Below are 56,307 nucleotides of genomic sequence, written 5' to 3' on the forward strand. Positions count from 1 at the left end.
CGCTGCTTGTTGGTAGCGAACCGCGGATCATCCGCCCACTGCGCCTGCCCCGCCACTTCCGCAAACTTGCGGAACTGCCCGTCATTCCCCACGGTAAGGATGAAATCGCCATCGGCCGTCGGGAAATCCTGGTACGGCACGATGTTCGGATGCGCATTGCCCAATCGGCGTGGCGGCGTACCCGTGGTGAGATAGTTCATCGCCTGGTTGGCCAGGCAGGCCACTTGCACATCCAGCAACGCCATGTCGATATGCTGGCCAACCCCGGCCTGGTCACGATGGGCCAACGCCGCCAGGATCGCCACGGTGGAATACAACCCGGTGAGGATGTCGGTAAGTGCCACCCCCACCTTCATCGGCCCAGCACCCTCTTCGCCCTCCGGGCGCCCGGTCAGGCTCATCAAGCCGCCCAACCCCTGGATCATGAAGTCGTAGCCAGCACGCTTGGCATAGGGTCCGGTCTGGCCAAAGCCGGTGATCGAGCAATAGATAAGCTTCGGATTGACGGCCTTGAGGCTCTCGTAATCCAGCCCATACGCTGCCAGGCCGCCTACCTTGAAGTTTTCGATGACGATATCCGACTTCGCCGCCAACTCGCGCACCAGGCGCTGGCCTTCCGGCTGAGTGAAATCGATGGTCACCGAACGCTTGTTGCGATTGGCCGACAGGTAATAGGCTGCCTCGCTGGTGTTCTCGCCGCGACTGTCCTTAAGGAAAGGCGGCCCCCAGGAGCGAGTATCGTCACCCGCACCCGGGCGTTCGACCTTGATCACATCCGCCCCAAGGTCAGCCAGGATCTGGCCAGACCATGGGCCAGCCAGCACCCGGGAAAGATCCAGCACCCGCAGATGGGAAAGCGCGCCCATGGCCTGGCTCCTCTATTAATAGAACGCCTGAATGCCGGTCTGCGCACGCCCGAGGATCAGCGCATGCACGTCGTGGGTGCCTTCATAGGTGTTGACCACCTCAAGGTTGACCAGGTGGCGAGCCACGCCGAACTCGTCGGAGATACCGTTGCCGCCCAGCATGTCACGCGCCAGGCGAGCGATATCCAGGGCCTTGCCGCAGGAATTGCGCTTCATGATCGAGGTGATCTCGACCGCTGCGGTACCTTCATCCTTCATGCGTCCCAGACGCAGGCAGCCTTGCAGCGCCAGGGTGATCTCGGTCTGCATGTCGGCCAGTTTCTTCTGGATCAGCTGGTTGGCAGCCAGCGGGCGACCGAACTGCTGACGGTCCAGGGTGTACTGGCGCGCGGTATGCCAGCAGGCTTCGGCAGCGCCCAGGGCGCCCCAGGAGATGCCGTAGCGGGCCGAGTTCAGGCAGGTGAACGGGCCTTTCAAGCCGCGCACATCGGGGAAGATGTTCTCTTCCGGCACGAACACGTTATCCATGACGATCTCACCGGTGATCGAAGCGCGCAGGCCGACCTTGCCGTGAATCGCCGGGGCACTGAGGCCTTCCCAGCCCTTTTCCAGCACAAAGCCACGGATATCACCGGCATCATCCTTGGCCCAGACCACGAACACATCGGCGATCGGGCTGTTGGTGATCCACATCTTGGCGCCCGTCAGACGGTAGCCACCATCGACCTTGCGCGCCCGAGTGATCATCGAGCCTGGGTCGGAACCATGGTTGGGCTCGGTCAGGCCGAAACAGCCGATCCATTCGCCACTGGCCAGCTTCGGCAGGTACTTCTGCTTCTGCGCTTCGGTACCGAACTCGTTGATCGGCACCATCACCAGCGACGACTGCACGCTCATCATCGAGCGGTAGCCCGAATCGATACGCTCCACCTCGCGGGCAATCAGGCCATAGCACACATAATTGAGGCCACTGCCGCCGTATTGCTCCGGGATGGTCGCGCCCAGCAGGCCGACTTCGCCCATCTCGCGGAAGATCGCCGGGTCCGTCTGTTCATGGCGGAACGCCTCCAGCACACGCGGTGCCAGCTTGTCCTGGGCGAACTGATAGGCGCTGTCGCGGACCATGCGCTCTTCTTCAGTGAGCTGCTGGTCGAGCAACAGCGGGTCGATCCAGTTGAAGCTTGCTTTACCGGCCATGTGCGGATTCCTCAAACGATGGGAAACGAATTGTTGTGATGCATTGATCCTAGGCCTGATCGGCCAGCGGAACAAACGAGGATTGCGCACGCTTTAGTGATATTTTCTCACTCCAGGAACAGCCAAACGCTGTATTGAACGGCCAACAAGTGAGGTTGACGTACATGCGCCGCAAGATCCCCAGCACCACCGCCCTGGTCTGCTTCGAAGCCGCGGCGCGCCATGAGAGCTTCACCAAGGCCGCCCACGAGTTGGCCCTGACCCAGGGCGCCGTCTGTCGGCAAATCGGCGGCCTGGAAGCCTTCCTCAATGTCGAGTTGTTTCGTCGCTCGCGCCGTGGCGTGAAACTGACCGAGGCCGGGTTGTCGTACAGTCGCCAGGTAGCGGCGCAATTGGATGCGGTCGAGCGCGATACCCTGTCGGTGATGCGCCAACAAGGCGCCAACGTGATCGAGTTGGCGGTGGTGCCCACCTTCGGCACGCAATGGTTGCTGCCACGCCTGAAGGACTTCCAGCAGCGCCATCCGGAGGTCACGGTCAACCTGACCAACCGCACCCGCCCGTTCCTGTTCGCCGACACCGCCTTCGACGCCGCCATCTATTTCGGCGACGCCGACTGGTCGGGCACCCAGGCCCACCGGCTGATGGGCGAGCACCCGATGCCGGTCTGCAGCCCGGCGCTGCTGGCCGGGCTGGATGGCCTCGACGCCCAGCGCATCGCCGAACTGCCGCTGCTGCAGCAGACCACCCGTCCCTACGCCTGGCGGCAGTGGTTCGACAGCCTGGACATGAGCATCGAGCGAGACATGGCCGGCCCACGTTATGAACTGTTCTCGATGCTGGCCCAGGCTGCCATGCACGAGATGGGCATCGCCCTGATCCCGCCATTCCTGATCCAGCGCGAGCTGCAGGAAGGCCGACTGGTGGTCGCTAACAGGCATGCCCTGGCCAGCGACAAGGCCTACCATCTGATGATCCCCGAGCGAAAGGTGGAGTCCGCCTCGCTACGGGCGTTCCGCGATTGGCTGGTGGCGCAGGCGCAGCAGTACACCGCCGAAAACAGCACCGGATCGAAATAAGCTGACTCCGTAGTCAATTATTTTTAACACCTACAGATATATGGATTTGTCGCAAATTCGTAAACTGTTCCGTTTATCCTGAAAAACGCATCAACCCTAGTGACTGCGCGGGTTTGCAGCGTTTCTGGCACAACTCAGCGAGCCGCGAACGAAAACAGCGGAAATATTTTCTATTTTTCTCCTAAGCTCCGAATAGCGCGTGCTTGACGGGCTGGAAACAAATTGTTGCGACATACGGTCACAGGGTGACTTGTAGTTTTGACTTCGTTTCGCTTCAGAACCGGTTGAAGGCCCCAAGGTTCGTCTGCAAAATGCCTCCCCGCCCCGGATTCGGCGGGGTCGTGCTCTACGACCGCCCAGCCGCACCAGCCGAAGTGCGCTGGTTCCTATAAAGACAAAAGGTCACCGCAGGAGACAAAGTCGTGCACATTGGTGTTCCTCTCGAGACGCAGACGGGTGAGACAAGGGTCGCCGCGACCCCGGAAACCATCAAGAAACTGGTTGGCCAGGGTCATCAGGTCACCGTGCAACGGGGAGCAGGGCTCAAGGCCAGCATTCCGGACAGTGCCTATGAGGCCGTGGGCGCCACATTGGGCGAAGCCGCCGACGCCTTTGGCGCGCAACTGGTGCTCAAGGTGGTCGCGCCCAATGACCAGGAACTGGCGCTGATCAACAGCAACAGCCTGCTGGCGGGCATGCTCAACCCGTTCAACAACGAACTGATCGCCAAGATGGCCGAGCGCGGCATCACCGCTTTCGCCCTGGAGGCGGCCCCCCGCACCTCGCGCGCGCAGAGCCTCGATGTGCTGTCGTCGCAGGCCAACATCGCCGGCTACAAGGCCGTGCTGCTGGCGGCCCATCACTACCCGCGCTTCATGCCCATGCTGATGACCGCCGCCGGTACCGTGAAGGCCGCCCGCGTGCTGATCCTCGGTGCCGGCGTGGCCGGCTTGCAGGCCATCGCCACGGCCAAGCGCCTGGGCGCGGTGATCGAGGCCTCCGACGTGCGTCCGGCGGTGAAGGAGCAGATCGAGTCCCTCGGCGCCAAGTTCATCGACGTGCCCTACGAAACCGACGAGGAGCGCGAGTGCGCCGAAGGCGTCGGCGGCTATGCCCGGCCGATGCCCGCCAGCTGGATGCAGCGCCAGGCCCAGGCCGTGCACGAGCGCGCCAGGCAGGCCGATATCGTCATCACCACCGCGCTGATCCCCGGGCGCAAGGCGCCGACCCTGCTCAGCGCCGAAACCGTGGCACAGATGAAACCCGGCTCGGTGGTCATCGACCTGGCCGCGGCCCAGGGCGGTAACTGCCCGCTGACCGTGGCCGACCAGGTAGTGATGGAGAACGGCGTGACCATTGTCGGCCCGACCAATCTGCCAGCCCAGCTCGGCGCCGACGCCTCGGCGTTGTACGCGCGCAACCTGCTGGACTTCATGAAGCTGCTGTTCGACAAGGACGGCAACCTGGTCATCAACCTCGAAGACGACATTGTCGCCGCGTGCCTGATGTGCCGCGACGGCCAGGTCGTGCGCAAGAACGGCTGAGGAGCACGACAATGGAAGACCTGCTGATTTCCCACGGCATCTACAACCTGATCATCTTCGTGCTGGCCATCTACGTGGGCTACCACGTGGTGTGGAACGTTACCCCGGCCCTGCACACCCCGCTGATGGCGGTCACCAACGCCATTTCCGCGATCGTCATCGTCGGCGCCATGCTGGCCGCGGCGCTGACCGTCACCCCGGCCGGCAAGGTCATGGGCACCCTGGCCGTGGCGCTGGCCGCAGTCAACGTGTTCGGTGGCTTCCTGGTCACCCGCCGCATGCTGGAAATGTTCAAGAAGAAAACCAAGAACGAGGCGCAGAAGTAAGCATGAGCATGAATCTGGTAACGCTTCTGTACCTGGTCGCCTCGGTCTGCTTCATCCAGGCGCTCAAGGGCCTTTCGCACCCGACCACCTCACGCCGTGGCAACCTGTTCGGCATGATCGGCATGGGTATCGCGATCCTCACCACGGTCGGCCTCATCTATAAGCTCGGCGCCGAGCTCGCCACGGCCGGCATCGGCTACGTGATCGTCGGCCTGCTGGTCGGCGGCACGGCCGGCTCGATCATGGCCAAGCGCGTCGAAATGACCAAGATGCCCGAACTGGTCGCCTTCATGCACAGCATGATCGGCCTGGCCGCGGTGTTCATCGCCATTGCCGCGGTGCTCGAGCCGCAGTCGCTGGGCATCGTTGCCACCATCAGCGACCCGATCCCCACCGGCAACCGCCTGGAACTGTTCCTTGGCGCGGCCATCGGTGCGATCACCTTCTCGGGTTCGGTGATCGCTTTCGGCAAGCTCTCGGGCAAGTACAAGTTCCGCCTGTTCCAAGGCGCACCGGTACAGTTCGCCGGCCAGCACAAGCTGAACCTGATCCTGGGCCTGGCCACTATCGCCCTGGGACTGCTGTTCACCTTCACCGGCCACTACAGCGCCTTCACCTTGATGTTGGCCCTGGCCTTCATCATGGGCGTGCTGATCATCATCCCGATCGGCGGCGCCGATATGCCGGTGGTGGTGTCGATGCTCAACAGCTACTCGGGCTGGGCGGCAGCGGGTATCGGCTTCTCGCTGAACAACTCGATGCTGATTATCGCCGGCTCCCTGGTGGGCTCCAGCGGTGCGATCCTCTCGTACATCATGTGCAAGGCGATGAACCGTTCGTTCTTCAACGTGATCCTCGGCGGTTTCGGTGGCGACACCGACACCAGCGCGGCGCAGGGTTCGAAGGAGCAACGCCCGGTGAAATCCGGTTCGGCCGACGACGCCACCTTCCTGCTGAGCAACGCCGACAGCGTGATCATCGTCCCTGGCTATGGCCTGGCGGTGGCCCGCGCCCAGCATGCGCTCAAGGAACTGACCGAGAAGCTGACCCACAACGGCGTGACCGTGAAGTACGCGATCCACCCGGTGGCAGGGCGCATGCCCGGGCACATGAACGTGCTGCTGGCCGAGGCCGAGGTGCCGTACGACCAGGTGTTCGAGATGGAAGACATCAACGCCGAGTTCGGCCAGGCCGACGTGGTCCTGGTGCTGGGCGCCAACGACGTGGTCAACCCGGCGGCGAAGAACGATCCAAAGTCGCCAATCGCCGGCATGCCGATCCTCGAGGCGTTCAAGGCCAAGACCATCATCGTCAACAAGCGCTCCATGGCCAGCGGCTATGCAGGCCTGGACAACGAACTGTTCTACCTGGACAAGACCATGATGGTGTTCGGCGACGCGAAGAAGGTCATCGAGGACATGGTCAAGGCGGTGGAGTAGATCCTCGGGCTACGCCCTGCGCACCAACAAACCCCGGGAAGCCATTCCCGGGGTTTGTCGCATTCGCATGATCCAGATCAACGGCTCTACTTCCGGGCCTCGCCTACGACCATGGTCGCGGGACGGCACGGGGGTAAATCTCTAGACTGCGCTTCCAGTAGCTTCAGTAGCCTGAGATAACAATCCATGTACCGTGATCGTATCCGCTTGTCCTCCCTGCACAGCAAGGTAATGAGTGCGGCTGATGCCGCTGGCCTGATCGAGGACGGCATGACCGTCGGCATGAGCGGCTTCACCCGCGCCGGCGAAGCCAAGGCCGTGCCTCACGCACTGGCCGAGCGCGCGAAACAGTCGCCGCTGAAGATCAGCCTGATGACCGGCGCCAGCCTGGGCAACGACCTCGACAAACAACTGACCGAGGCCGGCGTGCTGGCCCGACGCATGCCGTTCCAGGTCGACAGCACCCTGCGCAAGGCCATCAACGACGGCAAGGTGATGTTCATCGACCAGCACCTGTCGGAAACCGTCGAGCAACTGCGCAACAAGCAGCTGACCCTGCCGGACATCGCGGTCATCGAGGCGGTGGCAATCACCGAACAGGGCCACATCGTGCCAACCACCTCCGTCGGCAACTCGGCCAGCTTCGCGATCTTCGCCAAGCAGGTCATCGTCGAGATCAACCTGTCGCACAATGCCAACCTCGAAGGCCTGCACGACATCTACATCCCGACCTACCGCCCAACCCGTACACCGATCCCGCTGGTGAAAGTCGATGACCGCATCGGTAGCACCGCGATCCCGATCGACCCGGCCAAGATCGTCGGCATCGTCATCAGCGACCAGCCGGACTCGCCGTCCACCGTACTGCCACCGGACCACGAGACCCAGGGCATCGCCGACCACCTGATCACCTTCCTCAAGGGCGAAGTGGAGGCCGGGCGCATGAGCAACAACCTCGGCCCGCTGCAGGCCGGTATCGGCAGCATCGCCAACGCGGTGATGTGCGGCCTGATCGAGTCACCGTTCGAAAACCTGACCATGTACTCCGAAGTGCTGCAGGACTCGACCTTCGACCTGATCGACGCCGGCAAGCTGAGCTTCGCCTCGGGCAGCTCGATCACCCTGTCGAGCCGCCGCAACGCGGATGTGTTCGGCAATCTGGAGCGCTACAAAGACAAGCTGGTACTGCGCCCGCAGGAAATCTCCAACCACCCTGAAGTGGTCCGTCGCCTGGGGATCATCGGCATCAACACGGCGCTGGAGTTCGACATCTACGGCAACGTCAACTCGACCCACGTCTGCGGCACCAAGATGATGAACGGCATCGGTGGCTCGGGCGACTTCGCCCGCAACGCGCACCTGGCGATCTTCGTCACCAAGTCGATCGCCAAGGGCGGCGCGATTTCCAGCGTGGTGCCGATGGTCAGCCATGTCGACCACACCGAGCACGACGTGGACATCCTGGTGACCGAGGTGGGCCTGGCCGACCTGCGTGGCCTGGCGCCGCGCGAACGTGCCCGGGTGATCATCGACAACTGCGTGCACCCGGACTACCGCGCGGCGCTCAACGATTACTTCGAGCGCGCCTGCCAGCGTGGCGGGCATACCCCGCATATCCTGCGTGAAGCGCTGAGCTGGCACGAGAACCTGGAAGAGACCGGGCGCATGCTGGTCGGTTGATCATCTTCACGGTTTGAAATTGCTGGGGGCGCTTTGCGCCCCTTTTCGCGGCACAAGGCCGCTCCTACAGAAGACCGCGAACACCTGTAGGAGCGGCCTTGTGCCGCGAAAAGGCTGCATGGGATCTACAAGGTCTGCACCAGACCCGGACTCGGCACCTGCAGCAGGTACTCGATCAACGCCTCCACCGGCAACGGCCGGCTCACCAGGAACCCCTGCACCTGGTCGCAACCGAACGCCCGCAGCAGCGCCAGTTGCTCCTCGCTCTCCACCCCTTCGGCCACCACCTCCAGGTTGAGGTTGTGCGCCAGGTTGATCATCGCGTGCACCAGCTTGGCGTTCTCCTCGCGCTGCTCCATGCCGCCGACGAAGCTGCGGTCGACCTTGAGCAGGGTGATCGGCAGGCTGTTCAGGTGCACGAACGACGAGAAACCGGTCCCGAAATCGTCCAGCGAAAAACGCACCCCCAGGCGCCCCAAGGCGTCCATGGTCTGGCGCACCAGCTCGTTGCGCCGCATCACGGCGGTCTCGGTCAGCTCGAACTCCAGCCAGCGAGCATCGACGCCGTGCTCGACGATCAGCCGGCTCAGGGTGGCCAGCAACTGGCTGTCCTGGAACTGGCGGAAGCTCAGGTTCACCGCCATGTGCAGCGGTGCCAGGCCGCGCTCGCGCAGGGCCTGCATGTCGCTCAGGGCCCGGGAGATCACCCAGTAGCCCAACGGCACGATCAACCCGCTCTGTTCGGCCAGCGGCACGAATTCGCTCGGCGCCAGCAGACCGCGCTCTGGATGGTTCCAGCGCACCAGCGCTTCCAGACCGACGATACGGCCGTCGGCGAGATTGAGCCGCGGTTGATAGTGCAGCTCCAGCTCGTCACGACGCAGGGCGCGGCGCAGCTCGCTCTCCAGGTCGGCGAGGCTGCGGGCGTTGCGGTTGATTCGTTCGTTGAACACGTGAAAGGTGCAGCCTTGGCTGCCCTTGGCCTGGCGCATGGCAATGTGCGCATGCCACATCAACGGGTCGGCGCCGGCCTGGGCGCGGGCATGGGCGATTCCCAGGCTGCAGCCGAGCAGCAAGCTCTCGCCGTCGATCCAGTAGGGTTCGGTCAGCGCCTCGATGATCCGCTCGGCCATCCACTCGGCGCGGTTGGCGTCGCGGCGGGTGTCGATCAGCAAGGCGAACTCGTCGCTGCCCAGGCGCGCCAGCTGGTCGCCGGCTTCCAGCTGCTTCTTCAGGCGGGCGACCACCTGCAGGATCAAGCGGTCGCCGCCCTGGTGGCCAAGGGCGTCGTTGACATGACGGAAGTTGTCGAGGTCGAGATGACCGAGGGCCAGGCCTCGGCCGTCGTTCTCGGCCAGGCGCGCAGTCAGCAGGGCCTGGAAGCCCTGGCGGTTGGCGATGCCGGTCAACGGGTCCTGCTCGGCCAGGCGCTGCAAGGTAGCCACCAGCACGCCGCGTTCGCGGACATGGCGCAGGGAGCGGCGCAAGGTATCGGTGCTCAATTGCGCCAGCACCAGCCAGTCGCTCACCCCCACCGGGGCACTGCCTGGCTCCTGCTCCAGCAGCAGAATGGTCGGCAGCTCGCAACGCCCCGGCGCCGGCTGCAAGGCCGGCGTGGCCAGGACCACCGCCTGGCGGTCATGGGCGAACAGGCTGTCCACCGCCGCCCAGTTCGGCGCGGTCAGCAGCACGACGCTGCCGTCCATCGGCTGCAGGCAATCGCGCAACTGCGCGGCCCATTCCGGCTCATCGGCCAACAGCAGCAAACGCAGGGGTTCGACAGGCGTGGACAAGCGGGCTCCTTAAGGCATGGACGGTGGAACGGCGAGCGCGAGCAATCCTACCCGAATAAGTGAAAATGATTTTCACTTTTAATCATTGCCTGTCCCTGGCCGCCATCCCGACGCAATCTGACGTGCATCCTGCGCGAAAGTAGCAGAAGCGGCAAATCCGATTCGCGCCCTGCATCACACTGTCAGACGGTCGCGCATTAAAGGCCCCATGCCTGCTAGAATGCGCGGCTATTTTCTGGTGACCCCCGGTTTCTAGCATGTCCCGACTCAATCCCCGGCAACAGGAAGCCCGAGACTACGTCGGCGGCCCTCTTTTGGTGCTCGCCGGTGCAGGCTCCGGCAAGACCAGCGTGATCACGCGCAAGATTGCCCACCTTATCCAGAACTGCGGCATCCGCGCCCAGTACATCGTCGCCATGACCTTCACCAACAAGGCCGCGCGCGAGATGAAGGAGCGGGTCGGCACCCTGCTGCGCCCGGGGGAAGGCCGGGGCCTGACCGTGTGTACCTTCCACAACCTGGGCCTGAACATCATCCGCAAGGAGCACGAGCGCCTGGGCTACAAGCCGGGGTTCTCGATCTTCGACGAGTCCGACATCAAGGCGTTGCTGTCGGACATCATGCAGAAGGAATACTCCGGCGACGACGGCATCGACGAGATCAAGAACATGATCGGTGCCTGGAAGAACGACCTGATCCTGCCGCCCGAAGCCCTGGAAAAAGCCCGCAACCCGCGCGAGCAGACCGCCGCCATCGTCTACACCCACTACCAGCGCACGCTCAAGGCGTTCAACGCGGTGGACTTCGACGACCTGATCCTGCAACCGGTCAAGCTGTTCCAGGAGCACCCCGATGTGCTCGAGCGCTGGCAGAACCGCGTGCGCTACCTGCTGGTGGACGAATACCAGGACACCAACGCCAGCCAGTACCTGCTGGTGAAGATGCTGATCGGCATGCGCAACCAGTTCACCGTGGTTGGCGACGACGACCAGTCGATCTATGCCTGGCGTGGCGCGCGCCCGGAAAACCTGATGCTGCTCAAGGAGGACTACCCCTCCCTGAAAGTGGTGATGCTCGAGCAGAACTACCGCTCCACCAGCCGCATCCTGCGCTGCGCCAACGTGCTGATCGCCAACAACCCCCACGAGTTCGAGAAGCAACTGTGGAGCGAGATGGGCGTGGGCGACGAGATCCGCGTGATCCGTTGCAAGAACGAGGAAGCCGAGGCCGAACGCGTGGCCATGGAGATCCTCACCCTGCACCTGCGCACCAACCGGCCGTACAGCGACTTCGCCATCCTCTACCGGGGCAACTACCAGGCCAAGCTGATCGAACTGAAGCTGCAGCACCACCAGGTGCCGTATCGCCTGTCGGGCGGCAACAGCTTCTTCGGCCGCCAGGAGGTCAAAGACCTGATGGCCTACCTGCGCCTGCTGGTGAACCCGGACGACGACAACGCCTACCTGCGGGTGATCAACGTGCCGCGCCGCGAGATTGGCTCGACCACCCTGGAAAAGCTCGGCAACTATTCCACCGAGCGCGGCATCTCGATGTACGCCGCCAGCGAGGAGCTGGGCCTGGGCGAGCACCTGGACGCGCGCTACACCGAGCGCCTGCAGCGCTTCAAGCACTGGCTCGACGGGGTACGCCACAAGGTCGCCCTGGAAGACCCGATCGCCACGCTGCATGAGATGATCCGCGACATCGACTACGAGAACTGGATCCGCCAGCAGACCGCCAGCGACAAGGCCGCGGAGTTCCGTATCAGCAACGTCTGGTTCCTGGTCGAAGCGTTGAAGAACACCCTCGAGAAGGACGAAGAGGGTGACATGACCATCGAGGACGCCATCGGCAAGCTGGTGCTGCGCGACATGCTCGAGCGCCAGCAGGAAGAAGAAGAGAACGCCGAGGGCGTGCAGATGATGACCCTGCACGCCTCCAAAGGCCTGGAGTTCCCCTACGTGTTCATCATGGGCATGGAGGAGGAAATCCTCCCGCACCGCTCGAGCATCGAGGCCGACACCATCGAGGAAGAACGTCGCCTGGCCTACGTGGGCATCACCCGCGCACGCCAGACCCTGGCCTTCACCTTCGCCGCCAAGCGCAAGCAGTACGGCGAAATCATCGACTGCACCCCGAGCCGGTTCCTCGACGAACTGCCGCCGGACGACCTGGCCTGGGAAGGCCTGGACGATGCGCCCGTGGAAGTGAAAGCCGCGCGCGGCAACAACGCCCTGGCCGATATCCGGGCAATGCTCAAACGCTGATCAACCATTACTCTTTAACTTTGCCGCTTATTGCGGCCACCTTTGTTACATCGGAGACACACAGTGGAAGCACTGCAGCAGAAGATTCGCGAAGAAGGCATCGTGCTTTCCGACCAGGTACTCAAAGTCGATGCGTTTCTCAACCACCAGATCGACCCGGCGCTGATGCAGCTGATCGGTGACGAGTTCGCCCGCCTGTTCGCCGATTCTGGCGTGACCAAGATCGTCACCATCGAAGCCTCGGGCATCGCCCCGGCGGTGATGACCGGCCTGAAGCTCGGCGTGCCGGTGATCTTCGCCCGCAAGCACCAGTCGCTGACCCTGACCGAAAACCTGCTGACGGCCTCGGTGTACTCCTTCACCAAGCAGACCGAGAACACCGTGGCCATTTCCCCGCGCCACCTCAACAGCAGCGACCGCGTGCTGGTGATCGACGACTTCCTGGCCAATGGCAAAGCGTCGCAGGCGCTGATCTCGATCATCAAGCAAGCCGGTGCGACCGTGGCCGGCCTGGGTATCGTCATCGAGAAGTCGTTCCAGGGCGGCCGTGCCGAGCTGGACAGCCAAGGCTATCGCGTCGAATCGCTGGCCCGGGTCAAGTCGCTGGAAGGTGGCGTGGTGACCTTCATCGAGTAAAGCCTTGCGCATACCCTGTAGGAGCGGCCTTGTGTCGCGAAAGGGCCGCAATGCGGCCCCGGCGATCTGTGCATGAACGCTGAAATCCTGGGGCCGCTACGCGCCCCTTTCGCGACACAAGGCCGCTCCTACAGGGGGCCGGGAATGCCCGGCATCATCGCGTCGCCTGAAGCGCCGCCAGCAGCAACCGCTGATACAACTCCTCCTTCAAACCCTGCGGGTCATCCAGCCGCATCCGCGCCAACTGTGCCGCATACCCCTCGGGCCCCGGCGCATCCAGTGCCGCCTTGCCCAGCTCCAAGACCTCGCTCAGCTTGAACTTGCTCTTGAGCCAGTTCAGCGCCCGCAACAAATCCCGCTCTTCTGCCGTGAAATCAGCCCCCAGTGGATACTCCGGGAACAACCGTGCATGCCGAGCCCGAACAGTCTCGAGCCGCTCAGGCGTGTTATCCATGAACCGCGCATCCAGCTCGAAGTCCTTGGCCAACTTGCCCGCGCCCTTGGCCTGCTCCATCAGCTCGCGCTGAAAACGTGAATCACTGATCGCCAGCAACCGCGCAATCACCTCGCTGTCGGTCTGCCCGCGCAAGTCGGCGATGCCGTACTCGGTGATCACGATGTCCCGCAGGTGTCGGGGGATGGTGCAGTGGCCGTAGGTCCAGTAAAGATTCGAGGTCACTTCGCCACCGGTCTCGCGCCAGCTGCGCAGCAACAGGATCGAGCGACCACCCTCCAGCGCATGCCCCTGGGCGACGAAATTGTATTGCCCGCCCACACCGCTGAGCACCCGACCATCCTCGAGCTGGTCGGCAACCCCAGCACCTAGCAAGGTCATGCCGAACACCGTGTTGACGAAGCGCGCATCCCGACGCTGACGACGCTTGCGCTCCTCCTGGCCGTAAAGCTCGTTGATGAAGCTGATGGCGCTCATGGCGAACCGTGCGCGTTGTTCCAACGGCATCTCTCGCAGACGCTGGTAGAACGCCCGTGGCCCGAGAAAGAACCCACCATGGATCAGCACGCCCTGCTCGTCGGCAGGGCGACGTATCACCCCGGCCTCGGCCAGCACCAGCAGGCCGTTGACGAACATCTCGCTGCAGCCGTACAGCCCCTGGGCGAAGGTATCCAGCCCCCCTTCCCGCTCGATCAGCGCCCGCCATGGGTCGATATCCAGTTCATCGAGCAGCGCACGATAGCCTTCGTTGTCGCCCTGGCGCGCCAGCAGCGCCGCCGTTATCGCATCACCCATGGCACCGATGCCGATCTGCAAAGTGCCACCGTCGCGTACCAGGGCGCTGGCATGCAGGCCGATGCAATGGTCCTGGGTGCTCACCGGCATGTTCGGCGTGGAGAACAGCCGACGGCGTTCGGGCTGGTCGATCAGCAGATCGAACTGCTCCAGACTTAGCTCAGCGTCCCCGGGCATGTAGGGCAATTGTTCGTGGACCTGGCCGAGCACCAGGATGGTTTCACCCGCGGCACGGCGTCGAGCGATCATCGGCAGCAGGTCGAGGGTGATGTCGGGGTTGCAGGCCAGGCTCAAGTGGTCGGGCCGCTCGGAAGTGGCCGCCACCAATTGCGCGATCAGGTTCAGGCCCTTGGCATTGATGTCGCGGGCCGCGTGGCTGTAGTTGCTGCTGACATAGTCCTGCTGCGCCGCGTCGCTGTGTAGCAGGCTGCCGGGTTGCATGAAGAACTGCTCGACGCGGATGTTGGGCGGGAGCCGGTCGGCACGCAGGTCGGCCAGGTAGGTGAGTTCTTCGTAGTCGGCGAACACACGCTCGATGAAGGGTTCGATAAAGCGCCGTTGCAAGCCATCGCCCAGAGATGGACGGCCCAACGACAGGGCAGTGTAGATGGTCAACCGACGCTCAGGCAGCTCACTCACCCGGGCATACAAGGCATTGACGAAGGCATTGGGCTTGCCCAAGCCCAGGGGAAGGCCCATATGGATATGGGCAGGGAGCCGTGACAGGGTCTGCTCGACAGCCTGATCAATGGAGCAGAGGTACATCTCGGCCTCCTGAGTCGTCCATGGGTTCAGGGGTTGGACAGTGGTCCATTCGGGTTGGTTGCAGGCTCCGACCTCATTCCGGTCGAGTGATCAATTATATACCACGCCTGCCAGGGACCGGTGTAAGTACTCAAGGGATGGCTCAGATCCCTTGAAAACTTGAGACCTGAATATTTTGCAAACTCTACATACTTAGCGTTGAAATGCATGGGCCCCACGATTTCTTTCCGCACGACAAGAAACTCTAATGCAGGCTCAAGGAACACCAGCACACCTGAAGAGTACTGTTTATAATGCACTTCAGGCACAAGAATTTCAGGCTGCCGCATAAACACTCCGTAGACATACCCTCCGTCACTGGAATTTCTAGCGTAGTGCAAGGCCTTTTCAAAGTCTGGCGTAGTATAGAAACCAGGCCCATTAGCTTGCCTTTCCGAAAACGCCAACGACACCCGATTTTTCAATGAGTGCTCATTTGCCTTATCGCTTCCATGTAGAGAAATCAACTTCAGCGGCAACGAATTCTGACCTGCACGAGAAGCATCCATTACATCCGGTGCCTGCCGAAAAAATCTTTCGAAAGCGCTAAAAAAGTTACGCTCCTTGGTGTGACCACTTGGGTCGCGATGGTTTACAGGATCCCCCAGGCAGTATGCATACGCATTCAAGCCACCCCGTGAAAATTGGCTCAGGGAGTCTGGGCTACTGAAGCGCATCAGCGTTGGATTAAATGCTCGATAGCCATTACCCAAAAGATAATGACCGGTTATCGGCTCTAGTCGCTCGCCATTAAAACCAAGGACAATTGTCAGCTCAGGGCGATAGCCGTAAGGTGGGAAGGCGAAGTTCTGGGGTAAACAGCAGGGGCTGATTCTAGTGAGCGCCGAACGCTGCTGAGCCACGGCTAATAATGTACTAACTCTTTTGTCGACCATCATGACGCACCCTCTGCCTCGGTGGGGTGCATTATTATCAGCACCACGCCTGAAACAGAGAACTGGCAAAAATACCAGGCATCGGCCTATCGGACTACATGTGCAAAAAACAAAGCCCACCAAAATAGGCGGGCCTCGTGTATTTCATTTATGGCTCACAGCCCGGACATCTTCTTGATCGCACCCTTCAGGTCGTCATCCGAGCAATCGGCGCAGGTGCCCTTCGGCGGCATGGCGTTGATACCGGTGATGGCCTTGGCCAGGATGCCATCGAGGCCGCCCTGATGATCGGCGCGTTCTTTCCACGCCGCGGTGTCACCGATCTTCGGTGCGTTCAGCAGGCCAGTGCCATGGCAAGCGTTGCAATGCTTGGCGATGATTTCGTCCGGTGTCTTGGCGCCGCCGCCGCCAGCAGTGGCGGCCACTTCCATGCCCTTGCATTCCTGGCCCTGGACGCACACCTGGCCGACCGGCTCGAGCCGCTTGGCGATGTCGTCGTTGGTTGCAGCGGTTGCGCTCATTGCCCAAAGGGCGAATACAGCTGCTGGTACGGCCAGCATCTTCTTGATTTGGTTCACGCGAACACCCTCATGGTGGCTAATCACGCCCGCGGCCACGGAATTGCGAGCGTTGAAAAGTATAGCGGGAACCCGGAAGGCGTGAAACGACCACACTCTGGGAAAGGGTATTGGCGAATCAATGCACTGCGCTGGATCAAAAGTTCGACGGGGTGGCGGCGCTGATCAGCCGGGCCGGTTCCTCGAACGGATTGCGGAAGCGGTGCGGACGGGTGCTTTCGAAGTAGTAACTGTCGCCGGCCTCGAGGATGAAGATCTCGGTGCCGACCACCAGCTCCAGGCGGCCTTCGAGGAGGATGCCGGTCTCTTCGCCGTCGTGGGTGAGCATTTCGGCGCCGGTATCGGCACCCGGCGGGTAGACTTCGGTCAGGAACGCAATGGCGCGATTGGGGTGCGACTTGCCGACCAACTTCATGGTCACCGCGCCATCGGAGATGTCGATCAGCTCATGGGCCTTGTAGACGATCTGGGTCGGGCTTTCCGGCGCCAGCTCGACCGAGAAGAACTCGACCATCGACATGGGGATACCGCTGAGCACCTTGCGCAGGGAGCTGATGGAGGGGCTCACGCTGTTCTTCTCGATCATCGAGATGGTGCTGTTGGTCACCCCCGCGCGCTTGGCGAGTTCGCGCTGGGACAGGCCCTTGAGCTTGCGGATGGCTTGCAGTCGTTCACCGACGTCCAAAGCGGGAGCCTCCTGAAACGGTCGAGGTGGGGGAAGTGTGAACGATATGATGGCAATGCCGTTCAGTATTTACAACACACAGCCCCGCAGCCTGTCCGCTTCAGCGCCTTATTCGCCGATATAGTCCAGTGGCACGCGCTTGAGATTGCAGAAGATCTGGTACGGAATGGTCCCGGCCTGCATCGCCACATCGCTGGCCAGCACCTGCTTGCCCCACAACTCGACCGGGCTGCCGACGGTGGCCTCGGGCACCTCGGTGAGGTCGACGCAGAGCATGTCCATCGATACCCGGCCGATCAATTGAGTGCGCTTGCCGGCCACCACCACCGGGGTGCCGGTCGGCGCCTGGCGCGGGTAGCCATCGGCGTAACCCATGGCAACCACGCCGACCCGGGTCGGCCGCGGGCTGACGAACTTGGCGCCGTAGCCCACCGGTTCGCCAGCGGGCAGCTCGCGCACGCTGATGATCCGCGATTGCAGGGTCATCACCGGCTGCAGGCGGGCAGCCTCGGCCTGCGGCACTTCGAAGGGCGTGGCGCCGTAGAGCAGGATGCCCGGGCGGACCCAGTCGCTCTTGATGTTCGGCCAGCCAAGTACCGCCGGCGAGTTGCGCAGGCTGCACTCGGCGGCCAGGCCCTGGCGGGCGGCCTCGAACACCGCGACCTGCTGTTCGGTGGCAGCCGCGTCCAGCTCGTCGGCTCGGGCGAAGTGGCTCATCAGCACGATGCGTGACACCTTGCCGCTGGCCAACAGGCGCTGGTAGGCGTCGTGGTAGTCCTTGGGGTGCACGCCGACCCGGTGCATGCCGGTGTCCATCTTCAGCCAGATGGTCAGCGGCTTGTGCACCTGGTTTTTCTCGATCGCTTCGAGCTGCCATGGCGAATGCACCACGCACCACAGGTCATGCTCGGCAATCAGCGCCAGCTCGCCAGCCTCGAAGAACCCTTCGAGCAGCAATACGGGGGCCTTGATGCCCGCCGCGCGCAGTTCCAGCGCTTCCTCGATGCAGGCCACGGCAAAGCCGTCGGCCTCGGTTTCCAGGGCCAGGGCGCAGCGCACCGCGCCATGGCCGTAGGCATCGGCCTTGACCACGGCCAAGGCCTTGGCGCCGGTCAGCTCACGAGCGAGGCGGTAGTTGTGACGAAGGGCTTGGAGGTCGATCAGGGCACGGGCGGGACGCATGGCGGCAGCCTTCTGGCAATTCTGGTTATGTAGAAATCCCCGGCGCGGCGGATGGGGGTAGGTACCCACCGCGCCGGGGTGAGGGAACAGTGTCGACTTTTTCGCGGGTAAACCCGCTCCCACAGGAATTGTGCTGCCCGTGTGGGAGCGGGTTTACCCGCGAAAGGGCCGGCGCAGACGCCCGCTTACTGGTGCGCGGGGGCCGGCTGGCCGTGCTTGGCGATCTCGCGGCTGTTGCCATAACGCGAGATATCCAGGCCTTCAGCGCTGATCTGCGGCTTCTTGCGCGCGATCAGGTCGGCCAGCAGGCGACCGGAACCGCAGGCCATGGTCCAACCCAGGGTGCCGTGACCGGTGTTGAGGAACAGGTTACGGAACGCGGTGGCACCGACAATTGGGGTACCGTCCGGGGTGGCCGGGCGCAGGCCGGTCCAGAAGCTCGCCTGGCTCAGGTCGCCGCCGCGAGGATAAAGGTCGTTGACAATCATCTCCAGCGTTTCGCGTCGGCGCGGGTTCAGCGACAGGTCAAAACCGGCGATTTCAGCCATGCCGCCAACGCGGATGCGGTTATCGAAACGGGTGATGGCGACCTTGTAGGTCTCATCGAGGATGGTCGAGGTCGGGGCCATGTCGCCATTGGTGATCGGCACGGTCAGCGAATAACCCTTCAGCGGGTACACCGGTGCCTTGATACCCAGCGGCTTGAGCATCTGTGGCGAATAGCTGCCCAGCGCCAGCACGTAGCGGTCGGCGGTTTCCAGCTTGCCGTCGATCCACACGCCATTGATGCGATCACCGGCGAAGTCCAGGCGCTGGATGTCCTGGCCGAAGCGGAACTCGACGCCGAGCTTGATGGCCATGTCGGCGAGCTTGGTAGTGAACAGCTGGCAGTCGCCGGTCTGGTCATTGGGCAGGCGCAGGGCGCCGGCCAGGATGTCCTTGACGCCGGCCAGGGCCGGTTCGACGCGGGCGATGCCGTCGCGATCAAGCAACTCGTAAGGCACGCCGGACTGCTCGAGCACGGCGATGTCCTTGGCCGCGGCATCCATCTGGGCCTGGGTGCGGAACAGCTGGGTGGTGCCCAGGCTGCGGTTTTCGTAGGCAATGCCGGTTTCGGCGCGCAGTTCGTCGAGGCAGTCGCGGCTGTACTCGGACAGACGCACCATGCGCTCCTTGTTCACCGCGTAGCGGCTGGCCGTGCAGTTGCGCAACATCTGCGCCATCCACAGGTACTGGTCGACGTCGCCGGTCAGCTTGATGGCCAGGGGCGCGTGGCGCTCGAGCAGCCACTTGATGGCCTTGAGCGGCACGCCTGGGGCGGCCCAGGGCGAGGCATAGCCGGGCGAGATCTGGCCGGCGTTGGCAAAGCTGGTTTCCATGGCCACCGCCGGCTGGCGATCGACCACCGTCACCTCGAAACCTTGTCGGGCCAGATAGTAGGCACTGGCGGTTCCGATGACACCGCTACCAAGTACCAGCACTCGCATTGTTCATCCCTCGCACGCGGCTCGCCGCAGTCTTTTGTTGATATGGCATGGATGCGCGCATTGTATGAACTAGAGCCCAGTGCAATTCACTATATAAACGCCTATATTTGGCGAGAATTCTCGGCAATATCGCCTTTCACGGAGGGGCATCCCCTATGAGAACCCAGCACCAGAGCAAGCGTGAACTGGACAAGATCGACCGCAACATCCTGCGGATCCTGCAGAATGACGGGCGCATCTCGTTCACCGAACTGGGCGAGAAAGTCGGGCTGTCCACCACACCCTGCACCGAGCGCGTACGGCGCCTTGAGCGCGAGGGGATCATCATGGGCTACAACGCCCGCCTCAACCCGCAGCACCTGAAGGGCAGCCTGCTGGTGTTCGTCGAGATCAGCCTGGATTACAAGTCCGGCGACACCTTCGAGGAGTTCCGCCGCGCGGTGCTCAAGCTGCCCCACGTGCTGGAGTGCCACCTGGTGTCGGGTGACTTCGACTACCTGGTGAAAGCTCGCATTTCCGAGATGGCCTCGTACCGCAAGCTGCTCGGCGACATCCTGCTCAAGCTGCCCCATGTGCGCGAATCGAAGAGCTACATCGTGATGGAAGAAGTGAAAGAGAGCCTGTGCCTGCCGATCCCGGACTGAGACCTCAGACCAGCACTTGACGGGTCGTGGCGATGAACTGGTGGACCAGTTGCTCGGCCGCCGGCTCGATAGGCTGCGCCGGCCCTCGGCCACGGGGGCAGGCCAGGCGCGGCGTGGTGCCGAACAGGCGGCAGATCATCGGGCGCTCGTCATACACCGTGCAGCCGTGCGGCCCCAGGTGTACGCAGTCCAGGCGTTCAAGGGCAGCTTCCTGCTCGGCCTGGGTCTTGCGCGGCAAGCGGGCCATTTCTTCAGCGGACGTAGTGACCGGGCCGCAGCAGTCATGGCAGCCAGGCTCGCACTCGAACGAGGGGATGAGTTCACGCAGGAAGTGGATCTTGTGGCGGTTGCAGGACATGACAAGGTACGAATCAAAGGATCTGCATGGATTATAAGCCCATTCGCGGGTAAACCCGCTCCCACAGGATCCTCGCTACCCTCGCTGGTTGCCCCGGCGCGAAAGCAGAGCTTATCCTCGCCACCTCCCTCCATTCGCTCAGGGCCGTCTCAATGATCCACAGCGCGCAGCACGCCGCCTCCTACTATGCCGCCAGCAGCGCGCCCCATCCCGATCATCCCTTCCTGCAAGGTGAACACAGCGCCGACGTGTGCATCGTCGGTGGTGGCTACTCAGGCCTGAACACCGCCATCGAGCTGGCCGAACGTGGCCTTTCGGTGATCCTCCTCGAAGCGCGCAAGATCGGCTGGGGTGCCAGCGGGCGCAACGGCGGCCAGCTCATTCGCGGGGTCGGCCATGGCCTGGAGCAGTTCCTCCCGGTGATCGGCGCGGACGGTGTGCACAGCCTGAAACTGATGGGCCTGGAGGCCGTGGAAATCGTCCGCGAGCGTATCGAACGCCATGCGATCGACTGCGACCTCACCTGGGGTTATTGCGACCTGGCCAACAAACCCGCCGAGCTGCAAGGTTTTGCCGAGGACGCCGAGGAACTGCGCAGCCTGGGCTACCGCCACGAACTGCGCCTGGTGCAGCCCGGCGACCTGCATACGGTGGTGGGCTCCGATCGCTACGTCGGCGGCCTGATCGACATGGGCTCCGGTCACCTGCACCCGCTCAACCTGGCGCTGGGCGAAGCCGCCGTGGCCAGCCGCCTGGGTGTGCGCCTGTTCGAGCAGTCGCAAGTCAGCCGTATCGAGTACGGCCCTGAAGTGAAGGTGCATACCGCGCAAGGCCGGGTACGCGCCAAGACCCTGGTGCTGTGCTGCAACGCCTATCACAACGACCTCAACCGCGAGCTGGGCGGCAAGGTGCTGCCAGCCGGCAGCTATGTCATCGCCACCGAGCCGTTGGGCGCGGAACGCGCACGCCAGCTGCTACCGCAGAACATGGCGGTGTGCGACCAGCGCGTGGCGCTGGACTATTACCGGTTGTCGGCCGACCACCGTCTGCTGTTCGGCGGAGCCTGCCACTATTCCGGGCGCGACCCCAGGGACATCGCCGCCTACATGCGGCCGAAGATGCTCAAGGTGTTCCCGCAACTGGCCGATGTGCGCATCGATTACCAATGGGGCGGCATGATCGGCATCGGCGCCAACCGCCTGCCGCAGATCGGCCGCCTGGCCAGCCAGCCCAACGTCTATTACGCCCAGGCCTATTCCGGCCATGGACTCAACGCCACCCACCTGGCCGGGCGCCTGCTCGGCGAGGCTATCAGCGGCCAGCAAAGTGGTCGTTTCGATCTGTTCGCCAAGGTGCCGCACACCACCTTCCCCGGCGGCAAGTTGCTGCGCTCGCCGCTGCTGGCACTGGGGATGCTTTGGTACCGGCTCAAAGAACTGGTTTAAGTCGAATTCAGCACGCCCCTGTAGGAGCGGCCTTGTGCCGCGAAAGGGCTGCAGGGCAGCCCCAGCAATATATGCATTAAGCTGAAGCCTGGGGGCCGCTTTGCGGCCCTTTCGCGACACAAGGTCGCTCCTACAGGAGATCGGCTCAGTCCTTCCAGAACGGTTTACGCCCTTCCCGCCACGCCTGCTCCCAGGTCAGTCCGATATCGCGCAACTGCCGATCATCCAGTTGTAGCAGTGCCCTGCGGGTGCGCCAGCGGTGCAGCATCAGGCCCCAACGGCCCAGGTCCGCGAGCGGGTCGTAGACCTGGACCCGCTGCCCCGCCTCCAGCTCCTTGGCCAACAGCTGCACACGCACATCGCTCATGCCACCCATCACCGCGCTCTCCCATTCAGTAGATACCGTGGCAACAGCATGCACGCTCAAACCGTTGACAATACAGATCCAACAGCGGCCTATTATTTCCATACAGAATTGGCAAAAAGTGCGTTGAATGCAGTATTTTCCGAGCATCTGTATCGGTCCAAGCCTGAACAAGCCGCAGGAGTATGCCGTGACCCTCTACCTCAACCTGGCCGAACTGCTCGGTGCCCGCATCGAACAAGGCCTCTACCGCCCCGGCCAGCGCCTGCCCTCGGTGCGCGCCCTGAGCGTGGAGCACGGCGTCAGCCTGAGCACCGTGCAGCAGGCCTACCGCCTGCTGGAGGACAACGGCCTGGTCTCGCCACGCCCTAAATCCGGCTATTTCGTCGCCGAGGACCGGCAGCTCCCGGCACTGCCCGACATCAGCCGCCCCGCCCAGAGGCCTGTGGATATTTCCCAGTGGGAACAGGTGCTGGAGCTGGTACGGGCCACCCCGCGCCCCGATGTGATCCAGCTCGGCCGCGGCATGCCTGATGTCGACAGCCCCACGCTCAAGCCGCTGCTGCGCAGCCTGGCGCAGATCAGCCGGCGCATGGACATGCCCGGCCTGTACTACGACAACATCCACGGCAACGCCCAGCTGCGCGAGCAGATCGCCCGGCTGATGCTCGACTCCGGCTGCCGCCTGGGCCCGGCCGACCTGGTGGTGACCACCGGCTGCCACGAGGCGCTGTCGTGCAGCATCCGCGCGGTGTGCCAGCCCGGCGATATCGTCGCGGTCGACTCGCCCAGCTTCCACGGCGCCATGCAGACCCTCAAGGGCCTGGGCATGAAGGCCCTGGAGATCCCCACCGACCCGCTCACCGGGATCAGCCTGGAAGCCCTGGAACTGGCACTGGAACAGTGGCCGATCAAGCTCATCCAGATCACCCCCAACTGCAACAACCCGCTGGGCTACATCATGCCCGAGGCGCGCAAGAAGGCCTTGCTGACCCTGGCCCAACGCTACGACGTGGCCATTCTGGAAGACGATGTGTATGGCGACCTGGCCTACACCTACCCGCGCCCGCGCACCCTCAAGTCGTTCGACGACGACGGCCGGGTGCTGCTGTGCAGTTCGTTCTCCAAGACCCTCGCCCCGGGCCTGCGGGTCGGCTGGGTGGCGCCGGGGCGTTACCTGGAGCGGGTGCTGCACATGAAGTACATCAGCACCGGCAGCACCGCCTGCCAGCCGCAGCTGGCGATTGCCGACTTCATCGCCGAGGGCCATTACCAACCGCACCTGCGGCGCATGCGCAACCAGTACCAGCGCGGCCGCGACCTGATGTGCGACTGGGTGACCCGCTATTTCCCGCCCGGCACGCGCGCCAGCCGCCCCCAGGGCGGCTTCATGCTGTGGGTGGAATTGCCGGAAAGTTTCGATACGCTACGCCTGAACCGCGCTTTACTGGAACAAGGCGTGCAGATCGCCGTCGGCAGTATCTTCTCGGCCTCGGGCAAGTACCGAAACTGCCTGCGCATGAACTTCGCCGCCCGGCCCACGGCGCAGGTCGAAGCCGCCGTGCGCAAGGTCGGTGAAACCGCCCTTCGTCTACTGGATGCCGAACGCACCGACGGGTAACTTTGCGCCGCCTGCCACGGTCCAACCCCATAAGCCCTTGCCGCACAGGACGATCCACCCTTGAGACTCCAGCGAGCCCTGCCTCTGCTGCTGGCGCTGCAGCTCGGCCTGGCGGGCTGTGCCAGCGTCGGCACGCCCCGTGAAGTCAGCCAGGCCCTGCCAGCCAGCGACTCGGCGTTCGGGCGCTCGGTGCAGCGCCAGGCCGCGCCCTATCAGGGGCGTTCGGGCTTTCGCCTGCTGCCCAACAGCAACGAGGCATTCCGCGCCCGCGCCGAACTGATCCGCAACGCCCAGGCCAGCATCGACCTGCAGTACTACATCGTCCACGACGGCCTCAGCACCCGCGCGCTGGTACACGAGCTGCTACGCGCCGCCGACCGCGGCGTGCGCGTGCGCATCCTGCTCGACGACACCACCAGCGATGGCCTGGACAGCCTGATGGGCACCCTCGCCGCCCATCCCAACATCCATATCCGCGTGTTCAACCCCCTGCAACTGGGGCGCAGTACCGGGGCGACCCGTGCCGTCGGCCGACTGTTCAACCTGTCGCGCCAGCACCGGCGCATGCACAACAAGCTGTTCCTGGTGGACAACAGCATGGCCATCGTCGGCGGTCGCAACCTGGGCGACGAATACTTCGACGCCGAGCCCAACCTCAACTTCACCGACATCGACCTGCTGGGCGTGGGGCCGGTGGCCGAACAGCTCGGACACAGTTTCGACCAGTACTGGAACAGCGCCCTGAGCCGGCCAATCGGCGACTTCCTCTGGCGCCAGCCCGACACCAACGACCTGTTCGCCAGCCGCCAGCGCCTGGAGGTGTCGCTGGCCGAAGCACGCACCCGACGCAAGGCCCTGTACGACCGGCTCATGGCCTACCAGACCGAACCGCGCCTGGGCATCTGGCGCAACGAGCTGATCTGGGCCCACGGCCAGGCACTGTGGGACGCTCCGAGCAAGGTGCTGGCCGACGACGAGCCAGACCCGCAACTGCTGCTGACCCAGCAACTGGCCCCGGACCTGAACAACGTGCACAAGGAGCTGATCCTGGTGTCGGCCTATTTCGTGCCGGGCGAGCCGGGCCTGCTGTACCTCACCAGCCGTGCCGACGCCGGCACCTCGGTCAAGCTACTGACCAACTCGCTGGAGGCCACCGACGTGCCGGCGGTGCACGGTGGCTATGCCCCATACCGCCGCGCCCTGCTCGAACATGGCGTGCAACTGTACGAACTACGCCGACAGCCAGGCGCCCCTCGGCTGCGCCTGGGTTTTCATGGCAGCTCCGACTCGAGCCTGCACAGCAAGGCCATGGTCTTCGACCGGCGCAAGACCTTCATCGGCTCGTTCAACTTCGACCCGCGCTCGGTGCTGTGGAACACCGAAGTCGGCGTGCTGGTGGACAGCCCGGAGCTGGCCGAATACACCCGCGAGCTGGCCGTGCAGGGCATGTCGCCGGCGCTGAGCTACCAAGTGAAACTGGTGGACGGAAAACTGGCCTGGGCGACCGAGGACAATGGTCAGCGGCACATGCTGGTGACCGAGCCCGGGGGCATATGGCGGCGCTTCAATGCCTGGATCAGCAAGGCGGTCGGGCTGGAGAAGATGTTGTAATTGGGATTGCTCGGGGCGCTTTGCGCCCCTTTCGCGGCACAAGGCCGCTCCTACAGGGAACCGCGATCTTCTGTAGGCCTTGTGCCGCGATGGGCTGCGCAGCAGCCCCAGGATGGATCAGGCCGACGCCGGCTCGAAGGCATCCTGCCGCCGGGTCAGCACCACCAACCCCGCCGCGCCCACCGCCATCAACAACGGCAGCGCATGCCCGCTGATCCACTGGCTACCGGCCCCGGCCAGCAACGGCCCGAGCAGGCAACCGATGCCCCACAGCTGCGCCACATGGGCATTGGCCCGCACCAGTTCGTCATCCCGGTAGCGCTCGCCGATCAGCACCAGCGACAGGGTGAACAAGCCACCCGCGCTGGCCCCGAACAGCACCCACAGCGGCCAGATCACCGATGTATGCAACAACAAGGGAATCGCCAGGCTGGAAACCAGCAAGGTCAGCGCGCAGCCACTGAACAACGTGCGCCGCGACATGCGATCGGCCAGGGCACCGATCGGCAATTGCAGCACCGCATCCCCCACCACCACCGTACTGACCATGAACAATGCCACTTCAGTGGTGAAGCCCTGCTGCAAGCAGTACACCGGCAGCAACGTCAGGATCATCGCCTCGAATGCCGCAAACAGCGCGATGGCCCAGGCGATCACCGGCAAACGTCGACAGAAACCGAACAGATCGAAAAGGGTAACGCTGCACGCCTCGGTGGTCGGCGCACCGCTGCGCCCCAGCAGAATCAGCGGCGCCAACAACAACAGGCCGGTGGCCGCCCAAAACCCGAAATCATCGTCCGAGCCCAGAAAGCCCAGCACCAAAGGCCCGGCCAGTTGGCTCAAGGCATAACTGCTGCCATACAGCGCCACCAGCCGGCCACGCCATTGCTCGACCACCAGCTGGTTGATCCAGCTTTCGCCGAGGATGAACACCACCGTCAGCGACATGCCGATCATCAGCCGCAGCAGCAGCCACAGCGCATAGCTGGGCAGCAGCGCCAGCAGGCCAATCGACAACGCCCCGCCCAACAGGCACAGGCGCATGGCCGCAGGTACGCCTCTCCAGCCGGCGAGGCGGCTGGAGAGGCTGGCGCCGACCAACACCCCAAGCGCCGGCATCGCCGCCATCACGCCGATGGCGAACCCACCATAGCCCCAGCCCTCCAGGCGCAAGGACACCAGCGGCATGCTCACGCCGAGGGCCAGCCCGACACTGAGCACCGCCGCCAGGACGGCAAAGTAGGTTCCCCAACGCATTACTGCCTCCTGAGCAGATTTGGTCAGACCCATTCGCGGGCAAGCCCGCTCCCACAGGATCACCGCTGCCTGTAAGCATGCGGATTACCTGCGGGAGCGGGCTTGCCCGCGAAACGGCCCTAGCGGATCACAGCTTGATCCAGGTCGCCTTCAGCTCGGTGTACTTGTCCAGGGCGTGCAGCGACTTGTCACGGCCGTTGCCCGACTGCTTGAAGCCACCGAACGGCGCAGTCATGTCGCCGCCATCATACTGGTTCACCCAGACACTGCCGGCGCGCACGGCGCGGGCGGTCTTGTGGGCCTTGGAGATGTCCGCGGTCCAGATGCCGGCGGCCAGGCCATACGGCGTGTCGTTGGCAATGGCGATGGCTTCCTCGGCGGTGTCGAAGGTGATCACCGACAGCACCGGGCCGAAGATTTCTTCCTTGGCGATCTTCATGGCATTGGTCACACCGTCGAAGATGGTCGGCTCGACATAGGTGCCGCCGGTCTCTTCGAGGATGCGCTTGCCACCGGCCAGCAGCTTGGCGCCGTCCTGGTGACCGGCGTCGATGTACGACAGCACGGTGTTCATCTGCTGGGTATCGACCAGCGCACCAACGGTGGTTGCTGGATCCAGCGGGTTGCCCGGCTTCCAGGCCTTGAGCGCCTCGACCACCATGGGCAGGAACTTGTCCTTGATCGAGCGCTCGACCAGCAGGCGCGAACCTGCGGTGCAGACTTCGCCCTGGTTGAAGGCGATGGCGCTGGCGGCAGCCTCGGCGGCGGCCTGCAGGTCAGGGGCGTCGGCGAAGACGATGTTCGGGCTCTTGCCACCGGCTTCCAGCCAGACGCGCTTCATGTTCGACTCGCCGGCATAGACCATCAGTTGCTTGGCGATCTTGGTCGAGCCGGTGAACACCAGGGTGTCGACGTCCATGTGCAGGGCCAGGGCCTTGCCCACGGTGTGACCGTAGCCTGGCAGCACGTTCAGCACGCCTTTCGGGATACCGGCCTCGATGGCCAGCTGGGCGATACGGATGGCGGTCAGTGGCGACTTTTCCGACGGCTTGAGGACAACCGAGTTACCGGTGGCCAGGGCCGGGCCGAGTTTCCAGCAGGCCATCAGCAGCGGGAAGTTCCACGGTACGATGGCACCGACCACGCCTACCGGCTCGCGGGTCACCAGACCCAACTGATCGTGGGGGGTCGGGGCGACTTCATCGTAGACTTTGTCGATGGCTTCGGCAGTCCAGTGGATGGCCTGGGCCGCACCCGGGATGTCGATGGAAGAGGAGTCGCCAATCGGCTTGCCCATGTCGAGGGTTTCAAGCAGGGCCAGTTCCTCGACATGCTTGCGCAGCAGGTCGGCGAAACGGATCAGCTTGGCCTTGCGCTTGGCCGGGGCCAGGCGCGACCAGGCACCGGATTCGAACACCGCGCGGGCGTTGTCGACAGCACGGTTGGCGTCGGCCAGGTCGCAGCTGGCGACCTTGGCCAGGAAGCGTCCGTCCACCGGGCTCAGGCAGTCGAAGGTTTCACCGGAGGCGGCATCGGTGTATTCGCCGTCGATGAAGGCACGGCCTTCGATCTTCAGTTGCTGGGCACGCTGTTCCCAGTCCGCACGAGTCAGGGTGGTCATAGGAAACTCCTCTCTTGTTAAGGTGCAACGCCGCACTGAGGACTCACGGGCGCTGTCAGAAATTCTGGCCGGGCGACAAACGCACACCGGCACCCGACACCCTAAACCAGGGCGGAGAAACTATCAATATATTTGACACGGATGGCCTAAACGCCTACTGATGTGCATTTTATTTAACAACAACAGGGTAATCACCATGAGCATCGCCAGTATCGTCGACTTTGCCCAGGTTCTCACCGAGGCCGAACGCTACCGCCCCGCGGCGGAGAAAATCCTCAAGGGCGAGCCTGACCAGGCTGTCTATAACCATTACGCCAGCCCATGCGGACAGTTCGCCGCCGGCGTCTGGGAAGGTGAAGTGGGGCAGTGGACGGTGAGCTACACCGAGCACGAGTATTGCGAGATCGTCCAGGGCGTGTCGGTGCTGCGTGACCAGGACGGCAATGCCAAGACCCTGCGCACCGGCGATCGCTTCGTCATCCCGGCGGGCTTCAAGGGCACCTGGGAGGTGCTGGAGCCGTGCCGCAAGATCTACGTGCTGTTCGAACAGAAGTAAGCACCAGATCCATCGCGTCCCTGTGGGAGCGGGCTTACCCGCGAAGCAGCTGAAAAAGATGTTCCTGCAGGCATAAAAAAACCCGCCACCTTTCGGTTGCGGGTTTTTTCAGGTTGCCGATCAATTACTTGATCTTGGCTTCCTTGTACACCACGTGCTTGCGGACGACCGGATCGTATTTCTTGATCTCGATCTTGTCCGGAGTGGTGCGCTTGTTCTTGTCGGTGGTGTAGAAGTGGCCGGTACCGGCACTCGAAACCAGACGGATCAATTCACGCATGACGTTCTCCTTAGAACTTTTCGCCGCGAGCGCGCAGCTCGGCCAGCACTACGTCGATACCACGCTTGTCAATGACGCGCATGCCTTTGGCGGATACGCGCAGACGCACGAAACGCTTCTCGGACTCAACCCAGAAACGGTGGTGCTGCAGGTTCGGCAGGAAACGACGACGGGTTTTGTTGTTTGCGTGGGAAATGTTGTTCCCGGTTACTGGACCCTTACCAGTAACTTGACAGACTCTCGACATGACTCAGCCCTCTAAAACCACATGCCCAACCCGGCATGGGTTGGCCGCTTAATCTCTCAGTCTTTGGCGCCAGGCGCCGTGATTCTGGAGGTCTTATCGACCGGATCCGCTGATGCGACAGGCCGAGCCCCTAGAAAAGAGCGCTGCTTTATACCAGAAAGACTACGCCGCAACAACAGAAGATGAGCATCCATGTGCTGCAAATCGCGCGCGAGCAGCATAGCGACTCGCCCGCCGCACTGTCGACCACTCGTCGCCAGCCCATGGAAAAAGAAGGTGGTCATTTACGAAAACGCACACTAGGGTAGGACGATTTCCAGACTGCACCGGCAGATGGGCCATCTGACCAGCCAAGGAGCCACCATGCGTGCTGCCGCCCTTTCCCTATTCTTCACCGCGCTGTGCGCCGCTGGCCTGGTCCAGTCCGCGCCGTTGGCGGTGTGCACCGAGGCCAGCCCCGAAGGCTTTGACGTGGTGCAGTACAACTCGCTGACCACGACCAACGCCTCGGCCGACGTGCTGATGAACCGCCTGGTCGAATTCGACGCGCAGCAGGGCAAGGTCGTGCCGAGCCTTGCCAAGAGCTGGACCGTCTCGCCCGACGGCCTGATCTACGACTTCACCCTGCGGCCGGACGTTAAATTCCACACCACGGCGTACTTCAAGCCGACCCGCGAACTGGACGCCGACGACGTGCTGTTCAGCTTCCAGCGCATGCTCTACCCGGCCCACGCCTGGCACAAGACCGCCGCGGGCGGCTATCCACACGCCCAGTCGCTGCAACTGGGCAGCCTGATCAAGGCCATCGATGCGCCGAACCCGCACACCGTGCGTTTCACCTTGACCCACGCCGACGCCACCTTCCTGGCGACCCTGAGCATGGGCTTCGCCTCGATCTATTCCGCCGAGTACGCCGACAAGCTGCTCAAGGCCGGCACCCCGGAAAAACTCAACAGCCAGCCGATCGGCACCGGGCCATTCCTGTTCCAGCGCTTCCAGAAGGACGCCGTGGTGCGCTACCGCGCCAACCCCGACTACTTCGCCGGCAAACCGTCCATCGACCCGCTGGTCTTCGCCATCACCCCGGATGCCAACGTGCGCCTGCAGAAACTCAAGCGCGACGAATGCCAGGTGGCGCTGTCGCCCAAGCCTCTGGATATCGCCGAGGCCGGCAAGGACGGCAACCTCAAGGTCGCCACCACCCCGGCCTTCATGACCGCCTTCGTCGCCATCAACAGCCAGCACCCACCGCTGGACAAGCCTGAAGTCCGCCAGGCGATCAACCTCGCCTTCGACAAGCAGGCCTACCTCAAGGCCGTGTTCGAAGACACCGCCATCGCCGCCAACGGCCCCTACCCGCCCAATACCTGGAGCTACGCCAAAGACCTGCCCGGCTACACCCAGGACCACAAAAAGGCCAAGGCGCTGCTGGCCAAGGCTGGCTTGGCCCAAGGCTTCGAGACCACCATCTGGACCCGTCCGTCGGGCAGTCTGCTCAACCCCAACCCCAGCCTCGGTGCGCAGATGCTCCAGGCCGACCTCGCCAAGGTCGGCATCAAGGCCGAGATCCGCACCATCGAGTGGGGCGAGCTGATTCGCCGCGCCAAAGCCGGCGAACACGATTTGCTGTTCATGGGCTGGGCTGGTGATAACGGTGACCCGGACAACTTCCTCAGCCCGCAGTTTTCCTGCGCGGCGGTGAAGTCGGGGACCAACTTTGCACGGTTCTGCGACAACCGCCTCGACCAGTTGATCAACGCTGGGCGCACCACCAACGACCAGAGCGTGCGCAGCCGGCTGTACCAGCAGGCGCAGACGCTGATCCAGCAGCAGGCACTGTGGCTGCCGCTGGCGCACCCGACAGCGGCGGCGTTGCTGCGCCAAGGGGTCGAGGGCTACCAGGTGAGTCCGTTCGGCCGACAGGATTTCAGCAAGGTGTCCGTCAGCCGTTGACGTATGTGCAACCTGCACCGGCCTCTTCGCGGGTAAACCCGCTCCCACAGGATTTGCGCGTAACCTGTGGGAGCGGGTTTACCCGCGAAGAGGCCGGTGCAGCTTGCCCAAGACTAACCCACCAACCACCCATGTTCGAGCATCGACAACGGCTCGCCATCCCCCACGATGACATGGTCCATCACCCGTACATCGATCAACGCCAGCGAGCGCTTGAGCATCAGTGTCAGATGCACATCATCCTGACTCGGCTCGCAATTGCCCGACGGGTGGTTGTGACAGAGGATCAGGGCCGCAGCGTTATGCAGTAATGACCGACGCACCACTTCGCGGGGATAGATGCTCGCGCGGTCTATGGTGCCGCGGAAGAGGATTTCAAACGCCAATGGCCGATGCTTGGTATCGAGGAACAGGCAGCCAAACACTTCACTGGGCTCGTGGCGCAGCATGGACTTGAGGTAACGCCGCACCGAAGCCGGGTTCTCCAGGGCCGGCGCGCGCTCGATGTGTTCGTTCAGATAACGCCTGCCGATCTCCAGCAAGGCCTGCAACTGGGCGTATTTCACCGGTCCCACGCCGGGTTCGCCAAGGGCCGTGGCACGATCCGCCTCAAGGAACTGCCTGAGCCCTCCAAACTTCACCAACAGACCACGCGCCAGGTCCAGCACATTGCGCCCGGCAACGCCCGAGCCCAGCAGCACGGCGAGCAATTCCGCATCCGAAAGCATTGCCGCCCCGCGCTGCAACAGCTTCTCCCTGGGCCGCTCTTCAACTGGCCACTCCCTGATGTTCATCCCCCCTCCTCGCCTGCCACTACGGCCCTTTTGGACGCTGTGTTAATCTAGTTCGCTTCGAAAATGCGACGATCTGCCGCAGGCAGTTGTCGTCGCCACCCGCTTTCACTGGAATAAGGCAAGGCCTATGCAGCGGTTGTATCGCAAGCGTATCGTTCTCGGCGTCGGTGGCGGCATCGCCGCCTACAAGAGCGCCGAGCTGATTCGCCGACTCCTGGAACATGGCGCGCAGGTGCGCGTGGTCATGACCCGGGGTGGCGCCGAATTCATCACCCCGCTCACGCTGCAGGCGCTGTCCGGCCACCCGGTGCACATGGACCTGCTCGACCCCGCCGCCGAGGCCGCCATGGGCCATATCGAGCTGGCCAAATGGGCCGACCTGGTGCTGATCGCCCCGGCCACCGCCGACCTGATGGCGCGTCTGGCCCAAGGCATGGCCGACGACCTGCTGACCACCCTGGTGCTGGCCACCGACGCCAGCGTGGCCGTCGCCCCGGCGATGAACCAGGCCATGTGGCGCGACCCGGCGACCCAGGACAACCTCGAACTGCTCAAGCGCCGTGGCATCCAGGTGTTCGGCCCGGCCTCCGGCAGCCAGGCCTGCGGCGACGTCGGCCTGGGCCGCATGCTCGAAGCCACGGACCTGGCCTGGTGCGCCGCCGAAAGTTTCAAACGCCAAGCCCTGACCGGCAAGCACGTGCTGATCACCGCGGGCCCGACCCAAGAGAACATCGACCCGGTGCGCTACATCACCAACCATAGTTCAGGGAAGATGGGCTTCGCCCTGGCCGAAGCGGCCGCCGAAGCCGGGGCTCGGGTGACCCTGGTCACCGGCCCGGTGCACCTGCAGACACCCGATCGGGTCAGCCGCATCGACGTGGTCAGCGCGCGGGACATGCTCGCGGCCTGTGAGGCGGCCATGCCCTGCGACCTGTTCATCGCCTCGGCAGCGGTCGCGGACTACCGCCCGGAAGTCGTCGCCCCACAGAAGCTCAAGAAAGATCCCACCACCGGCGACGGCATGCTGCTGCAGATGGTGCGCAATCCCGATATCCTTGCGACCATTGCCGGCCGTGCCGATCGTCCGTTCAGCGTCGGTTTCGCCGCCGAGACCGAGCACCTGCTCGACTACGCCACGCGCAAGCTCAAGGACAAGAACCTCGACCTGATCGTCGCCAATGATGTGGCCAACCCCAGCATCGGCTTCAACAGCGAGGAAAACGCCCTGACCGTGATCGACCGCCAGCAGCACCAGACCCTCTTCGCGCAGACCAGCAAGGGCAAGATCGCCCGCCAGCTGGTTGCCTTCATCGCCGAACGGCTCAACCAGGTTCAATAAGTTACATGCACGCTCTTCAAGCCAAGATCCTCGACCCTCGCCTGGGCAACGAATTCCCCCTGCCACAGTACGCCACCCCGGGCTCCGCGGGCCTCGACCTGCGCGCCCTGCTCCAGCAGGACACCGTCCTCGAGCCGGGCCAGACCCTGCTGATCCCCACCGGCCTGTCGGTGTACATCGGCGACCCGGGCCTGGCGGCCATGATCCTGCCACGCTCGGGCCTGGGCCATAAGCACGGCATCGTGCTGGGCAACCTGGTCGGCCTGATCGACTCGGACTACCAGGGCGAACTGATGGTGTCCTGCTGGAACCGTGGCAACACCCCCTTCACCATCACCGTCGGCGAGCGCATCGCCCAGTTGATCCTGGTGCCGGTGGTACAGGCGCACTTCGATATCGTCGAGCAGTTCGACGAGACCCAGCGCGGTACTGGCGGTTTCGGCCACTCCGGCACCCGCTGAGCCGACAACAGACCGTTCGGGCCATGGATGGCGAACTCTCTGGTGAAACCACCGTCCAAGCGTTCAGTTTGCGCCTGCCCAGAAGCCTTTGACTTATGGAGTCCCCAGAGATGAACGACATGGCCCAGCTGGTCCCCGCACTGCCCGACAGCATCTTCCGCGCCTATGACATCCGCGGCGTGGTCGGCAAGACCCTGCATGCCGAGACCGCCTACTGGATCGGCCGCGCCATTGGCGCCCAGACCCTCGCCCAGGGCGAACCACAGATTTCGGTCGGCCGTGATGGCCGCCTGTCCGGCCCGATGCTGGTCGAGCAACTGATCAAGGGCCTGGCCGACGCCGGTTGCCAGGTCAGCGATGTCGGCCTGGTGCCGACCCCGGCGCTGTACTACGCCGCCAACGTGCTGGCCGGCAAGTCGGGGGTGATGCTCACTGGCAGCCACAACCCGTCGGACTACAACGGCTTCAAGATCGTCATCGCCGGCGACACCCTGGCCAACGAACAGATCCAGGCCCTGCTGACGCGCCTGAAGACCAACGACCTGACTCGCGGCGAAGGCCGTGTGCGGAAGGTCGAGATCCTCGACCGTTACTTCCAGCAGATCACCGCCGACGTGAAGCTGGCCAAGCGCCTGAAGGTGGTGGTCGACTGCGGCAACGGCGCCGCCGGCGTGGTCGCCCCGCAACTGATCGAGGCCCTGGGCTGCGACGTCATCCCGCTGTTCTGCGAAGTCGACGGCAACTTCCCCAATCATCACCCGGACCCAGGCAAGCCGGAAAACCTGGAAGACCTGATCGCCAAGGTCAAGGAAACCGGCGCTGACATCGGCCTGGCCTTCGACGGCGACGGTGACCGCGTCGGCGTGGTGACCAACACCGGCAGCATCGTCTACCCCGATCGCCTGCTGATGCTGTTCGCCCAGGATGTACTGTCGCGCAACCCGGGCGCCGAGATCATCTTCGACGTCAAGTGCACCCGCCGCCTGACCCCGCTGATCGAACAGCACGGCGGCCGCGCGCTAATGTGGAAGACCGGCCACTCGTTGATCAAGAAGAAGATGAAGCAGACCGGCTCGCTGCTGGCCGGCGAAATGAGCGGGCACATCTTCATCAAGGAGCGCTGGTACGGTTTCGACGACGGCATCTACAGCGCCGCGCGCCTGCTGGAAATCCTCAGCAAGGCCGGGCAGAGCGCCGAAGAGCTGTTCGCCGCGTTCCCGAACGATATTTCCACGCCGGAAATCAACATTGATGTGACCGACGAGGGTAAATTCAGCATCATTGATGCACTGCAACGCGACGCCGACTGGGGCGCGGCCAACCTGACCACCATCGACGGTGTGCGGGTCGACTATCCCCACGGCTGGGGCCTGGTTCGCGCCTCCAACACCACGCCGGTGCTGGTGCTGCGCTTCGAGGCCGACAGCGCGGCAGAACTCGACCGAATCAAGGCTGTATTCCGCACGCAGTTGCTGCGCGTCCAACCGGGCCTACAACTGCCGTTCTGACGACTATCCGTTCCTTACCTGGAGCCCTGCATGACCCTCGATCGCGATGCCGCTTCCCATGTAGCCGAGGTTTTGTCCGAAGCACTGCCTTACATCCGCCGCTTCGTCGGCAAGACCCTGGTGATCAAGTACGGCGGCAACGCGATGGAGAGCGAAGAGCTCAAGACCGGCTTCGCCCGTGACATCGTGCTGATGAAGGCCGTGGGCATCAACCCGGTGGTCGTGCATGGCGGTGGGCCGCAGATCGGCGACCTGCTCAAGCGCCTGTCGATCGACAGCCATTTCATCGATGGCATGCGCGTCACCGACGCGGCGACCATGGACGTGGTGGAAATGGTCCTGGGTGGCCAGGTCAACAAGGACATCGTCAACCTGATCAACCGCCACGGCGGCAGCGCCATCGGCCTGACCGGCAAGGACGCGGAGCTGATCCGCGCCAAGAAGCTGACCGTCACCCGCCAGACGCCGGAGATGACCACCCCGGAAATCATCGACATCGGCCATGTCGGCGAAGTCGTCAGCGTCAACACCGACCTGCTGAACATGCTGGTCAAGGGCGACTTCATTCCAGTGATCGCGCCGATCGGCGTGGGCGCCAACGGCGAGTCCTACAACATCAACGCCGACCTGGTGGCCGGCAAGGTGGCCGAGGCGCTGAAAGCGGAAAAGCTGATGCTGCTGACCAACATTGCCGGCCTGATGGACAAGCAAGGCGAAGTCCTCACCGGCCTGAGCACCGAGCAGGTCAACGAGCTGATCGCCGACGGCACCATCTACGGCGGCATGCTGCCGAAAATCAAATGCGCGCTGGATGCGGTCCAGGGCGGGGTCAACAGCTCGCACATCATCGACGGCCGGGTGCCGAACGCCGTGCTGCTGGAAATCTTCACCGACAGCGGCGTGGGCACCCTGATCACCAACCGCAAGCCACGCTGATTCAGCCGGCCCGGCAACCGTAGGAGCCAGCTCGCTGGCGAAACACGCACCGCAGTGCATGGCACCGGCTTCGCCGGTGTTCGCCGGCAAGGCCGGCTCCTACGGGACCTTGCCTCAACACACGCAAACAGATGGCTCAAGGCCATCAATCTTCATCTTTGGCCATCAAGTATCCCGGTAAACTGCCGACACAACGTGTCAGCATGCACACTCGTTGCAAATAGTTTTTATTTACCTGGAGAACACGCGTGAAATACGCATCACAAGGACTCGTGCTGGCAGCCGCCCTGGCTGTCGGGTCCATCGCCGGCTGTGCCACCGAAACCTCCACCGCTGTTGCCGTGCAACAGGTCGAAAGCGTCAACCGCCCCTACAGCGGCGTGCGCACCCCCATTGCCGTGGGCAAGTTCGACAACCGCTCCAGCTACATGCGCGGCATTTTCTCCGACGGCGTCGACCGCCTCGGCGGCCAGGCCAAGACCATCCTGATCACCCACCTGCAGCAGACCAACCGTTTCAACGTGCTGGACCGCGACAACATGGGCGAAATCCAGCAGGAAGCCGCGATCAAAGGCCAGGCCCAGCGCCTGAAAGGCGCGGACTTCGTGGTCACCGGTGACGTCACCGAGTTTGGTCGCAAGGAAGTCGGCGATCACCAGTTGTTCGGCATCCTCGGCCGCGGCAAGACCCAGATCGCCTACGCCAAGGTAGCGCTGAACATCGTCAACATCAGCACCTCCGAAGTGGTGTACTCCAGCCAGGGCGCGGGTGAATACGCCCTGTCCAACCGCGAAGTCATCGGCTTCGGCGGTACCGCCAGCTACGACTCCACCCTCAACGGCAAAGTCCTCGACCTGGCCATGCGCGAAGCAGTGAACAAGCTGGTCGGCGCCGTCGAAAGCGGCCAGTGGAAGCCACAGGCCCAGTAACCCGAACAACCCAAGGAAGACCGTTCGATGAACATCACCTCCCCGGCCCTGCGCACTGTCGCGGGCCTGCTGCTGGGCGGCGCCCTGCTGTCCGGCTGCAACACCCCGAAGCCCCTGTACCAGTGGGAAAGCTACCAGCCGCAGGTCTACAGCTACCTCAAGGGCGACTCCAAGGAAGAACAAGCAATCGCCCTGGAGCGCGACCTGGAAAAGATCAAGGCCAAGAACGGCGCCGTGCCGCCGGGCTACCACGCCCAGCTCGGCCTGCTCTATTCCAGCCTGGGCAAGGATGACCAGATGATCCAGCAGTTCCGCACCGAGAAGGCGCTGTTCCCCGAATCGGCCAAGTACATGGACTTCCTGATGAGCAACGCCAGCAAGGGGGCCAAGCAATGATCAAGCGTATTTCCCGTCTGATCGTCGGCGCCTGCGTGCTGGCCTTGTTCGCCGGCTGCGCCGAGCGCAAGAGCATCGACTATTCGGCCTACAAGCAGAGCCGTCCGAAGTCGATCCTGATCCTGCCGCCGCTGAACGAGTCGCCGGATGTGAAGGCCACCTACAGCATGCTGTCCCAGGCCACCTATCCGCTGGCCGAAGCCGGCTACTACGTGATGCCGGTGGCCCTGGTGGACGAGACCTTCCGCCAGAACGGCATGACCACCCCAGCCGACATCCACCAGTTGCCGACGGCCAAGCTGCAGGAGATCTTCGGCGCCGACGCCGGCCTGTACGTGACCGTCAGCGACTATGGCACCCGCTACATGGTCATCAGCAGCGCGACCATCGTCACCGCCAACGCCAAACTGGTCGACCTGAAGACCGGCGCCACCTTGTGGACCGGCAGCGCCACCGCCTCCAGCGAGGAAGGCCGGCAGAACCAGGGCGGCTTGATCGGCATGCTGGTGGCAGCGGCCATCAACCAGGTCATCAGCAGCGTGCAGGACGATGCCGGTTACCCAATCGCCGGGATCACCAGCGCCCGACTGTTGTCGCCGTACCCCAACGGCGGGATCCTGTACGGACCGCGCTCGCCAAAATACGGTACCGACTGACCGATAACCGTAGGAGCCAGCCTTACTGGCGAACCAGGCAACATTGTGAATGGCCGGCTCCTACAGCTCAGCGTCCGCTTTAGAAGCATCCCACAGTGATGTCGGATGGGTACTACAACACCTACTTTCATCGCCTGATTAGCATGGACACTTCTCACCCCTAGGAGATCCAGCGATGAAAAAAGACGAGGTGCCCTACGGCAGCGATGTCTCCGCCGGTAGCTACGCGTGTGCGGACTGCGGCCACGAGTACTCCAACCAGAGCAGAAAGTCATTGCCGCCCTGCCCCGACTTCAACGTCATACCCCACCCCAAGCGCGCATGGAAGATCCTCACCGGCGCCGGTGATGCCGAGCAGGATCCCTACCCCAACGGCCGCTGAATCACGGGCATGAAAAAGGCGACCCTCGGGTCGCCTTCTTCGTTGCCGTTGCTGCGTCAGATACCGTACTGGGCACGGTAGGCTTCGACCGCCGGCAGGTGCTGCTTGAGCTGAGGATCATCGGCCAGGAACTCCAGCACCTGGGTCAGCGAAACGATGCTGACCACCGGAATGCCGAAGTCGCGCTCGACTTCCTGAATCGCCGACAGCTCGCCGTTGCCACGCTCTTCGCGGTTCAGCGCGATCAACACGCCTGCAGCCTTGGCCTGCTGGGCATTGATGATCTGCATGACTTCGCGGATGGCGGTGCCGGCGGTGATCACGTCGTCGATGATCAGCACATCACCGGCCAGCGGAGCGCCGACCAGGCTGCCGCCCTCGCCGTGATCCTTGGCTTCCTTGCGGTTGAAGCACCACGGCACGTCGAGCTGGTGCTGTTCGGCCAGGGCCACCGCGGTGGCTGCCGCCAGCGGAATGCCCTTGTACGCCGGGCCGAAGAGCACATCGAAGGGGATCTTGCTGTCGACGATGGCCGCCGCGTAGCAACGCCCCAGCTGGGCCAGCGCGGAACCTGTGTTGAACAGGCCGGCATTGAAGAAATACGGGCTGGTACGCCCCGATTTCAGGGTGAATTCACCGAAGCGCAGAACGCCGCGATCGATGGCAAAACGGATGAAGTCGCGCTGATACGGCTGCATGAAAGGTCCCGGACACCACGGATTTAGCTAAATGTGTTGAGCTCGGGTATCATACACGCACGAGATTTTTGGGGCCATTTATGCGGATCATCAGTGTGAACGTGAATGGCATTCAGGCTGCGGCCGAGCGTGGATTGCTCAGCTGGTTGCAAGCCCAGAATGCCGACGTCATCTGCCTTCAGGATACCCGCGCCTCGGCCTTTGAACTCGACGACCCAGCTTTCCAGCTCGATGGCTATTTCCTTTACGCCTGCGACGCGGAGGTGCCCACCCAAGGTGGCGTGGCACTGTACTCGCGCATGCAGCCCAAGGCAGTCATCACCGGCCTGGGCTTCGAGACGGCCGACCGCTACGGGCGCTATCTGCAAGCGGATTTCGACAAGGTAAGTATTGCCAGCCTGTTGCTGCCTTCGGGCATGAACGGCGACGAAGACTTGAACCAGAAGTTCAAGTTGATGGACGACTTCGCCAAGTACCTGGACAAGCAGCGCCGCAAGCGCCGCGAGTACATCTACTGTGGCTCGTTCTACGTGGCGCAGCAGAAGCTCGACATCAAGAACTGGCGCGACAGCCAGCAGGCGGTCGGTTTCCTGCCACCGGAGCGCGCCTGGATGGACGCCATCACCGGCGACATGGGCTATGTCGACGCACTGCGCGAAGTCAGCCGCGAAGGCGACCAGTACAGCTGGTGGCCGGACAACGAGCAGGCAGAAATGCTCAACCTGGGTTACCGGTTCGACTACCAGATCCTCACCCCAGGCCTGCGCCGTTTCGTGCGCAACGCCCGTCTGCCACGCCAGCCGCGCTTCTCCCAGCATGCGCCGCTGATCGTCGACTACGACTGGACGCTGACCATCTGAAAGCCATCGGGGCTGCCTCGCAGCCCATTCGCGGGCAAGCCCGCTCCCACAGGTTCAACACACGCCGCAAAGGCAGTGGTCAACCTGTGGGAGCGGGCTTGCCCGCGAATGGGCCATGGAAAATCTATCTGATCGGCCGCCAGATCAACGGATAGCGATACGCCTTGCCTTCATTGGCCCTGACCGCCGCCAGGATGATCAGGATCAGCACCGCCACCATCAGCGCGGCGAACAGCACGATCCCGACCAGCACGAACATCAGCAGGAAGCAGGCAAACCCGGCGAGTGTCACGCTGATCTGGAAGTTCAGCGCCTCCTTGCCCTGGGCATCGATGAACGGATCCTGCTCGCGCTTGAGATGCCACAGCACCAGCGGGCCGAGCAGATGCCCAAGAGGCATCACCAGGCCCAACAGCGCGGACAGGTGGCAGAACATCGCCCATTGCCGGACATCGGCGCTGGGCGGGGTGATCGGCAAGTCCACATCGCTCATGTTGCCTACCTTCCTGGCGTATCGTCAGTCGGCCAGCGCGGCCTGCTGCAGCTCGAAGATCTCGCTCATGCCCTTCTGTGCCAGCGCCAGCATGGCGTTGAAGTCCTCGGGCTGGAATGGTGCGCCTTCAGCGGTGCCCTGCACTTCGATGAAACCACCGGCGCTGGTCATGACCACGTTCAGGTCGGTCTCGGCGGCGGAGTCCTCGAGGTAGTCGAGGTCGAGCACGGCCTCACCCTGGTACATGCCCACCGACACCGCGGCGATCATGTGCTTGAGCGGGTTGCCACCTTTGAGGCCGCCACGCTTCTTGATCACCGCCAGGGCGTCGCACAGGGCGACCATGGCACCGGTGATCGACGCGGTACGGGTACCGCCATCGGCCTGGATCACGTCACAGTCGACGTACAGGGTGATGTCGCCGAGCTTGCTCATGTCCAGCGCAGCGCGCAGGGAACGGCCGATCAGGCGCTGGATTTCGAGGGTACGGCCACCTTGCTTGCCACGGCTCGCCTCGCGCTGGTTACGCTCGCCGGTCGAACGCGGCAGCATGCCGTATTCGGCGGTCAGCCAGCCTTGGCCCTGGCCCTTGAGGAAGCGGGGAACACCATTTTCGACACTGACCGTGCAGATAACCTTGGTGTCACCGAACTCGACCAGTACCGATCCCTCGGCGTGCTTGGTGTAGTTGCGGGTGATGCGGATCGAGCGGAGCTGATCGGCGGCGCGACCACTTGGACGTTTCATCTGGAATACCTGTACCGGGACATTTCAATCTGCCGAGCATTATAGAGCCCGGCGCCCGGTGAAGACATGCCTATCGTCGCGCCCAGGCTACCTGTCGCCTTTTCCCATGGGCTCGCCCATCCACCGCTAGCATGGGTGGATTGGGCGCCCGGGCCGCACTGCGCTACAATCCTGCGCCTTGCAGCCGGAAGGCTCTCTCCCGTTCACCTGAATTCGCGAGGTACGCCCCCCATGGTGCACAGCATGACCGCATTTGCCCGTGTCGAGCGCGCGGGCAGCCAAGGCACCCTGGCCTGGGAGCTGCGCTCGGTCAACCACCGCTATCTCGAACCCCACCTGCGCCTGCCCGAGGCCCTGCGTGACCTCGAGGGCGCGGTGCGCGAAGGCCTGCGCCAAGGCCTGTCCCGCGGCAAGGTCGAATGCACCTTGCGCCTGAGCGAAGACAACACCGGCAAGCCCCTGCAGGTCGACCGTGAACGCGCCGCGCAACTGGTTGCCGCCGCCGAGACCGTGGCCAGCCTGATCAAGCAGCCGGCGGCGCTCAACCCGCTGGAAGTACTGGCCTGGCCAGGCGTGCTGGTCGCCGATGCGACCGACCCGCAGGCGCTCAACGCCGAAGCCATCGCGCTGTTCGACGAAGCCCTGACCGAGCTCAAGGCAGGCCGTCAGCGCGAAGGCGCCGAACTGGCCCGCCTGATCAACGAACGCCTGGACAACATGGCCAGCGAGGTCGCCACCCTGCGCGCGCTGGTGCCGCAGATGCTCGCCGCGCAACGGCAGAAGGTCCTTGACCGCTTCAGCGACATGCAGGCCGAGCTCGACCCCCAGCGCCTGGAGCAGGAAATGGTCCTGCTGGCGCAGAAGAGCGACGTCGCCGAGGAACTGGATCGCCTCAGCACCCACGTCACCGAGGTGCGCCGAGTGCTCAAGTCCGGCGGCGCCGCCGGCCGGCGCCTGGACTTCCTGATGCAGGAGCTCAATCGCGAAGCCAACACCCTCGGTTCCAAGGCGTTCGACCCGCGCAGCACCCAGGCAGCGGTCAACCTCAAGGTGCTGATCGAACAGATGCGTGAACAAGTACAGAATATCGAGTAAGGCCACCCCTACCATGAACCACAGCAGCGGCACCCTCTACATCGTCTCGGCCCCCTCCGGCGCCGGCAAGACCAGCCTGGTCACGGCTCTGATCAAGGACGACCCACGCGTGCGCGTCTCGGTCTCCCACACCACCCGCTCCATGCGTCCGGGCGAGGTGCACGGGGTGAACTACCACTTCGTGATCCACGAACAGTTCAAGACACTGATCGCTCAAGGCGACTTCCTTGAACACGCTGAGGTGTTCGGCAACTTCTACGGCACCTCGCGCAGCGCGCTGCAGGAAACCCTCGACCAGGGCTTCGACCTGATCCTCGAAATCGACTGGCAAGGTGCCCAGCAGGTACGCAAGCTGATGCCCGAGGCGCGCTCGATCTTCATCCTGCCGCCAAGCCAGGAGGCCCTGCGCCAGCGCCTGGATGGCCGTGGCCAGGACAGCGAGGAAATCATTGCCGGACGCATGAAGGAAGCGGTCAGCGAGATGGTGCACTACGACGAATACGAGTACGTCATCATCAATGATGACTTCGGCGTGGCACTGGAAGAAATGAAGGCGGTGTTCGCCTCGAATCGCCTGTTGCTGAAGAAACAGCAGGCGCGGCATGGTGAGTTGCTCAAGCAGCTGATCGGCTGAAGACCGCCGGGGCCTCTGCGAGGCCCTATCGCGACACTAGGCCGCTCCTACAGGTACGATGCAGAGTCTAAACTGCGCGGTACCTGTAGGAGCGGCCTTGTGCCGCGAAAGGGGCGCAAAGCGCCCCCCAGCATTATTCTTGCAACTGAATGGTCGCCTGCTGACGCAGGGTAGCCCCCAGGAAGTATGCCGGCGCCCGCAGGCGCGACAGCATCATCAGCACGATCCCCAGTGCCGAGATGATCGCCGCGATCACGAACACCAGCCCCAGTCCGCCCACGTGCGAGCCGCTGCCGAAGTCCGGCGAAGCGCTGTCGATCGCCGTGCGCACGAAGATCACCGACAGGATCACCCCACCCACCAGCGGGCACACGCCACGCATGAAGAAGTGGCGCACGCTGTCGAACAGGCTGCGGCGGAAATACCACACGCAAGCGAACGCGGTCAGCGAGTAGTAGAAGCAGATCATCATGCCCAGGGCGGTGATGGTGTCGGCCAGCACGTTCTCGCTCAGGGTCCGCATGGTCACGTAGAACAGGCCTGCGGCGATACCGGCACAGATGGTCGCGTAGCGCGGTGTCTGCGAACGCGGACAGACCGTGGCGAAGCGCTGCGGCACGGCGCCGTAGTAACCCATGGCGAGCAGGGTGCGCGCCGGCGAGACAAAGGTCGACTGCAACGAGGCCGCGGTGCTGGCCAGTACCGCGATCGACATCAGAATCGCCAGCGGCCCCATGACCGGGCCGGCCAGATGGGCGAACACGTTTTCCTGGATGCGCGGGTTACCCAGGCCCAGACCCTCCTCGCTGATCCCGGCAAACTGCAAGGTAGCGATGGCGGTGAGCAGGTACAGGCCAAGGATCAGCAACACCGTCCAGGTGGCGGCCTTGCCCGGCACCTCTTCGCTACCGATCGACTCTTCGCTGACGGTCAGGCACACGTCCCAGCCCCAGAAAATGAAGATCGACAACGACAGGCCGGCGGCGAACGCCGAGAACGACTCGACACCGAACGGGTTGAACCAGGCCAGGTCGAACGCCAGCGGTGGTGGCGCCGTGGTCTCGCCGAAGGCGGCGAAAGCAAAGCCGATCAGCACCAGCAGTTGCAAGGCCACCAGGCCGTATTGCACCGTCATGGTGGTGGCCATGCCGCGACAACAGATCCACACCGCCAGGGCGATGAACACGCAACAGGTGCTGACGTTGACCAGCAGGTTGTCCGCCAGCGCCGCCAACTCCTGGTTGCCGGTGATTTGGGCAAGGAACAGGTAGAAGAAGTCCACCGCCACGCCGGCCAGGTTGGACAGCACGATGGTGGTGGCGACCACCAGCCCCCAGCCGCCGATCCAGCCGATCATCGGACCGAAGGCACGGGCCGACCAGGTGAACGAGGTGCCGCTGTCGGGCTCCGCCGAGTTCAGCTCGCGGTAACCCAGGGCCACCAGCAGCATCGGCAGGAAGCCGACGATGAACACCGCCGGCAGGTGGGCGCCGACTTCGCGCACGGTCGGGCCAAGCGCGCCGGTCAGGGTGTAGACCGGCGCGATGGTGGAAATGCCCAGCACAACGCTGGCCAGCAGACCGAGGCGGCCCTTGGCCAAGCCCTTGCTGCGTTGAGTGTTGCCCGAGTCGGACGCCGCGTCGGGTGGGCGTCCGGCTTCTGTGTATTCATTCATGAGTCTGTGCCGTAACTATTGGAATTGTTCTCACAGGCCCGCCGTAGCGGGCCCGCTTTCACTCATTGAAAGCTCGCGGTGGGGCACGGTCATCCAAGACCTTCGGCTAACGTCAGGGTGTTTCCCGACGCGCAACCTCCCGTGCAGCATGGGCAATGCAGGCCTCGCGGAACGCCTCGAACAGGCGCAGCGAAACCGGGTTTTCGGCGAAGCGCCATTCAGGGTGCCATTGCACGCCGACTACAAAGCCCGGCGCATCAGGCATCGACACCGCTTCAACCAGGCCATCCGGGGCCCGTGCCTCGGCGCGCAGCCCCGGGGCCAGGCGGTCGATGCCCTGGCTGTGCAGCGAGTTGACCTCGAACTGCGCCGCCAGGCCCAGGCGCTCGAACAACCCGCCAGGTGCAATGCTGACCGGGTGACGAGGGCCGTACTGCACCTCCAGGGGTGCGTCCTCGGGTTCGCGGTGGTCCAGGTAGCCGGGCAGTTCCTGCACCCGCTGGTGCAGGCTGCCGCCCAGGGCCACGTTCAGTTCCTGGAAGCCACGGCAGATACAGAACACCGGCACGCCGGCGGCGATCGCCGCCTGCAGCAGCGGCAGGGTCAACCGATCACGCGCCAGGTCATGGCGGGTGCCTTCCGCGCTGGGCGCGCCATTGTAATGATGCGGCTCGACATTTGAAGGCGAACCGGTAAAAAGAATGCCATCCAGGCGTGCCAGCAGCGCCTGCGGATCGCTGCCGCCATCACGCGCCGGCAAGATCAGCGGCAGCCCGGCAAGGCCCGCGGCCTCGACATACTTGTCGCCCACCGTGTGCGACGAGTTCTTCCCCACCTGCTGGCGGCAGGCGCTGACACCGATCAAGGGGACCGCAAATGCGCTCATGGGCTTACACCGTGTGCAGATACCAGTTGTACTCGAGGTCGGAGATCGACACTTCGAACTCGGCCAGCTCGCTCTCCTTGCAGGCCACGAAAATGTCGATGTAGTCCGGGCTGATGTATTGGTTGAGGACTTCACTGTCGTCCAGCGCGCGCAAGGCGTCGCGCAGGTTGTTCGGCAGGCTCTGTTCCAACTGTTCGTACGAGTTGCCTTCGATCGGCGCGTCTGGCTCGACCTTGTTCGTCAGCCCGTGGTGGATACCCGCGAGGATCGCCGCCAGCATCAGGTACGGGTTGGCGTCGGCACCGGCCACGCGGTGCTCGATGCGCAGGTTGTCGCTGCTGTCGGTCGGCACGCGCAAAGCCACGGTGCGGTTGTCCAGCCCCCAGCTCGGTGCGTTGGGCACGTAAAACTGGGCGCCGAAACGGCGGTAGGAGTTGATGTTCGGGCAGAGGAACGCCATCGACGCCGGCATGGTTTCCAGCACGCCACCAATGGCGTGGCGCAGGGTGTCGCTCTGCAGCGGGTCGTCGTTGGCGAAGATGTTCTTGCCGGTCTTCTTGTCCAGCAGCGAGATGTGCACGTGCAGGCCGTTACCCGCCTGGCCCGGGTAAGGCTTGGCCATGAAGGTGGAGTCCATCTCATGGTCGTAGGCGACGTTCTTGATCAGACGCTTGAGCAGGATCGCGTAGTCGCAGGCCTTCAGCGGGTCGGCGACATGGTGCAGGTTGACCTCGAACTGCGCCGGGGCGCTTTCCTTGACGATGGCGTCGGCAGGCAGGCCCTGCTCCTTGGCGGCTTCGAGCATGTCCTGCAGGCAGTCGGCATACTCGTCGAGGTCGTCGATCAGGTACACCTGGGTCGACTGCGGGCGCTTGCCCGAGATCGGCGAGCGCGGCGGCTGCGGGCGACCGTTGAGGTTGTCCTGGTCGATCAGGTAGAACTCCAGCTCGAACGCGGCGCAGATATCCAGGCCCAGGTCGTCGAACTTGCTCACCACCTGGCGCAACACTTCCCGCGGATCGGCAAAGAATGGCGCGCCATCGAGCTCATGCATGGTCATCAGCAGCTGCGCCGTGGGGCGTTTCTGCCAGGGTTCGTCACACAAGGTGCCAGGAATCGGCAAGCAGATGCGGTCGGCGTCGCCGATGTCCAGGCCCAGCCCGGTGCTCTCGACGGTTGCGCCATTGATGTCCAGGGCGAACAACGAGGCCGGCAGATTGATGCCCTTCTCGTACACCTTATGCAGGCTGGCGCGCTCAATGCGCTTGCCGCGCACCACGCCGTTCATGTCGGAGATCAGCAGGTCGACGTACTGGGTATCCGGATGGGCATCCAGGAATTCATTCATCTCGCGGGAAGAACTGGCGCACGGGGAGACCGACGTCATGGCTGTACATCCTTCGATTCGGAGCGGCGATGTGGGAACTGCGGATGACGCCTCGAAGGGCGACGATGGTGCTGCTGTTGTTCTTTTCACTGGCCCATCGTGGGGGGCTGGTTGCCGACCGGCTGCATTGATTCCCGGGGGCCGTTTCACTATAAAATGGCCCCAGTGCAACAGACATTGGCATTTCGGCAAGCAGAGCGTGCATCGATGCAATATCAGATCAACCATGCGGACCTCGCCCTGGTCCTGGCGCTGGAACGTGGCCGCTCCCTGGCCAAGGCCGCCGAACTGCTCAAGGTCGACGTTTCCACGGTGTTCCGTTCGATTCGCCGACTGGAGTCGGCGCTGGGCGCGGCGCTGTTCGTCAAGAGCCGCAAGGGCTACCTGCCGACCGATACCGCCCAGGCCCTGGCCGAGCAGGCCGAGCGCGCCGAACAGGCGCTGGACGCGGCACGCATCGCCCTGACCAGCGGCGAGCAAGTGGTCAGCGGCACGGTACGCCTGACCTGTACCGAAGCCGTGCTACACAGCCTGCTGCTGCCGGCGCTGGCCGAATTCATGCCCAACTACCCGGCGCTGTCGCTGGAAATGGGTACCTCCAACACCTTTGCCAACCTCAGCCGCCGCGATGCCGACATCGCCCTGCGCCTGACCAACACGCCGCCGGAACACCTGGTGGGCCGTTGCCTGGGCTCGACCTCCTACGTGGTCTGCGGCCTGCCGACGCTGCGCGAGCGCCTGCAGGAGTCCGCTGCCAGCGTGCCGTGGATCGCCCCCGACGACGCCATGCAGGACCACGCCACGGTGGTCTGGCGTAACCAGCACCACCCGGGACTGATTCCGCGCTATCAGTGCAGCGGCATGTCGACCATCGCCCAACTGGTGACCACCGGCCTGGGCGTGGCGGCGCTGCCCGACTACATGGTTCACGACTTGCCCGGCGTCGAGGCGCTGAGCGGCCCGCTGCCCGGCTGTGATACCCAGCTGTGGCTGCTGACCCGACCCGATTGCCGCGCCCTGCGCTCGGTGCAGACGCTGTTCGAGGAGCTGACCCCGCGCCTGCGCGACGCAATGTTGCGTTAACGCGTCAGGGGCGGTTGTTTTCGAGTAACAGGAACCGTTATCGTCCAGCTCTGGGTTGGTGTGAACTTCTTCGCGGGCAAGCCCGCTCCCACAGGGCCCGCGAAAACGACTCAAACAGCACCGGTGGAAGGGCACCCGACAAAACAGCCCTTCCCTATTGGCTGGTGATTTTTTAAACTATCGAGTCCGCCTGCCCATTCTGGGCGCACGCCTACCGCATTTGCTACTGAGGAAGACCATGGCCCGCGTAACTGTTGAAGACTGCCTGGAACACGTGGATAACCGCTTCGAGCTGGTCATGCTCTCGACCAAGCGCGCTCGCCAGCTGGCGACCGGCGGCAAAGAGCCGCGCGTTGCATGGGAAAACGACAAGCCGACCGTCGTCGCCCTGCGTGAAATCGCCGAAGGCATCGTCACCCCTGAATTCATCGCCGCCGAAGAGATCGTCACCGAAGATCCGGTGTTCGCCGCATTCGAGGACGAGAACAACGAGGCGGTCTGATTGATGCCCAGTCGACACCGTGCGGCGCAAGGCCCTCTTCTTCAGCAAGAGGTGAACCCATGCCGGGTATAGAAGCCCTCGCCGAACGGCTGTCGACCTATCTAGGCCCCGAACAGGTCAACCTGGTCCGGCGCGCCTATTTCTACGCCGAACAGGCCCACGACGGGCAACGCCGCCGCAGCGGCGAGCCCTACGTGACCCACCCGCTGGCCGTGGCCAGCATCCTCGCCGACATGCACATGGACCATCAAAGCCTGATGGCGGCCATGCTGCACGACGTGATCGAAGACACCGGCATCGCCAAGGAAGCCTTGAGCCAGCAATTCGGCGAGACCGTCGCCGAGCTGGTCGACGGGGTCAGCAAGCTGACCCAGATGAACTTCGAGACCAAGGCCGAGGCACAAGCCGAAAACTTCCAGAAAATGGCCATGGCCATGGCCCGCGATATCCGCGTGATCCTGGTCAAGCTGGCCGACCGCCTGCACAACATGCGCACCCTGGAAGTGCTGTCCGGCGAAAAACGCCGACGCATCGCCAAGGAAACCCTCGAGATCTACGCCCCCATCGCCAACCGCCTGGGCATGCACACCGTGCGCGTGGAGTTCGAGGACCTCGGCTTCAAGGCCATGCACCCGATGCGCTCGACGTTGATCCACCGCGCGGTCAAGGCCGCCCGTGGCAACCGCAAAGAGATCGTCGCCAAGATCGAGACCTCGCTGGCCAACTGCCTGGCCGCCGATGGCATCGAGGGCGAGGTCAGCGGCCGGCAGAAACACCTCTATGGCATCTACAAGAAGATGCGCGGCAAACGCCGCGCCTTCACCGAGATCATGGACGTGTACGCCTTCCGCATCATCGTCGACAAGGTCGACACCTGCTACCGCGTGCTCGGCGCCGTGCACAACCTGTACAAGCCGCTGCCGGGGCGCTTCAAGGACTACATCGCGATCCCCAAGGCCAACGGCTACCAGTCGTTGCACACCACGCTGTTCGGCATGCACGGCGTGCCTATCGAAATCCAGATCCGCACCCGCGAGATGGAAGAGATGGCCAACAACGGCATCGCCGCGCATTGGCTGTACAAGTCCAACGAGCAGGAGCAGCCCAAGGGCAGCCACGCCCGCGCCCGCCAGTGGGTCAAGGGCATCCTCGAGCTGCAGCAACGCGCCGGCAACTCGCTGGAATTCATCGAAAGCGTGAAGATCGACCTGTTCCCTGATGAGGTCTACGTCTTCACGCCCAAAGGGCGGATCATGGAACTGCCCAAAGGCTCCACCGCCGTCGACTTCGCCTACGCGGTGCACACCGACGTCGGCAACAGTTGCATCGCCTGTCGCATCAACCGCCGCCTGGCGCCGCTGTCCGAGCCGCTGCAGAGCGGCTCCACGGTCGAGATCGTCAGCGCCCCAGGGGCCCGCCCCAACCCGGCCTGGCTCAACTTCGTGGTTACCGGCAAGGCGCGCACGCACATCCGCCATGCCCTCAAGCAGCAGCGCCGCTCCGAGTCCATCAGCCTCGGCGAGCGCCTGCTCAACAAGGTGCTGACCGGCTTCGACAGCAGCCTGGAGCAGATTCCCCAGGAACGCATCCAGGCGATCCTCGCCGAGTACCGCCTGGAACTGGTCGAAGACCTGCTCGAGGACATCGGCCTGGGCAATCGCATGGCCTACGTGGTCGCCCGCCGCCTGCTCTCCGCCGAAGGCGAGCAACTGCCGGCACCGGAAGGCCCACTGGCGATCCGCGGCACCGAGGGCCTGGTGCTCAGCTACGCCAAGTGCTGCACGCCAATCCCGGGCGACGCCATCGTCGGCCACCTGTCGGCAGGCAAGGGCATGGTCGTGCACCTGGAAGACTGCCGCAACATCAGTGAAATTCGCCACAATCCGGAGAAGTGCCTGCAACTCTCCTGGGCCAAGGACATCAGCGGCGAATTCAATGTCGAACTGCGCGTCGAACTGGAGCACCAGCGCGGCCTGATCGCCCTGCTGGCCAGCAGCGTCAACGCCGCCGACGGCAACATCGAGAAAATCAGCATGGACGAACGCGACGGCCGTATCAGCGTGGTCCAACTGGTGGTCAGCGTGCGCGACCGCGTGCACCTGGCCCGCGTGATCAAGAAGCTGCGCACCCTCACCGGCGTGGTCCGCATCACCCGGACGCGTGCGTAGTCCGCCAACCGCAAGGAGTCATCATGAGCAAGACCGTCATCAACAGCGACAAGGCCCCTGCCGCCATCGGCACTTACTCGCAGGCGATCAAGGCCGGCAACACCGTCTACATGTCGGGCCAGATTCCACTCGATCCAAAGACCATGGAACTGGTCGAAGGCTTCGAAGCCCAGACCGTTCAGGTGTTCGAGAACCTGAAGTCGGTTGCCGAGGCCGCTGGCGGTTCGTTCAAGGACATCGTCAAGCTGAACATCTTCCTCACCGACCTGAGCCACTTCGCCAAGGTCAACGAAATCATGGGCCGTTACTTCGAGCAGCCTTACCCGGCTCGCGCCGCCATCGGCGTTGCCGCGCTGCCGAAGGGCGCCCAGGTCGAGATGGACGCCATCCTGGTCATCGAGTGATACCCCCGGTGACGGGCGTCCGCCCGTCACCCCTCCTTCCCCCAAGGTCCACACCATGCGCCACGCACTGCCTCTCGCGCTGGCAGCCCTGCTCCTGGGCGGCTGCGCCAGCCACAAACCCGAAGACTTCAACGGCACCTGGATCAACCAGGCCGCCATCGATGCCGCCGTCAAGGGCACCAGCCTGCGCCAGGCCCTGAGCGAGCATGGCCCGGTGTTCGAGTGGAAGATCGACGTCAAGAACCAGCAAGCCAGCTTCAGCAACGGCTTCGAAGCCGCAGACGGACGCCTGAGCGCCAACGAGAAGAACTGGCAGGTCAGCTTCGAGGGCGGCCAGGCCGAGCAATTGAAGCTTGATGGCGACGAGCTGCAGGCCATTGACCCGTCCGGTCACGAGCAGACCTTCGAGCGCAGCAAGGCCCCGGGCAACGCGCCGCTGGGCGGCAGCTTCGAGAAAGCGCTGTACCAGGCCTACCTGGGCGGTGACTGGAAGATCGTCGAAGGCCAGGGCAAAGGCGCCGTTGTACGCTTCAGCGACACCGGCAATGTCACTGGGCTGCCTGGGCCGGACCGTTTCGCCCTGTGCCTGGCAGGCGACTGCGCGACCATGGGCGATGGCAACGATAGCCTGTGGCTGGAGCGCAATCAGCGTGGCGCGCCGTGGATCTTCAAGCGTGATGGCGACACCCTGGAGATTTTCCAGGCGGTGAATCGCGCTCAGCCCGATGAAATGCCGCAACTGGCCGCTGGTGCGCGGCAGTGGGTGCTGGAAAAGGACTAAAGCACACACGACTCATGTAGGAGCGGCCTTGTGTCGCGAAAGGGCCGCAAAGCGGCCCCAGGATTCAAGGGTTTCAAATGGATTGCCGGGGTGCGTTGCAGCCCTTTCGCGACACAAGGCCGCTCCTACAGGGACGTATCAAGCCTGAAGGTTAGTTTCTTCCCTCAAGAATGGCGGCATACCCCTCTTTATAACTCGGATATGTCGGCGCCCAGCCCAGTGCCCGCGCCCGCGCATTGCTGCAACGCTTGCTACCGGTCCGCCGCACCCGCTGCTCATCCGACCACTGGGTAACCCCCAGGTACTCGCGCAGCCAGGCCACCACCTCGGCCAACGGCGCCGGGTCGTTATCGACGCCGATATAGCAGTCGTCCAACGCCACGCCCTGGGCATCGGCCCGTAGCAGATGCGCCAGCAAGCCGGCGGCATCCTCGGCATGGATGCGGTTCCCGTACAGTGGCGGCTCCTCGGCCACACGATAGCCCTGGCGCACCTGGCTCAACAGCCACTCACGCCCCGGGCCATAAATGCCGGTCAGACGCACGATCGTCGCGGGAATGCCACTGTCCAGCGCCAACCGCTCGGCCTCGAGCATCACCTTGCCGGAATAGCCCTCGGGCTCGGTGGCCGCCGCTTCGGCAATCCACTCACCGTCCTGCTGCGCATACACGCTGCTGCTGGAGACAAAGAGCAATCGGCGTGGGTACTGGTCGTTGGCCTTCAGCCAACCCAGCACATGCCGCAAGCCCTCCACATACGCCGCCCGGTACCCCGCTTCGTCGTGCTGGCTAGCCGCCACGCAATAGACCAGATAGTCGGGTGCGCGCTCAGGCCAAGCCTGTGGTTGCCGGCGATCGGACAAGTCGGCGGCGATAGGCCGCACCCCGGCAGGCAACGCGTCCACCGACCGACGCAGCCCCGCGACCTGCCATCCCTGGGCCAGCAACTGGCGCGCCAGACGGCCTCCCACATCGCCACAACCTACGATCAATGCACTGAGGTCCGACATCATCCAACTCCAAATCCAAAGGTCCACGCTAACCGGATCAACCGATCAGTGGCTAGACAAAGGTTAAAAAAAGCAATCTCAATTCTTTTGTTAACAAGAATTACTTGCAATAATGGCGGCCTTGTCTGTTCTCGGCCTGTTTCGAGGCCTTGAAGAACTCAACCCATTTCTCTTCATCAGGTCCGGCCAGCATGACACGTAATCAACCTTCCGCTTCGCCTACCCCGTCGCGCGCCTGGGGCGCCGTCGCCGCGCTGATGCTCAGCCTGGTCCTGGCGCCGATGGCCATGGCCGAAGAGCCCACCGCCCAGGCCGTCGCCCCGGTTGCCGCAAGCGCCCCGGCTGCACCAGCCAGCGAAGGCCAGGCAGCTATCGGCGCGCCGGCCGATGCCAGCGCTCCGGCCGAAGGCCAGGCGCCAGCCGCCACTGACGAAAACGTGCCGGCCATGGTCGAGGACACTTCGCTGGGCATGGCCCACGACCTGTCGCCCTGGGGCATGTACAAGAACGCCGACGTGGTGGTGAAGGCCGTGATGATCGGCCTGGCCATCGCCTCGATCATCACCTGGACCATCTGGATCGCCAAAGGCTTCGAGCTGATGGGCGCCAAGCGTCGCCTGCGTGGCGAGATCGCCGCGCTGAAACGCTCGGTGAGCCTGAAAGAAGCCAGCGAGGTATCGAACAAGGAAGGCACCCTGGCCCACACCCTGGTGCATGACGCCCTCGAGGAAATGCGCCTGTCGGCCAACGCCCGTGAAAAAGAAGGCATCAAGGAACGCGTCAGCTTCCGCCTCGAGCGCCTGGTGGCCGCCAGCGGCCGCACCATGAGCAGCGGCACCGGCGTGCTGGCCACCATCGGTTCCACCGCGCCGTTCGTCGGTCTGTTCGGCACCGTGTGGGGCATCATGAACAGCTTCATCGGCATCGCCAAGACCCAGACCACCAACCTCGCCGTGGTCGCCCCCGGCATCGCCGAAGCCCTGCTGGCCACCGCCCTGGGCCTGGTCGCTGCAATCCCGGCCGTGGTCATCTACAACGTCTTCGCCCGCTCCATCGCTGGCTACAAGGCGCAGGTGTCCGATGCCTCCGCTCAGGTGCTGCTGCTGGTCAGCCGCGACCTCGACCACCAGGGCAGCGAGCGCGCCGCCCCGCACATGGTGAAAGTGGGGTAAGCCATGGGCCTGCATCTCAACGAAGGTGGCGACGACCTCGCCGAAAACCACGAAATCAACGTCACGCCGTTCATCGACGTGATGCTGGTGCTGCTGATCATCTTCATGGTCGCCGCCCCCCTGGCCACGGTCGACATCAAGGTCGACCTGCCCGCCTCGACCGCCAAGCCGGCGCCGAGGCCCGAGAAGCCGGTGTTCGTCAGCGTCAAGGCCGACAAGAAGCTCTATGTCGGCGATGACCAGGTGGCCCAGCCCGACCAGCTTGGCACGATGCTCGATGCCAAGACCAAGGGCGATAAGGAAACCACCATTTTCTTCCAGGCTGACAAGGGCGTCGACTACGGCGACCTGATGGAAGTGATGAACACCATGCGCGCCGCCGGCTACTTGAAGGTCGGCCTGGTCGGACTCGAGACGGCAGCCAAGAAATGACGAAAACGCGCTCGAACATGGCGCGCTACGGTGGCAGCCTGGCCCTCGTGCTGGGTGTGCACGTGGTCGCCGTGCTGCTGACGCTCAACTGGTCGGTGCCCCAGGCCCTCGAACTGCCGCCGGCAGCGATGATGGTCGAACTGGCGCCACTGCCCGAGCCCGCACCGCCGCCACCACCAAAGGCCGCGCCGAAACCACCGACGCCGGTCGAGGAGCCGCCGCTGCCGAAACTGGCCGAGGCGCCCAAGCCGAAGATCGCCATCCCCAAGCCGCCCAAGCCCAAGGCCAAGCCCCAGCCGCCCAAGCCCGAGAAAAAGCTTGAACCGCCGAAGGACGAGCCCCCGGCCAAGGACGAGGTGGCCGACACGCCGCCCAGCAACTCGCCACCGCAGAAGTCGGCGGCGCCGCAGCCGAGCATCGCGTCCAACAGCAATGCCCTGCCGAGCTGGCAGAGCGACCTGCTGCGCCACCTGGCCAAGTACAAGAAGTACCCCGAGGACGCTCGCCGTCGCGGGCTGCAGGGCATCAACCGCCTGCGCTTCGTGGTCGACGCCGAGGGCAAGGTGGTTTCGTACTCGCTGGCCGGTGGTTCCGGTAGCGCGGCGCTGGACCGAGCGACCCTGGAGATGATCCGCCGCGCCGGCACGGTGCCCAAGCCACCAGCAGAGCTGCTGAACAATGGCACGATCGAAGTCGTCGCGCCGTTCGTCTACTCGCTGGACCGACGCTGACGTTTTTGTTTCTGTCACAAAACGGCAAGTCTGATAACGTGCGTCTATCGATTGCAGCCGCTATGCTGGGGCCGCAACTTCATGGACGCACGTTATGACCCTCACCGAACTCCGCTACATCGTCACCCTCGCGCAAGAGCAGCACTTCGGCCACGCCGCCGAGCGTTGCCACGTCAGCCAGCCGACCCTGTCGGTGGGCGTGAAGAAACTCGAGGATGAACTCGGCGTGCTGATCTTCGAACGCAGCAAGAGCGCCGTGCGCCTGACCCCGGTCGGCGAGACCATCGTCGCCCAGGCGCAGAAAGTCCTCGAGCAGGCCCAAGGCATTCGCGAGCTGGCCCAGGCAGGCAAGAACCAGCTCACCGCGCCACTCAAGGTCGGCGCCATCTATACCGTCGGCCCCTATCTGTTCCCGCACCTGATCCCCCAGCTGCACCGGGTCGCGCCGCAGATGCCGCTGTATATCGAAGAAAACTTCACCCAC

The 56,307-nt window shown here is 63.7% G+C and carries 55 protein-coding genes and 1 pseudogene (2 of these 56 only partly in view); 33 read left to right on the top strand and 23 right to left on the bottom strand.

What is annotated here, in order from left to right; translation table 11 throughout:
- Nucleotides 1–866, bottom strand: the 5' portion of a protein-coding gene (locus HU772_RS24185; protein WP_186653152.1) for a CaiB/BaiF CoA transferase family protein. It extends 355 nt beyond the left edge of the window; only the first 866 of its 1,221 coding nucleotides appear in the window; its start codon is at nucleotides 864–866; its stop codon lies beyond the left edge, outside the window.
- Between the two features lie 15 nt (nucleotides 867–881).
- Complete coding sequence (locus HU772_RS24190; RefSeq protein ID WP_186653149.1) at nucleotides 882–2,063, bottom strand: acyl-CoA dehydrogenase; 1,182 nt, start codon at nucleotides 2,061–2,063, stop codon at nucleotides 882–884.
- 164 nt (nucleotides 2,064–2,227) lie between these two features.
- On the opposite strand from HU772_RS24190, the gene HU772_RS24195 reads away from it, so the two are divergent.
- The 5 genes from HU772_RS24195 (at nucleotide 2,228) to scpC (ending at nucleotide 8,131) form a co-directional block, all read left to right on the top strand.
- Entirely contained in the window at nucleotides 2,228–3,142 is a 915-nt protein-coding gene (locus HU772_RS24195) for a LysR family transcriptional regulator (RefSeq protein ID WP_186653145.1), read from the top strand.
- Between the two features lie 422 nt (nucleotides 3,143–3,564).
- On the top strand, nucleotides 3,565–4,686 hold the full coding sequence (locus HU772_RS24200; protein WP_186653142.1) for a Re/Si-specific NAD(P)(+) transhydrogenase subunit alpha: 1,122 nt from the start codon (nucleotides 3,565–3,567) through the stop codon (nucleotides 4,684–4,686).
- An 11-nt stretch (nucleotides 4,687–4,697) separates the two neighbouring features.
- Nucleotides 4,698–5,012: an NAD(P) transhydrogenase subunit alpha part 2 gene (locus HU772_RS24205; RefSeq protein WP_110995049.1), complete on the top strand. Its 315-nt coding sequence runs from the start codon at nucleotides 4,698–4,700 to the stop codon at nucleotides 5,010–5,012.
- 2 nt (nucleotides 5,013–5,014) lie between these two features.
- The gene (locus HU772_RS24210) at nucleotides 5,015–6,451 is read left to right on the top strand and encodes an NAD(P)(+) transhydrogenase (Re/Si-specific) subunit beta (protein ID WP_186653131.1); all 1,437 of its coding nucleotides are present in this window, start codon (nucleotides 5,015–5,017) and stop codon (nucleotides 6,449–6,451) included.
- Between the two features lie 186 nt (nucleotides 6,452–6,637).
- Nucleotides 6,638–8,131, top strand: a complete 1,494-nt coding sequence (gene scpC / locus HU772_RS24215) for a succinyl-CoA:acetate CoA-transferase ScpC (protein WP_186653128.1) — start codon at nucleotides 6,638–6,640, stop codon at nucleotides 8,129–8,131.
- Nucleotides 8,132–8,256: 125 nt separating this feature from the next.
- On the opposite strand, the gene HU772_RS24220 is transcribed toward scpC, so the two are convergent.
- Nucleotides 8,257–9,924 carry a putative bifunctional diguanylate cyclase/phosphodiesterase gene (locus HU772_RS24220; RefSeq protein WP_186653126.1) on the bottom strand — a complete coding sequence of 556 codons (1,668 nt, stop codon included), beginning with the start codon at nucleotides 9,922–9,924 and terminating at the stop codon, nucleotides 8,257–8,259.
- A 257-nt stretch (nucleotides 9,925–10,181) separates the two neighbouring features.
- On the opposite strand from HU772_RS24220, the gene rep reads away from it, so the two are divergent.
- Together rep and HU772_RS24230 are read left to right on the top strand one after the other, a co-directional pair.
- Nucleotides 10,182–12,191 carry a DNA helicase Rep gene (gene rep, locus HU772_RS24225; RefSeq protein ID WP_186653123.1) on the top strand — a complete coding sequence of 670 codons (2,010 nt, stop codon included), beginning with the start codon at nucleotides 10,182–10,184 and terminating at the stop codon, nucleotides 12,189–12,191.
- A gap of 63 nt (nucleotides 12,192–12,254) precedes the next feature.
- On the top strand, nucleotides 12,255–12,827 hold the full coding sequence (locus HU772_RS24230) for a xanthine phosphoribosyltransferase (RefSeq protein WP_011536381.1): 573 nt from the start codon (nucleotides 12,255–12,257) through the stop codon (nucleotides 12,825–12,827).
- A gap of 154 nt (nucleotides 12,828–12,981) precedes the next feature.
- Here HU772_RS24230 and HU772_RS24235 read toward each other — a convergent pair whose 3' ends face one another.
- The 6 genes from HU772_RS24235 to dadA all read right to left on the bottom strand — a co-directional run bounded on the left by HU772_RS24235 (nucleotide 12,982) and on the right by dadA (nucleotide 19,708).
- The gene (locus HU772_RS24235) at nucleotides 12,982–14,841 is read right to left on the bottom strand and encodes an acetyl-CoA hydrolase/transferase C-terminal domain-containing protein (protein WP_186653121.1); all 1,860 of its coding nucleotides are present in this window, start codon (nucleotides 14,839–14,841) and stop codon (nucleotides 12,982–12,984) included.
- 26 nt (nucleotides 14,842–14,867) lie between these two features.
- Entirely contained in the window at nucleotides 14,868–15,779 is a 912-nt protein-coding gene (locus tag HU772_RS24240; RefSeq protein WP_186653119.1) for an RHS repeat-associated core domain-containing protein, read from the bottom strand.
- Between the two features lie 152 nt (nucleotides 15,780–15,931).
- Nucleotides 15,932–16,336, bottom strand: coding sequence for a c-type cytochrome (locus HU772_RS24245; RefSeq protein WP_186653186.1), 405 nt, complete (start codon nucleotides 16,334–16,336; stop codon nucleotides 15,932–15,934).
- Nucleotides 16,337–16,490: 154 nt separating this feature from the next.
- Nucleotides 16,491–17,039, bottom strand: a complete 549-nt coding sequence (locus tag HU772_RS24250; protein WP_023629132.1) for a cupin domain-containing protein — start codon at nucleotides 17,037–17,039, stop codon at nucleotides 16,491–16,493.
- A 108-nt stretch (nucleotides 17,040–17,147) separates the two neighbouring features.
- Entirely contained in the window at nucleotides 17,148–18,221 is a 1,074-nt protein-coding gene (alr, locus tag HU772_RS24255; RefSeq protein ID WP_186653116.1) for an alanine racemase, read from the bottom strand.
- A gap of 185 nt (nucleotides 18,222–18,406) precedes the next feature.
- Nucleotides 18,407–19,708, bottom strand: a complete 1,302-nt coding sequence (gene dadA / locus HU772_RS24260) for a D-amino acid dehydrogenase (protein WP_186653114.1) — start codon at nucleotides 19,706–19,708, stop codon at nucleotides 18,407–18,409.
- A 155-nt stretch (nucleotides 19,709–19,863) separates the two neighbouring features.
- Here dadA and dadR point away from each other — a divergent pair, with 155 nt between their 5' ends.
- A complete protein-coding gene (dadR, locus tag HU772_RS24265; protein WP_003258963.1) occupies nucleotides 19,864–20,352 on the top strand; it encodes a transcriptional regulator DadR in 489 nt (162 codons plus the stop codon).
- 4 nt (nucleotides 20,353–20,356) lie between these two features.
- Here the strand turns inward: dadR and HU772_RS24270 are convergent, their stop codons facing one another.
- Nucleotides 20,357–20,710 carry a YkgJ family cysteine cluster protein gene (locus tag HU772_RS24270; RefSeq protein ID WP_186653111.1) on the bottom strand — a complete coding sequence of 118 codons (354 nt, stop codon included), beginning with the start codon at nucleotides 20,708–20,710 and terminating at the stop codon, nucleotides 20,357–20,359.
- A 152-nt stretch (nucleotides 20,711–20,862) separates the two neighbouring features.
- On the opposite strand from HU772_RS24270, the gene HU772_RS24275 reads away from it, so the two are divergent.
- Nucleotides 20,863–22,155: an NAD(P)/FAD-dependent oxidoreductase gene (locus tag HU772_RS24275; protein ID WP_186653108.1), complete on the top strand. Its 1,293-nt coding sequence runs from the start codon at nucleotides 20,863–20,865 to the stop codon at nucleotides 22,153–22,155.
- Between the two features lie 145 nt (nucleotides 22,156–22,300).
- Here HU772_RS24275 and HU772_RS24280 read toward each other — a convergent pair whose 3' ends face one another.
- A complete protein-coding gene (locus tag HU772_RS24280) occupies nucleotides 22,301–22,531 on the bottom strand; it encodes a DUF1127 domain-containing protein (protein ID WP_186653183.1) in 231 nt (76 codons plus the stop codon).
- A gap of 178 nt (nucleotides 22,532–22,709) precedes the next feature.
- On the opposite strand from HU772_RS24280, the gene HU772_RS24285 reads away from it, so the two are divergent.
- Together HU772_RS24285 and HU772_RS24290 are read left to right on the top strand one after the other, a co-directional pair.
- On the top strand, nucleotides 22,710–24,140 hold the full coding sequence (locus tag HU772_RS24285) for an aminotransferase-like domain-containing protein (protein ID WP_186653105.1): 1,431 nt from the start codon (nucleotides 22,710–22,712) through the stop codon (nucleotides 24,138–24,140).
- A gap of 60 nt (nucleotides 24,141–24,200) precedes the next feature.
- Nucleotides 24,201–25,751 (top strand): phospholipase D family protein, encoded by a 1,551-nt coding sequence (locus HU772_RS24290; RefSeq protein ID WP_186653102.1) that lies wholly within the window; start codon nucleotides 24,201–24,203, stop codon nucleotides 25,749–25,751.
- A gap of 117 nt (nucleotides 25,752–25,868) precedes the next feature.
- Here the strand turns inward: HU772_RS24290 and HU772_RS24295 are convergent, their stop codons facing one another.
- Nucleotides 25,869–27,008: an MFS transporter gene (locus tag HU772_RS24295; RefSeq protein WP_186653100.1), complete on the bottom strand. Its 1,140-nt coding sequence runs from the start codon at nucleotides 27,006–27,008 to the stop codon at nucleotides 25,869–25,871.
- A 127-nt stretch (nucleotides 27,009–27,135) separates the two neighbouring features.
- Entirely contained in the window at nucleotides 27,136–28,629 is a 1,494-nt protein-coding gene (locus HU772_RS24300) for an aldehyde dehydrogenase (RefSeq protein WP_186653097.1), read from the bottom strand.
- Between the two features lie 196 nt (nucleotides 28,630–28,825).
- On the opposite strand from HU772_RS24300, the gene HU772_RS24305 reads away from it, so the two are divergent.
- Nucleotides 28,826–29,185, top strand: a complete 360-nt coding sequence (locus HU772_RS24305) for a cupin domain-containing protein (RefSeq protein WP_186653094.1) — start codon at nucleotides 28,826–28,828, stop codon at nucleotides 29,183–29,185.
- A gap of 124 nt (nucleotides 29,186–29,309) precedes the next feature.
- On the opposite strand, the gene rpmG is transcribed toward HU772_RS24305, so the two are convergent.
- Both rpmG and rpmB read right to left on the bottom strand, forming a co-directional pair.
- Nucleotides 29,310–29,465 carry a 50S ribosomal protein L33 gene (rpmG, locus tag HU772_RS24310; RefSeq protein ID WP_003253507.1) on the bottom strand — a complete coding sequence of 52 codons (156 nt, stop codon included), beginning with the start codon at nucleotides 29,463–29,465 and terminating at the stop codon, nucleotides 29,310–29,312.
- A gap of 10 nt (nucleotides 29,466–29,475) precedes the next feature.
- Nucleotides 29,476–29,712: a 50S ribosomal protein L28 gene (gene rpmB / locus HU772_RS24315; RefSeq protein WP_003258972.1), complete on the bottom strand. Its 237-nt coding sequence runs from the start codon at nucleotides 29,710–29,712 to the stop codon at nucleotides 29,476–29,478.
- Between the two features lie 363 nt (nucleotides 29,713–30,075).
- On the opposite strand from rpmB, the gene HU772_RS24320 reads away from it, so the two are divergent.
- On the top strand, nucleotides 30,076–31,665 hold the full coding sequence (locus HU772_RS24320) for an ABC transporter substrate-binding protein (RefSeq protein ID WP_186653091.1): 1,590 nt from the start codon (nucleotides 30,076–30,078) through the stop codon (nucleotides 31,663–31,665).
- A gap of 113 nt (nucleotides 31,666–31,778) precedes the next feature.
- On the opposite strand, the gene radC is transcribed toward HU772_RS24320, so the two are convergent.
- Entirely contained in the window at nucleotides 31,779–32,459 is a 681-nt protein-coding gene (gene radC, locus HU772_RS24325; RefSeq protein ID WP_186653088.1) for a RadC family protein, read from the bottom strand.
- Between the two features lie 127 nt (nucleotides 32,460–32,586).
- Between radC and coaBC the strand changes: the two genes are divergently transcribed.
- From coaBC to HU772_RS24365, 8 genes and pseudogenes are all read left to right on the top strand, one after another.
- Nucleotides 32,587–33,798, top strand: a complete 1,212-nt coding sequence (coaBC, locus tag HU772_RS24330) for a bifunctional phosphopantothenoylcysteine decarboxylase/phosphopantothenate--cysteine ligase CoaBC (protein WP_186653085.1) — start codon at nucleotides 32,587–32,589, stop codon at nucleotides 33,796–33,798.
- A gap of 5 nt (nucleotides 33,799–33,803) precedes the next feature.
- A complete protein-coding gene (gene dut / locus HU772_RS24335) occupies nucleotides 33,804–34,259 on the top strand; it encodes a dUTP diphosphatase (RefSeq protein WP_186653074.1) in 456 nt (151 codons plus the stop codon).
- 134 nt (nucleotides 34,260–34,393) lie between these two features.
- Nucleotides 34,394–35,767 (top strand): annotated as a pseudogene (locus tag HU772_RS24340) (phosphomannomutase/phosphoglucomutase); the annotation flags it as partial.
- Nucleotides 35,768–35,797: 30 nt separating this feature from the next.
- Complete coding sequence (argB, locus tag HU772_RS24345) at nucleotides 35,798–36,703, top strand: acetylglutamate kinase (RefSeq protein ID WP_186653068.1); 906 nt, start codon at nucleotides 35,798–35,800, stop codon at nucleotides 36,701–36,703.
- Nucleotides 36,704–36,951: 248 nt separating this feature from the next.
- Nucleotides 36,952–37,632: a CsgG/HfaB family protein gene (locus tag HU772_RS24350; RefSeq protein WP_028689939.1), complete on the top strand. Its 681-nt coding sequence runs from the start codon at nucleotides 36,952–36,954 to the stop codon at nucleotides 37,630–37,632.
- A 27-nt stretch (nucleotides 37,633–37,659) separates the two neighbouring features.
- Nucleotides 37,660–38,028: a DUF4810 domain-containing protein gene (locus HU772_RS24355; RefSeq protein ID WP_186653065.1), complete on the top strand. Its 369-nt coding sequence runs from the start codon at nucleotides 37,660–37,662 to the stop codon at nucleotides 38,026–38,028.
- On the top strand, nucleotides 38,025–38,684 hold the full coding sequence (locus tag HU772_RS24360; protein WP_186653062.1) for a DUF799 domain-containing protein: 660 nt from the start codon (nucleotides 38,025–38,027) through the stop codon (nucleotides 38,682–38,684). The genes HU772_RS24355 and HU772_RS24360 overlap by 4 nt, the downstream gene beginning before the upstream one ends.
- Nucleotides 38,685–38,859: 175 nt before the next feature.
- Entirely contained in the window at nucleotides 38,860–39,066 is a 207-nt protein-coding gene (locus HU772_RS24365) for a hypothetical protein (protein ID WP_186653059.1), read from the top strand.
- A 56-nt stretch (nucleotides 39,067–39,122) separates the two neighbouring features.
- Here the strand turns inward: HU772_RS24365 and pyrE are convergent, their stop codons facing one another.
- Nucleotides 39,123–39,764 carry an orotate phosphoribosyltransferase gene (gene pyrE / locus HU772_RS24370; protein WP_011536401.1) on the bottom strand — a complete coding sequence of 214 codons (642 nt, stop codon included), beginning with the start codon at nucleotides 39,762–39,764 and terminating at the stop codon, nucleotides 39,123–39,125.
- 80 nt (nucleotides 39,765–39,844) lie between these two features.
- On the opposite strand from pyrE, the gene crc reads away from it, so the two are divergent.
- Nucleotides 39,845–40,624 (top strand): catabolite repression control protein Crc, encoded by a 780-nt coding sequence (crc, locus tag HU772_RS24375; protein WP_186653056.1) that lies wholly within the window; start codon nucleotides 39,845–39,847, stop codon nucleotides 40,622–40,624.
- Nucleotides 40,625–40,748: 124 nt separating this feature from the next.
- On the opposite strand, the gene HU772_RS24380 is transcribed toward crc, so the two are convergent.
- Together HU772_RS24380 and rph are read right to left on the bottom strand one after the other, a co-directional pair.
- Nucleotides 40,749–41,117, bottom strand: coding sequence for a DUF4870 domain-containing protein (locus tag HU772_RS24380; RefSeq protein ID WP_186653053.1), 369 nt, complete (start codon nucleotides 41,115–41,117; stop codon nucleotides 40,749–40,751).
- Nucleotides 41,118–41,141: 24 nt separating this feature from the next.
- Nucleotides 41,142–41,864: a ribonuclease PH gene (rph, locus tag HU772_RS24385; RefSeq protein WP_186653050.1), complete on the bottom strand. Its 723-nt coding sequence runs from the start codon at nucleotides 41,862–41,864 to the stop codon at nucleotides 41,142–41,144.
- Nucleotides 41,865–42,095: 231 nt separating this feature from the next.
- On the opposite strand from rph, the gene HU772_RS24390 reads away from it, so the two are divergent.
- On the top strand, nucleotides 42,096–42,959 hold the full coding sequence (locus tag HU772_RS24390; RefSeq protein WP_186653048.1) for a YicC/YloC family endoribonuclease: 864 nt from the start codon (nucleotides 42,096–42,098) through the stop codon (nucleotides 42,957–42,959).
- A gap of 13 nt (nucleotides 42,960–42,972) precedes the next feature.
- A complete protein-coding gene (gmk, locus tag HU772_RS24395; protein ID WP_186653046.1) occupies nucleotides 42,973–43,593 on the top strand; it encodes a guanylate kinase in 621 nt (206 codons plus the stop codon).
- A gap of 133 nt (nucleotides 43,594–43,726) precedes the next feature.
- Here the strand turns inward: gmk and HU772_RS24400 are convergent, their stop codons facing one another.
- The 3 genes from HU772_RS24400 to HU772_RS24410 all read right to left on the bottom strand — a co-directional run bounded on the left by HU772_RS24400 (nucleotide 43,727) and on the right by HU772_RS24410 (nucleotide 47,541).
- The gene (locus HU772_RS24400) at nucleotides 43,727–45,268 is read right to left on the bottom strand and encodes an APC family permease (protein ID WP_186653044.1); all 1,542 of its coding nucleotides are present in this window, start codon (nucleotides 45,266–45,268) and stop codon (nucleotides 43,727–43,729) included.
- A 112-nt stretch (nucleotides 45,269–45,380) separates the two neighbouring features.
- Complete coding sequence (locus HU772_RS24405) at nucleotides 45,381–46,154, bottom strand: gamma-glutamyl-gamma-aminobutyrate hydrolase family protein (protein WP_186653042.1); 774 nt, start codon at nucleotides 46,152–46,154, stop codon at nucleotides 45,381–45,383.
- 4 nt (nucleotides 46,155–46,158) lie between these two features.
- The gene (locus tag HU772_RS24410; protein WP_186653040.1) at nucleotides 46,159–47,541 is read right to left on the bottom strand and encodes a glutamine synthetase family protein; all 1,383 of its coding nucleotides are present in this window, start codon (nucleotides 47,539–47,541) and stop codon (nucleotides 46,159–46,161) included.
- Between the two features lie 207 nt (nucleotides 47,542–47,748).
- On the opposite strand from HU772_RS24410, the gene HU772_RS24415 reads away from it, so the two are divergent.
- From HU772_RS24415 to HU772_RS24435, 5 genes are all read left to right on the top strand, one after another.
- Nucleotides 47,749–48,624: a LysR family transcriptional regulator gene (locus HU772_RS24415; protein WP_186653038.1), complete on the top strand. Its 876-nt coding sequence runs from the start codon at nucleotides 47,749–47,751 to the stop codon at nucleotides 48,622–48,624.
- Between the two features lie 238 nt (nucleotides 48,625–48,862).
- Nucleotides 48,863–49,126 carry a DNA-directed RNA polymerase subunit omega gene (rpoZ, locus tag HU772_RS24420; protein ID WP_008091595.1) on the top strand — a complete coding sequence of 88 codons (264 nt, stop codon included), beginning with the start codon at nucleotides 48,863–48,865 and terminating at the stop codon, nucleotides 49,124–49,126.
- A gap of 59 nt (nucleotides 49,127–49,185) precedes the next feature.
- Nucleotides 49,186–51,294, top strand: coding sequence for a bifunctional GTP diphosphokinase/guanosine-3',5'-bis pyrophosphate 3'-pyrophosphohydrolase (gene spoT / locus HU772_RS24425; protein WP_186653036.1), 2,109 nt, complete (start codon nucleotides 49,186–49,188; stop codon nucleotides 51,292–51,294).
- 23 nt (nucleotides 51,295–51,317) lie between these two features.
- Complete coding sequence (locus HU772_RS24430; protein ID WP_186653034.1) at nucleotides 51,318–51,698, top strand: RidA family protein; 381 nt, start codon at nucleotides 51,318–51,320, stop codon at nucleotides 51,696–51,698.
- Nucleotides 51,699–51,753: 55 nt separating this feature from the next.
- Nucleotides 51,754–52,479: a hypothetical protein gene (locus tag HU772_RS24435; protein ID WP_186653031.1), complete on the top strand. Its 726-nt coding sequence runs from the start codon at nucleotides 51,754–51,756 to the stop codon at nucleotides 52,477–52,479.
- Between the two features lie 151 nt (nucleotides 52,480–52,630).
- Here HU772_RS24435 and HU772_RS24440 read toward each other — a convergent pair whose 3' ends face one another.
- Nucleotides 52,631–53,488, bottom strand: coding sequence for an SDR family oxidoreductase (locus HU772_RS24440; RefSeq protein ID WP_186653029.1), 858 nt, complete (start codon nucleotides 53,486–53,488; stop codon nucleotides 52,631–52,633).
- 191 nt (nucleotides 53,489–53,679) lie between these two features.
- On the opposite strand from HU772_RS24440, the gene exbB reads away from it, so the two are divergent.
- The 4 genes from exbB to HU772_RS24460 all read left to right on the top strand — a co-directional run.
- A complete protein-coding gene (exbB, locus tag HU772_RS24445) occupies nucleotides 53,680–54,660 on the top strand; it encodes a tonB-system energizer ExbB (RefSeq protein ID WP_186653027.1) in 981 nt (326 codons plus the stop codon).
- Nucleotides 54,661–54,663: 3 nt separating this feature from the next.
- On the top strand, nucleotides 54,664–55,092 hold the full coding sequence (gene exbD, locus HU772_RS24450) for a TonB system transport protein ExbD (protein WP_186653025.1): 429 nt from the start codon (nucleotides 54,664–54,666) through the stop codon (nucleotides 55,090–55,092).
- A complete protein-coding gene (locus HU772_RS24455) occupies nucleotides 55,089–55,823 on the top strand; it encodes an energy transducer TonB (RefSeq protein ID WP_186653022.1) in 735 nt (244 codons plus the stop codon). Before exbD ends, HU772_RS24455 begins: the two co-directional genes overlap by 4 nt.
- Before the next feature lie 94 nt (nucleotides 55,824–55,917).
- Nucleotides 55,918–56,307: the 5' portion of a hydrogen peroxide-inducible genes activator gene (locus HU772_RS24460; protein WP_186653019.1), read on the top strand. The gene runs 537 nt beyond the window's last position; the window shows 390 of its 927 coding nt (coding positions 1–390); it begins with the start codon at nucleotides 55,918–55,920; the stop codon falls past the right edge of the window.

It is taken from the genome of Pseudomonas xantholysinigenes (assembly GCF_014268885.2).
In the GTDB taxonomy this organism is placed as follows: domain Bacteria; phylum Pseudomonadota; class Gammaproteobacteria; order Pseudomonadales; family Pseudomonadaceae; genus Aquipseudomonas; species Aquipseudomonas xantholysinigenes.

Coding starts and splice junctions, on each gene's coding strand:
- HU772_RS24320 (WP_186653091.1), top strand. CDS start 30,076: ATGCGTGCTGCCGCCCTTTCCCTATTCTTCACCGCGCTGTGCGCCGCT.
- exbB (WP_186653027.1), top strand. CDS start 53,680: ATGACACGTAATCAACCTTCCGCTTCGCCTACCCCGTCGCGCGCCTGG.
- HU772_RS24280 (WP_186653183.1), bottom strand. CDS start 22,531: ATGGGTGGCATGAGCGATGTGCGTGTGCAGCTGTTGGCCAAGGAGCTG.
- pyrE (WP_011536401.1), bottom strand. CDS start 39,764: ATGCAGCCGTATCAGCGCGACTTCATCCGTTTTGCCATCGATCGCGGC.
- HU772_RS24430 (WP_186653034.1), top strand. CDS start 51,318: ATGAGCAAGACCGTCATCAACAGCGACAAGGCCCCTGCCGCCATCGGC.
- HU772_RS24415 (WP_186653038.1), top strand. CDS start 47,749: ATGCAATATCAGATCAACCATGCGGACCTCGCCCTGGTCCTGGCGCTG.
- argB (WP_186653068.1), top strand. CDS start 35,798: ATGACCCTCGATCGCGATGCCGCTTCCCATGTAGCCGAGGTTTTGTCC.
- dadA (WP_186653114.1), bottom strand. CDS start 19,708: ATGCGAGTGCTGGTACTTGGTAGCGGTGTCATCGGAACCGCCAGTGCC.
- rph (WP_186653050.1), bottom strand. CDS start 41,864: ATGAAACGTCCAAGTGGTCGCGCCGCCGATCAGCTCCGCTCGATCCGC.
- spoT (WP_186653036.1), top strand. CDS start 49,186: ATGCCGGGTATAGAAGCCCTCGCCGAACGGCTGTCGACCTATCTAGGC.
- radC (WP_186653088.1), bottom strand. CDS start 32,459: ATGAACATCAGGGAGTGGCCAGTTGAAGAGCGGCCCAGGGAGAAGCTG.
- HU772_RS24245 (WP_186653186.1), bottom strand. CDS start 16,336: ATGCTGGCCGTACCAGCAGCTGTATTCGCCCTTTGGGCAATGAGCGCA.
- HU772_RS24190 (WP_186653149.1), bottom strand. CDS start 2,063: ATGGCCGGTAAAGCAAGCTTCAACTGGATCGACCCGCTGTTGCTCGAC.
- rpmB (WP_003258972.1), bottom strand. CDS start 29,712: ATGTCGAGAGTCTGTCAAGTTACTGGTAAGGGTCCAGTAACCGGGAAC.
- exbD (WP_186653025.1), top strand. CDS start 54,664: ATGGGCCTGCATCTCAACGAAGGTGGCGACGACCTCGCCGAAAACCAC.
- HU772_RS24440 (WP_186653029.1), bottom strand. CDS start 53,488: ATGTCGGACCTCAGTGCATTGATCGTAGGTTGTGGCGATGTGGGAGGC.
- HU772_RS24400 (WP_186653044.1), bottom strand. CDS start 45,268: ATGAATGAATACACAGAAGCCGGACGCCCACCCGACGCGGCGTCCGAC.
- gmk (WP_186653046.1), top strand. CDS start 42,973: ATGAACCACAGCAGCGGCACCCTCTACATCGTCTCGGCCCCCTCCGGC.
- alr (WP_186653116.1), bottom strand. CDS start 18,221: ATGCGTCCCGCCCGTGCCCTGATCGACCTCCAAGCCCTTCGTCACAAC.
- rep (WP_186653123.1), top strand. CDS start 10,182: ATGTCCCGACTCAATCCCCGGCAACAGGAAGCCCGAGACTACGTCGGC.
- HU772_RS24275 (WP_186653108.1), top strand. CDS start 20,863: ATGATCCACAGCGCGCAGCACGCCGCCTCCTACTATGCCGCCAGCAGC.
- HU772_RS24195 (WP_186653145.1), top strand. CDS start 2,228: ATGCGCCGCAAGATCCCCAGCACCACCGCCCTGGTCTGCTTCGAAGCC.
- HU772_RS24360 (WP_186653062.1), top strand. CDS start 38,025: ATGATCAAGCGTATTTCCCGTCTGATCGTCGGCGCCTGCGTGCTGGCC.
- HU772_RS24205 (WP_110995049.1), top strand. CDS start 4,698: ATGGAAGACCTGCTGATTTCCCACGGCATCTACAACCTGATCATCTTC.
- dut (WP_186653074.1), top strand. CDS start 33,804: ATGCACGCTCTTCAAGCCAAGATCCTCGACCCTCGCCTGGGCAACGAA.
- HU772_RS24390 (WP_186653048.1), top strand. CDS start 42,096: ATGGTGCACAGCATGACCGCATTTGCCCGTGTCGAGCGCGCGGGCAGC.
- scpC (WP_186653128.1), top strand. CDS start 6,638: ATGTACCGTGATCGTATCCGCTTGTCCTCCCTGCACAGCAAGGTAATG.
- HU772_RS24435 (WP_186653031.1), top strand. CDS start 51,754: ATGCGCCACGCACTGCCTCTCGCGCTGGCAGCCCTGCTCCTGGGCGGC.
- HU772_RS24365 (WP_186653059.1), top strand. CDS start 38,860: ATGAAAAAAGACGAGGTGCCCTACGGCAGCGATGTCTCCGCCGGTAGC.
- HU772_RS24410 (WP_186653040.1), bottom strand. CDS start 47,541: ATGACGTCGGTCTCCCCGTGCGCCAGTTCTTCCCGCGAGATGAATGAA.
- HU772_RS24380 (WP_186653053.1), bottom strand. CDS start 41,117: ATGAGCGATGTGGACTTGCCGATCACCCCGCCCAGCGCCGATGTCCGG.
- HU772_RS24240 (WP_186653119.1), bottom strand. CDS start 15,779: ATGATGGTCGACAAAAGAGTTAGTACATTATTAGCCGTGGCTCAGCAG.
- coaBC (WP_186653085.1), top strand. CDS start 32,587: ATGCAGCGGTTGTATCGCAAGCGTATCGTTCTCGGCGTCGGTGGCGGC.
- crc (WP_186653056.1), top strand. CDS start 39,845: ATGCGGATCATCAGTGTGAACGTGAATGGCATTCAGGCTGCGGCCGAG.
- HU772_RS24455 (WP_186653022.1), top strand. CDS start 55,089: ATGACGAAAACGCGCTCGAACATGGCGCGCTACGGTGGCAGCCTGGCC.
- HU772_RS24235 (WP_186653121.1), bottom strand. CDS start 14,841: ATGTACCTCTGCTCCATTGATCAGGCTGTCGAGCAGACCCTGTCACGG.
- HU772_RS24405 (WP_186653042.1), bottom strand. CDS start 46,154: ATGAGCGCATTTGCGGTCCCCTTGATCGGTGTCAGCGCCTGCCGCCAG.
- HU772_RS24210 (WP_186653131.1), top strand. CDS start 5,015: ATGAGCATGAATCTGGTAACGCTTCTGTACCTGGTCGCCTCGGTCTGC.
- dadR (WP_003258963.1), top strand. CDS start 19,864: ATGAGAACCCAGCACCAGAGCAAGCGTGAACTGGACAAGATCGACCGC.
- HU772_RS24355 (WP_186653065.1), top strand. CDS start 37,660: ATGAACATCACCTCCCCGGCCCTGCGCACTGTCGCGGGCCTGCTGCTG.
- HU772_RS24300 (WP_186653097.1), bottom strand. CDS start 28,629: ATGACCACCCTGACTCGTGCGGACTGGGAACAGCGTGCCCAGCAACTG.
- HU772_RS24270 (WP_186653111.1), bottom strand. CDS start 20,710: ATGTCCTGCAACCGCCACAAGATCCACTTCCTGCGTGAACTCATCCCC.
- HU772_RS24305 (WP_186653094.1), top strand. CDS start 28,826: ATGAGCATCGCCAGTATCGTCGACTTTGCCCAGGTTCTCACCGAGGCC.
- HU772_RS24295 (WP_186653100.1), bottom strand. CDS start 27,008: ATGCGTTGGGGAACCTACTTTGCCGTCCTGGCGGCGGTGCTCAGTGTC.
- rpoZ (WP_008091595.1), top strand. CDS start 48,863: ATGGCCCGCGTAACTGTTGAAGACTGCCTGGAACACGTGGATAACCGC.
- rpmG (WP_003253507.1), bottom strand. CDS start 29,465: ATGCGTGAATTGATCCGTCTGGTTTCGAGTGCCGGTACCGGCCACTTC.